Here is a 57,671-nt window from a genome sequence, read left to right as displayed (position 1 = left end):
AAAGGTACAAATAAGGCAACCGCCTCTGACTTTGATGGAAAGTTTCAAATCAATGTTCCGTCAAATGGTACTTTAACAGTTAGTTTTGTAGGTTATAATACAGTACAGGAAGCTGTAAACGGAAGAACTAAAATTGAAATCAGATTAAAGGCTGAATCTCAAAGTTTAAATGAAGTAGTAGTCGTAGGATACGGTACACAAAAGAAAAGTGTAGTAACAGGTGCTATTTCCAGCGTTAAAGCAAAAGCTTTGGAGAATCTTCCGGTAACCAGAATCGAGCAATCTTTGCAAGGTAGAGTTTCCGGAGTTTCTATTGCAGCAAATGCAGGACAGCCGGGATCTGCTTCTACGATCCGTATTCGTGGTTTTACTACTTTAAACAATAACGATCCTTTATGGGTAGTGGATGGTGTTATCGTTGATAACGGCGGTATAGGATACCTGAACCAGTCTGATATCGAATCTATTGAGGTACTTAAAGATGGTGCTTCAGGTGCTATTTATGGTTCTCGTGCAGCTGCAGGAGTTATCTTGGTAACTACTAAAAAAGGTAAATCGGGTAGTATTTCAGTAAACTATAGTGGTTATGCAGGTACTTCGCAAGCTTCTAACAAAATTGATTTACTTAATGCATCTCAGTATGTAACTATTATGAATGAGGCGTACACAAATGGAGGTAAACCAGCACCTTATTCAACTGCAACAAATTACGGAAAAGGGACAAACTGGCAAGACGCAATATTTAATAATAGTGCACAACGTTATTCTCACGAATTAAGTTTTAGTGGAGGAAATGAAAATTCTACATTTTATATGTCATTTGGTTTATTAGATCAGGAAGGTATTGTAACAACTGATATTTCTCACTACACCAGAAAAAATATCCGTTTAAACTCGAACCATAAATTAGGGAAGTATATTAAAATTGGTCAGACGTTAGGATACTCTAACGAAAAAACAATTGGTATTGGTAATACGAATGACGAATTTGGTGGTCCATTGGCATCTGCAATCAATTTAGATCCATTGACTCCAATTATTGAGACCAATCCAAACCAGCCAATTTATCAAAATAATCCTAATGCTCTTAAAGATGCAAATGGTAATTATTATGGTATTTCTACTATTGTAACTCAGGAAAATACAAATCCACTAGCTTACACTCAAACCAGATTAGGTAACAATGATTTTTCTGATAATTTCGTTGGTAACATATTTGTTGAAGCAGAAATTTTACCTGGATTAAAATTCAGATCTACTGCGGGTGGTAAATTAGCCTACTACGGATCAGATAATTTTACTCCGGTGTTTTTCCTTAACGGAGCTACAAAGAGAGATAAAAACGAATTATTCAGATCGTATAAAAAATCATTCAGCTGGAACTGGGAGAATACTTTAAACTACACTAAAAAATTTGGTGATCATAATTTTAGTGTGTTAGTAGGAAAAGGTACTTATATAGATAATATTACTTCAGGTAATGATGTTACTTTTCAGGGGGTTCCTGCAACAACACATGATGAGGCTTCATTTAATGTAGAAATTCCGATTACTGATAAAATTGCGAATGCATATGGTTCTCAAGCAGATGAGCATAGAGTAGAATCTTTATTCGGAAGATTAAACTATGATTACAAAGAAAAATACATTTTTACAGGTATTATTCGTCGTGATGGATCTACCAAATTCGGACCAAATCATAGTTACGGAACTTTCCCTTCAGTATCTTTAGGATGGGTGCCATCAAAAGAAGGTTTTTGGAAAGAAAATAACGTTATAAGCAACTTAAAAATTAGAGGAGGTTACGGGGTAACAGGAAATGATTCTTCTCCTGATTTTTTATTCATTTCAACTATTGGTATCAAAAGAAACTATACTATTGGAGGAACACCAACTCCAGGACAAAGTCCAAATGCGATTCCTAACCCTGATTTGAAATGGGAAGAAACAAAACAAGCAAACGTTGGATTTGAGACTACCTTATTTCAGGATTTCAATTTAAGCGTAGATTTCTTCAACAAAAAAACGGAAGGGATTATCATGCCAGTGCCAAACCCTGGATATGTAGGAGCAACCGGAGATACTTATGCCAATTTAGGCAGTATGGAGAATAAAGGGCTTGATATTGAGTTAGGTTACAGAAAAAAAATAGGTGGATTAAACCTTGCTGTAAATGGTAATTTCTCTTACATCAAAAATGAAATAACGTTCCTTGATGAAGGTACTCTTTTTGTTGGAGGAAAGGAAACTGTACAATCAAGTTCTTATGAAATTAACAGAACTCAGGTTGGACAAGCTTACAATTCATTTTACGGATTCAAAACAAATGGGATTTTTCAATCTCAGGCAGAAGTTAATGCTTACACAAGTTCAGGAGGTACTGTAATACAGCCTAATGCTAAGCCAGGAGATTTCCGTTGGAAAGACTTAAATGACGATGGTGTTATTGATGGAAATGATAGAACTTTCTTAGGAACTTCTTTACCTAAATACACCTACGGTTTTACATTAAATCTGGATTATAAAGGATTTGACTTGTTAGTATTTGGTCAGGGTGCCGGAGGAAATAAAATTTATCAGGGATTAAGAAGATTAGATATCATAAATGCAAATTACTCAACTGACGTTTTAAACCGTTGGACAGCACCGGGATCTACAAACAGTTATCCTAGAGTTACGACAGATGATACCAACAAAAACTTTAGTAATCCATCTGATTTTAATTTGGAAAAAGGAGACTTCTTTAGATTCAAAACAATTCAACTTGGATATTCATTACCAAAAGAATGGATACAAAGTATTGCATTACAGAGAGTTAGATTGTACCTGACAGGAGAAAATCTGTTCACAATCACTAAATATAGTGGTTTTGATCCGGAAATTGGAGGGCCAACTGCGGCTGGCCAGGATAATGTACAAGGAGTTGACAGAGGATATTATCCTCAGGCAAAATCGTACATGTTAGGAGTTAATTTGCAATTTTAATTAAAAAATAAAATATTATGAAACTTATAAGTTTTAAAATGTCGTTCATCGCATTAGGAGTGTTAGTGACACTTGGAGCGTGCGATACCGATGAAAAATTAGAAGTAAAAGGAGATGGAGTTGTATTTGAGGAGGATTTTTACAGAAACGAAACAGAAGCGTATTCCGGTTTAGTTGCTGCTTATGATAAAGTAGGCAAATTTGCAGGATCTATGGAAACTGCACCATTGTTATTTTTAAATTCAGCATCAGATGATTTTTATGCGGGAGGTGGAAACTCTGGTGATCAGCCAGGTCTTCAGGTGGCATCAAATTACACTGTGACCCCTAGTAATATTCCGCCTGCAATCTGGGCAAATTATTACCAAGGTGTTTTTAGATGTAATGTTATGATTCAAAAACTTCCTGCCGTTCCTATGGATGCTGCTAAAAAAGCAAGATTTATGAGTGAAGTAAAAGCATTACGTGCTTATTATTATTTTGATCTTGTAAGAATGTTCAAAAATGTTCCCTTAATATTAGCACCACTTACTAAGGACGAGGTTCACAATGTTTTGCAGGCAAAACCTCAGGATGTGTATTTGCAAATCGAAAAGGATTTAAACGAGGCTATCGCAGATTTACCTGTTACGGTGGCAGCAAATGAGTCAGGACGTTTAACAAAAGGTGCAGCAACAGCACTATTAGGAAAAGTGTACTTATATGATAACAAAAAAGCTGAAGCCGCTGTTCAATTAGAAAAAGTAAACGGTACTCCTGGTGGTACAAGTAGTTTTGGTTATAAGTTGATGCCGACTTTCGCTTCACTATGGAATCACGCTAATAAATTTAACACAGAATCTATTTTTGAAATTGCTTACTCTGACAAATCGAATGCGGACTGGGGTAATTTTGAAACAGGAAATGACGAAGGAAATGTGGCTGCACAGTTAATGGGAATGAGAGATTATTCCAGAACTGCGGCAGGAAAGGCGGCAGATTTGCCTGATTACATTAACGGATGGGGTTTCATGGTTGTTACAACAGATTTAGCTAATGCATTAAAAACAGACCCTCGCTTTGCATCTACAATATTTGATGCCAATGCAGAAAAAGCTGCAGGCCGCATAACTTTTACAGATAGTTATAATGAAACAGGATACCATTTTATAAAGTATGCAGCCGTAAACAAAGATATTACAGCAACAAATCCTTTCTTAAATTTTGCTATCAATACTTATGTGATTCGTTTGGCTGATACTTATTTGTTAGAAGCAGAAGCTTTAGGAGGAACCGGGCCAAGAGCTCAGGCACTTCTGGATGCTGTTAGAAATAGAGTTGGATTAGGACCTGTTCCGGTTTCTTTAGATGCTATTTACGCAGAAAGAAGACTGGAACTTGCAGGAGAAGGACACCGTTGGTATGATTTAGTAAGAACAGGTCAGGCAGCTGCTAAACTTGCTTTTAAAGGATTTATACCAAATAAAAATGAAGCTTTCCCAATTCCATATACTGAATTCAACAACACTAAAATGGAACAGAATGATGGATATATTCAAAATTAATATAAAGAGTTGAAAAAAAAAACAGCTGTTTTTGTCAGCTGTTTTTAAAAGAAATCTCAATTTATGTTAATATAAGTTAAGTTTAAGTTTGGTTGTAAATAGCCCATAATCATTATGAGTATGGGCTATTTTTTAATCAGGACGGCTAAAGATTTGACTAGGAAATTCAAAAGCTATTAAATTATTTAAAACATATTCAATGAAAAAATTTGGCTTTATTATTACTTGTTTATGTTTTTCATTATCTGTTTTTCCACAGCAGAAAAACCAAAAGCAACAACAAAAATTTACCACTACCAATAAAAAAATTACTGTTTACACTACAGCAGCTAATACAAAATTAAGGTTAACCCCTACAGATAATTTAGATTTTACCGCATCAAAACAGCCAATAGAGACAGAGATATCTATTTTTGTTGAACCATCAAAACGTTTTCAGAGTTTTCTGGGAATCGGAGGTGCCATTACGGATGCAAGTGCCGAAATTTTCGCCAAATTATCAAAAGAAAAACAAACGGAATTTTTAAATGCCTATTACGATACACAAAAAGGAATCGGATATTCATTGCTAAGAACAACTATTCAAAGTTCTGATTTTAGCAGCGGAAGTTATTCCTATATTGAAGAAGGAGATAAAGATTTAAAAACATTTTCGATTGATCATGACCGTAAATATCGCATTCCGATGATCAAGGAAGCCATTAAAACCGCAGGTGGAAAATTAACGACCTATGCCACACCGTGGTCGCCAAACGCTTTCATGAAAAATAATAAAAATGTACTAAAAGGAGGGAAATTACTACCTGAATATTTTCAGTCCTGGGCTAATTTCTATTCAAAATTTATAAAAGCATACAACAAAGAGGGAATTCCAATTTGGGCAACATCCGTTCAAAATGAGCCAATGGCTACTCAAACCTGGGAATCTTGTTTGTATACTGCTGATGAAGAAAGAGACTTCCTGAAGAATTTTCTTGGCCCAACATTAAAAAAGGACGGACTGGGGAATGTAAAAATAATTGCATGGGACCATAACCGTGATTTAATGGTGCAAAGAGCCAATGTTATTTTCTCTGACCCGGAAGCTTCCAAATATGTTTGGGGAATTGGTTTTCACTGGTATGAAACCTGGACAGGTGCTCAGCCCATGTTTGACAATGTTGCAAGAGTACACGAAGCATATCCGGACAAAAAGCTTCTTTTTACAGAAGGTTGTGTCGAAAAATTTGATGCGGCAAAATACCAGTTCTGGCCAAATGCGGAAAGATACGGGACTTCTATGATTAATGATTTTAATAATGGAACTGTTGGCTGGACAGACTGGAACATACTTCTGGACCAGTTTGGAGGACCCAATCACGTAGGTAATTTTTGCTTTGCGCCTGTACACGCAGACACCACTACCGGTGAGTTGATCTATACTCCGTCGTACTATTATATTGGTCATTTTTCGAAATTTATTCGCCCTGATGCAGTGAGAGTGAGTACATCTGTAAGCCGCAGTTATCTTTCAAGCACTTCTTTTTTGAATAAGGATGGAAAAATGGCGACCGTAGTAATGAATAATACAGATAATGAGATTACCTACAATTTTATAATTGCAACTGAGCAGGCAATTGTAAAAATTCCATCACACGCGATACAAACGCTTGTGTATTAGTATTTTTTGAGTTAGTTAGAGGGTTAATGTGATCATCCATTTTAACCCTCATTTTTTAATTAAATAAATTGTTTTTCTGAAAGTACATGAAACCTATAAACAGAATTTTAATAGCACCATTACTCGTTCTGCAATTAAGCTGTTCTTCATCCAGAATTGTGGACAATTCTACTGTTTCTGCATCAAAATCAAATAAAAAGATAGAAGTTTATACGACAGCCGAAAATACCAGTTTAAGATTGTCTTTGTCCGGTAATTTTATCTTAAATCCAACTTCACAACAAACAAGGTCAATACATTCAATTGCGATTGACAGTAAAAAAACCGATCAGACTTTTCTCGGGATAGGCGGAGCCATTACAGATGCAAGCGCTGAAGTTTTTGCTAAATTATCACCCAAAAAACAACAGGAATTTTTAACCGCTTACTATGATAAAAATAAAGGAATTGGGTATTCTTTAGCCAGAACCAACATTCATAGTTGCGATTTTAGCAGCGAAAGTTATACGTATATTGAAGAAGGTGACAAAGACCTGAAAACCTTCAATATTGATCACGATAGAAAATACCGAATTCCATTACTTAAAAGAGCAATTGAAACTGCCGGCGGGAACTTAACTTTATTTGTTAGTCCGTGGAGTCCCCCAGCTTTCATGAAAGACAATAATGATATTTTGCACGGCGGCGTTTTATTGCCTGAATTTGCACAATCCTGGGCCAATTATTATTCCAAATTTATAAAAGCGTACGAAAAAGAAGGGATCCCGGTTTGGGGATTAACCATTCAGAATGAACCCATGGCGAGTCAGAGATGGGAATCCTGTATTTATACTCCGGAAGCCGAAAGAGATTTTCTGAAAAACTTTCTTGGGCCAACATTACAAAAGGACGGGCTGGGTTCTAAAAATATTATTATCTGGGATCACAACCGTGGAGATATGCTGGAAAAAAGAGCCAGTCTTGTTTTCTCAGATCCCGAAGTTTCAAAATATGCATGGGGAATCGGATTTCACTGGTATGAAACATGGAACGGCGGAACTCCGAAATTTGAATCAGTTGGGAAGGTTCATGAAGCTTTTCCAAATAAAAATTTACTTTTTACAGAAGGTTGTATTGAAAAATTTGATGCCTCAAAGTTTCAGTTTTGGGGAAATGCCGAACGTTACGGAATCAATATGATCAATGATTTTAATAATGGAACGACAGGCTGGACAGACTGGAATATTCTTTTGGACCAAAACGGAGGCCCAAATCATGTTGGCAATTTCTGTTTCGCACCCCTTCATGCAGACACCACAAAAGACGAATTAATCTATACACCAATGTATTATTATATCGGTCACTTATCAAAATTTATTCAACCGGGAGCCAAAAGAATAAGCAATTCCACAAGTGATAAAAGTTTATTAAGCACTTCTTTTTTGAATACAAACGGAAAAACGGCAACAATTGTGATGAATGCATCTGACAAAGAAGTGGTGTATGAAATCATAATTGATTCTTTCAAAAATACAATTACAATACCAGCACATGCGATGCAGACTCTGGTCTATTAGAGTTTTTTAATACGATATTAATATAAAAAGATAAAATGAAAAATACAAAGTTTCTAGTGATTGCCTTCCTGTTTTGCGGAGCAACATGGAGCCAGGAAGTCAAAAAGACAAGATCAGAAATAGACGCTAAAGTTTCTGAGTTATTATCTAAAATGACACTTGAAGAAAAAGTGGGGCAAATGACGCAGATTACGGTGACTATTTTTGAAGATCCTAAAAAACCGGGCTATTTTGATGCCGCTAAATTAAAGCAGGGAATTCAGGACTATCATATAGGTTCTATTTTAAATGTACCCAATCCGGGAGCGCCAACTTTACAAAGATGGCAGGAAACAATGACGGCTATTACCAATGAAGCGAATAAATCAAGACTTAAAATTCCGATTTTGTACGGTATTGATGCGATACACGGCGCAAGTTATACGGCTGGAGCGACATTATTTCCGCAACAAATTGGTTTAGCAGCAACTTTTAATACAGCGTTAGTGAAACGCGGTGCCGAAATTTCGGCTTACGAAACCAGAGCCTCCTCCATTCCATGGGTTTTTTCTCCGGATTTAGATTTTCCAAGAAACCCGGCCTGGTCCAGAATGTGGGAATCATTTGGTGAAGACGCCTATTTGTCTTCCAGAATGGCTGTTGCATTAGTAGATGGTTTTGAGGGAGGTAACGTAGGTTCAAAATATAGTGTGGCTTCCTGTATGAAACACTACATCGGTTACGGAAGCACAACCACCGGAAAAGACAGAACGCCAAGTATTATCCCGGAACGCACTTTAAGACAATATGATTTGACCATTTATCAGGCTGCCATAAAAGCAGGTGCTAAAAGTGTAATGGTAAGTTCAGGTGAAATTAACGGAACTCCGGTACACGCAAGTAAACATTTAATTACAGATATTCTTAAAAACGAATTAGGTTTTGAAGGAGTTGTGGTAACAGACTGGAAAGACATTATTTATCTGAACACCAGACATAAAGTTGCCGAAACCAAAAGAGATGCCGTTCGTATCGCGGTTATGGACGGAATCGATATGAGTATGGTACCGGAAGAATTTACTTTTTATACAGATCTGGTAGATTTAGTTAAAAAAGGAGAAGTTCCAATGTCCCGTATTGATGATGCCGTAACCAGAATTCTGAGAATGAAATTCGAACTGAATTTATTTCAGAATACGGTAGCAAATTTAAAAGACTATCCAAAGTTTGGTTCTGCCGAACATATTCAGGAAGCCTATAAAACAGCTGCCGAATCGATTACTTTATTAAAAAATAAGGATGCCGTTTTACCTTTAAACAAAAGCGAAAAAATCCTTGTAACAGGAGCAACTGCCAACAGTATGAAAAACCTCAACGGAGGTTGGTCTTACACCTGGCAAGGTGAAAATGCAGACACCTATGCGGCTGAAAAATTAACGATTTTAGAAGCTTTCCAGACAAAACTGGGCAAAGAAAATGTATTGTATACCCCCGGAGCCGATATTGAAAAAGAGGATGATGCCGAAATTCAAAAAGCCGTAGAACTTGCCAAAAGTGCTTCGAAAATTGTGCTTTGCCTTGGAGAAAAAAATTATACTGAAACTCCCGGGGATATCAGCAATATTTTTATGAGTAAATCCCAGGTAAAATTAGCACTGGCCTTAGCCAAAGTAAACAAGCCGATTATTTTAGTTTTGAATGAAGGAAGACCAAGACTGATTAGTGATTTCGAAGATAAAATGAGTGCTGTAGTACAATGTTATTTGCCCGGTAATGAAGGTGCAAGAGCAATAGTTGATATTTTATACGGAGACGTAAATCCAAGCGGAAAATTGCCTTACAATTACCCAAGATATCCAAATTCATTAGAAAAATACAACAGAAAATACACAGAAAGTTTAGCTGACGAAGAGCAGAATAATGATGCGAAATACGAAAAAAGCTATTCCCCGCAATTTGAATTTGGAAGCGGATTATCGTATACGACTTTCAATTATTCCAATTTAAAAATCGACAAAACCGAAATTAACAATACAGATCAAATAAATATTACGGTTGATGTCACAAACGCAGGGAAAAGAGCCGGTAAAGAAGCTGTTTTATTGTATCTGTCGGATAATTTCGCTTCCATAACACCGGAAGTGAAGGCATTAAAAAGATTTGATAAAATCAGTTTAGAGCCAAACGAAACCAAAACAGTGAAGTTTACCTTAAATCAAAAAGACCTGCAATTTGTGAATGAAGATCTAAAGTGGATTTCGGAAAAAGGCACTTTTACCGTTCAGATAGACAACCTTAAAAAGGATTTTTTGCTGAAATAAAAAAGATTAAAATAGCGTAAAATACATAAAACATCTTTCTGAAAGGAAAGATGTTTTTATACGAAAATCAAAAAAACAAAGGCGTTATCATAAGGAAGCAATAATGAAAAAAACAATTCTAATAGTACAACTCTTATGCTCAATTGCGACTTTCGGGCAGGGTTTTTTGCATAGGGAAGGACAGAAAATTGTAGACGGAACCGGAAAGAATATAATTCTAAGAGGTTTAGGTACAGGAGGCTGGATGGTACAGGAAGGATATATGCTGCAAACGCAGCCCTTTGCCAGTCCTCAATATGTGATTAAGCAAAAAATTCAGGACGTCATTGGAGAGCAGGGCACAAAAGAATTTTATGCAGCCTACAAAGCAAACGGAATCACCAAAAGAGATGTCGATTCGCTGGCGGCCTGGGGATTCAATTCGATTCGTCTGCCCATGCACTACAACCTCTACACACCTGCCATTGAAGCAGAAAAAAATGATGAAATAACTTGGATCGAAGAAGGTTTTACAATGACCGATAATTTGCTGAAATGGTGTGCAGAGAACAAAATGTACCTTATTTTAGATTTACATGCAGCTCCGGGCGGACAGGGAAATGACGCTGCCATTTCAGATTTTGATACTACAAAACCATCTCTTTGGGAAAGTGAAGCCAATCAGAAAAAGATGATTGCCCTTTGGAAAAAACTGGCTTCCCGTTACAGGGATAATCCGTGGATTGGCGCTTATGATATTATTAATGAACCCAACTGGAATTTTACCGGAACGAATAAAAATGGCTGTGATGAAAATTCAAACGGACACTTAAGAGATTTAATGGTAGCCGTTACAAAAGCAATTCGGGAAGTCGATACCAATCACTTGATTTTTATTGAAGGAAACTGCTGGGGTAATAATTACAACGGAATTTTTCCTTTATGGGATGAAAACATGGCACTGAGTTTTCATAAATACTGGAATTACAACACCACCGCATCGATTCAGAAAATGCTGGATTACCGAACACAATATAACGTTCCGATCTGGCTTGGAGAAAGCGGGGAAAATTCGAATGTGTGGTTTAAAGACGCTCTTTCCCTGGTCGAAAGCAATAATATCGGCTGGGCGTTCTGGCCCATGAAAAAGATCGAAAATATTGCAGGAGTAACTTCGGTTACCAAAATTCCGGAGTACGATGTTTTATTGAAATACTGGAAAGACGGCGTAGAAAAACCATCCGTAGATTTTGCTAAAAAGACGCTAATGAAAATAGCAGACAATTACAAAATGGAAAACGTGACCGTTAAACCCGATGTAATCGATGCCATGTTCAGACAGGTACAGACGAAGGATACAAAACCGTATAAGAAAAATGCAGTTCCCGGAAGAATTGCGGCAACACACTACGATTTAGGAACTAATGAATATGCTTATTCAGATAAAGATTTCGTGAATTACAGAGTGGAAACAGGAAAATTTGACGAATGGAATAAAGGAAATTCGATGCGAAATGACGGAGTTGATATTTTACCCTGTAAAGACATGGATTCCAACGGCTATCAGGTATCCTTTATTGAAGATGGAGAATGGCTGCAATACACGGTTGAAGTTGCCAGACAAAACAGATACAATATAGCAATTCGCTATTCAGGGGACAAGGCAGAAGGAAAACTTCATTTAGAAATAGAAAACGGAAAGAAAACCAATATCATTTCACTTCCGTCAACCGGAGGAAATGACAATTGGAAAACCCTTATTTTGCCCGGAGTAGAATTGAGTGCAGGAACACAAAAAGTTAAGGTAGTATTTGATAAAGGCGGCTTTAATTTGAATTATCTGGAGTTTTCTAAGAATAAAATATAATTTCAGAAAAGAAACTGTAATCATGTCGCAAAGAATTTTTTTTAGTTAAGATGTTGTTTTGTAATTGTTTGTGAAGTAATAAAAATTGTATTTGTGGTATTTAACATTGCGTTTTATTTTATTTGTAAGATTTTATCTTTAATTATAACTTGTAAATTAGTAATATTGTAGTATTATTACATTAAATTATTAATTTAAATCTTAAAAGATGAAATTCACAAAATCACTTATTTTTTCCATTACGTCCTTGTTGTTTTCGCTTATTGCGATGGCTCAGGATGTTACCGTGAGTGGTAGGATAAAGGACGAAAGAGGAATGCCTGTTTCAAATGCTATTGTTTCATTAAAAGGGACAACCAGATCGACAATATCAGATATGGATGGAAATTTTCAATTAAAAACACCATCAAACGGGGTTATAATTGTGAGTTATGTTGGATATGTTACGGTTAATGAAATGGTAAATGACCGGATAAAAATAGATTTTCAATTAGAACCTGAATTACAATCACTAAAAGAAGTGGTCATAAATGTAGGTTACGGTTCTCAAAAGAAAAGCAAACTTACCACCGCCGTTTCTACCGTAAGGGCAGATGCCTTTGCAGACAGACCCATATATTCTGTGGCGCAGGCCTTGCAGGGAAATGCAGCAGGAATTACAGTAACTCAGCCTTCCGGTAAACCCGGATCAGGTTTAGATGTCAGGATTAGAGGTTTGAATTCGATTAATTCAGGAAATAACCCCCTGTATGTTATTGACGGAATACAAACGACCAATATTGAAGGTATAAACACAGATGATATCGTAGATATGCAAATACTTAAAGACGCTTCCGCAACCGCCATTTATGGTGTCAATGGAGCATCAGGAGTAATAATTATTACCACAAAAAGAGGAAAAGCAAACAAAAATATATTTGAGTTTAACTCCTTTGTTGGTATTTCTAACGTCGTAAAAAATATTGACGTATTAAATTTAGGACAATACAAAACAATGTTATCAGAAATCAATCCTTCCTATCTTTCCAATGCAAATAATCCCCGTTATGAAGGGATCAATACCAATTGGGCAGATCAGGTGTTGGATACCGGAGTAGATCAGAATTATAATTTTTCGTATGCTGGAGGAACAGATAATCTGAGAATATACGGAGCTTTGGGGTACCAGAATACAAATGGAGTCATCAGTCCATCGGAATACAAAAGACTTTCAGGAAAATTAAATGTAGACGCTAATCTTACCGGATGGCTGAAACTTAACGCCAGTCTTAATGTGATCAATTCCGATTTAAGTAATATTGGCGATAATAATAGTGTAGGTCAGGGTGGGGCTGTAATGAGTCTGTTTGTAACTCCGGCTTTTATGCCGACTTATGGTTCTGAGTTAAAAGTAAGGGATAAAGATGCTTCAGGGAATTATACTGATGGTTACAAAGAGGGGCAATTTGCTAAAAATCCCTATCAATCCGCGTGGGAAAATCCGGTTTCGTTATTGGCGAGACAAAATATTTCGAATGTAAACAGAGTTTTAAGCAATCTCGGATTCGAAGCGACCCTTTTAAAAGATCTGGTTTGGAAAACCAATTTATCAACCGACATAAAAATACAGGAAGATAAATATTTTGTAGATGCCTATCGCTCTTCAGCCGGTCGTGTAAACGATAACGATAGTACGGTAGATAAAGGATATGGAAATGTAACCAATAGCCAAAATGTAAATATCAATTTTGAAAATACGCTGGGATATAAAATTTCAAAAGATAAAAACGATTTAAACTTACTTTTTGGAAATTCTGTGCAAAAAAATAAAGAAGACTGGGCCAGAATTTCAGGAAGAGGATTTGATACTGCTGTACGAAGTTTCGAAACTAACGAAGCAAAAATAATAACCGAAAACCAGGTCAGAGAAAAAGAAATAACAAACGCATCTTTTTTCGGACGTGCGATTTACACCTTTGATAATAAATATATTCTATCCGGAGTTTTTAGGGCTAGTGGTGTTTCGCAATTGAGTAAAGATAACAAATGGGGCTATTTTCCCGGTGTTTCTGCAGCGTGGATTATCTCTAACGAAAATTTCCTAAAAGAAAATAAGGTTGTAAATCAATTAAAAATCCGTGGAGGTTGGGGACAGACCGGTAATGTATCCGGAATTCCGGCCTACTCATCATATGATTTAAATTATACAGACCCTATTAACGGAGGCACTTCATTAGATCAGATTGGAAACAGCGATTTAAGATGGGAAACCAATACCGACATTAATATTGGACTCGATTTAGCCATTTTAAATAACAGAATCAAATTTACGACCGACGTTTACAAAAAGAATACTAAAAATTTACTTCAGGTAATTTATTTTCCGGGATTCAGTCAGCCGTACTTTTATAATGTAGGAGAAATCGAAAATAAAGGGGTAGAATTCTCTATCGATACACAAAATTTTAAAGGAGATTTTAAATGGAATACCAATTTTAATATTTCTTTTAATACCAATGTAATAAACAAATTAGGACTTCAGAAAACACTTGATTTACAGACGCTGACTTCGGTCGGAGAAAAAGTAGTCCGCCTGGAAGAAGGAAGGTCGCTGGGAACTTTTTACGGTTACAAAGTAGATAAAGTAGATGCGGCAACAGGGGCATTATTGTACAAAGATACTAACGGAGATGGCCAGGTAACCCCTGACGACAGAACGGAAATAGGCAATGCAATGCCAGATTATGTTTTCGGATTGACTAACAGCTTTTCTTATAAAGGAGCGTATTTAGATGTACTGGTTACAGGTTCACAGGGTAACGACGTTTACAACGCATCCCGAATGGACTTAACCCTGATGAGTGATTTTAAAAACCAATCTACAGAAGTATTAAACAGATGGACGACTCCGGGACAAGTGACCAATACGCCCAGAGCAAATGATCCTAATGCATTGCATGTTTCCGACAGATTTGTAGAAGACGGTTCTTATGTGCGTATAAAAGCCGTGACAATAGGATATAAATTCACAAAACAAATTTTAGGACTTAATAGTCTTAGTATATATACAACGGCACAAAACCTGTACACTTTTACAAAATACAAGGGTTTTGATCCGGAAGTAGGTGCCTTTAATGATAATAAAGGAGTTACTCCCGGTATCGATTTAGGAACATACCCTCAGGTAAAAACCTTTGTTTTTGGTATAAAAGCAAGCTTCTAGCCGATTGTTAATTATAAAAAGAAATTAAGATGAAAAATACAATAAAAAATATAATTCTTATCATTAGTGCTTTCACAGTGCTAAGTTTAAGTTCATGCTCTGATTATTTAAATACAGAGCCTACTACAGAAACAACGGTTGAAAGTACAGGAAAAGTAATTGCAACCGCAGCGGAGGCAGAAAGCAGAATGACCTCTGTTTATGCAAGTTTTGGAGGAGAGTACTGGCAGCTGGATTATTTTTTCAACGGAGATGCCCAAACCGATAATGCATACGCAGGATCGGATAATACGCAAAATTTTCAGCAGGACGAATATCGTATTTTATCAACAAATACAAATGTCAGCAGAGATTGGGGATATATTTATGATAATATCAATAAGTGTAATTTTATTTTGAATTATATCGATGAGCCAAAAGATTTACCGGCAGCCAGAAAGGAAGAAATGATAGGAGAAGCATCTTTGGTAAGAGCTTTAAATTTATTTCATGCGGTTCAGTTATGGGGAGATGTGCCTATTGCGACAAAAGCAGTTGTAAATGTAAATCAGGATAATTTTGAGGAGGTCTATCCGCAATTATATCCTACACGCAAGCCCAAACAAGAAGTGTATGCAGCCATTATTGCAGATTGCGAAACAGCCATACAAAAAGCGCCTGCGTCAACGAATAAATTCAGAGCAAATAAAGGTGCTGCAAATGCGCTTTTAGCAAAAGTTTACGCGACTAAAGACAATCCCGACTGGGCAAAAGTAAAACAATATAGCGATGCTGTAATCACAGGAGCTTATACGCTTTTGCCGAATTACGAAAATCTTTTTGATACGGCACACGAAGGAAATTCAGAATCTATCTGGGAAGCGAATGGAGAAGGTTGGGGATCTCCAGTTGGAGCATGGGGAACCTCCATGTTTTATGGAACAGACTGGAAGAAATTCATGACACCGTCGAATGATTTAATCCAGACCTTTACAAATGAAGGAGATGTCGTTAGAAAAAAATCATCTGTAATCGTAAAAGAGGTAAGCTGGACCGATAACTACTGGACATCTGCAGGCTATCCGTTTGCCTACAAAATGCGAATTACAGACGGCAAACAAAATTTTTACATTCTAAGATTAGCGGATATTATTCTCTTAAAAGCTGAAGCATTGGCACAAACCGGAGATAATGCAGGAGCAATGACATTAGTCAATCAGGTAAGAGCAAGAGTTGGTTTACCAAAAGTTAGTGCCGCCAGTCAGGGAGATGCATTAGATTTAATTCTTAAAGAAAGAAAAATGGAACTTGCTTTCGAAGGACATCGCTGGTTTGATTTAAAAAGAACGGCTAAGGCAATTGAGATTCTTTCGAAACAAAAAGACGACAAAGGGGCTATTTTACCATACGCGGGAAACCTGAATCAGGACAGATTGCTGTGGCCAATTCCACAAACTAAAAAAGATGCAAATCCTAATTTAATCCAGAATCCGGGTTATTAAGAGGAATAAAAAACAGCCTGCCATCATTTTAGAGGGTAAGCTGTTTTAAGGTTTCAAAAATAGAATAAAAGGTATTAGAAAATATTTAATTGAAGGGTAAGAAGATATAATTAACATAAATTTCAAACATTGTTTTTTTATTAAGGCCAATGAAATGGTAGCTTTACAGGACTAAAATTTTTTTAAAATGAAAAAGAGAAACATTGTTATTATAGTGCTGGTATTGCTTTTGGTAAGTAATTCATTTTATGGTCAGAACTTAAAAATTATGACCTATAATATCCGTTTGGATGTAGCTTCAGACGGAGAAAATGCATGGTCCAACCGAAAAGATTTTTTTACGTCTCAAATACAATTTTACAGTCCCGATATTTTTGGAGTACAGGAAGCACTGCCCAATCAGGTGGCTGACATCGCTACGGCTTTACCGGAGTATAACAAATTTGGTATTGGAAGAGAAAGTGAAGGAAAAGGTGAAGCTTGTACCATTTATTATAAAAAAAACCGCTTTCAGTTACAGGAATCTAATACATTCTGGTTGTCAGAAACACCAACTGTAGTATCAAAAGGCTGGGATGCAGCTTGTAACAGGGTTTGTACGTACGGTCTTTTTAAAGATATAAAAAGCAAAAAGATATTTTGGGTTTTTAATGTACACCTCGATCATATGGGGAATGAAGCAAGAGTGAAGGGTGTGCAGCTAATTCTGTCTAAAATAAAAGAAATTAATTTAAAAAAATATCCCGTTTTTTTAATGGGAGATTTTAATTCGGAACCTGATACACCGCAGATTGTAGAAATAAAAAAAGCAATGGATGACACCAGGGCTGTCTCAAAAGAAAAGCCGTTCGGACCTTCAGGAACGTTCAATGGATTCCAATACGAGAAACCGGTAACATTATTAATAGATTACATTTTTGTTTCTAAAAATAGCGGACTTAAAATTCAAAAACACGCAGTTTTAAGTGATTCTAAAGATTTAAAATATCCGTCGGATCATTTACCTGTGTTAATAGAAATAGATTAAAATGAAAAACATCAACAAAAAACTACAGATTTTACTTTTGCTGCTGTTTATTGCAGTTCAGGTAAAATGTGGAATTTCAAAACAATCAGTGGCCAGTTCCGGTAAAGCGGAAGCGTGGATTACAACTACAGATGAATCCTCTAAACTGCAAAAGCAAAATGATTTGGTTTTTAATACCGAAATCAATTCAAACCAAACGATCGAAGTCAATCCGGCTCAAAAATTTCAGACCATTGAAGGTTTTGGGTTTTCACTGACGGGAGGAAGTGCGCAGGCTATTTTAAAACTGGATAAAGCCAAAAAAGAAGCCCTGCTTCAGGAATTATTTTCCAACAAAAAAGACGCTATCGGATTGAGTTATCTGCGCATTAGTATTGGAGCTTCTGATTTGAATGAAAGAGTTTTTTCGTATGATGACAGGCCGGAAGGCCAAACCGATTTAAAACTGGAACACTTTAATCTTGGCCCGGATCTACAAGATGTGGTGCCGCTTTTGAAAGAAATTTTAGCCATAAATCCAAAGATAAAAATTATGGGTTCTCCGTGGTCTCCACCCGTCTGGATGAAAGACAACGGAAGCTCAAAAGGAGGAAGTTTACAGCCACAATATTATCAGGCTTATGTGGAATATTTTCTAAAATACATTCAGGCAATGAAATCGCACGGCATTGTGATTGATGCCATAACACCTCAAAACGAACCATTGCATCCCGGGAATAATCCAAGTATGTATATGACGGCTTTGCAGCAGGCAGAATTTATTAAATCGAATTTAGGTCCCACTTTTGCGAAAGCAAAAATCAAAACCAAAATCGTAGTTTACGATCACAATTGCAACAAACCGGAATATCCTTTGGCGATATTAAATGATCCAAAAGCACTGCCTTTTGTTGCCGGTTCCGCATTCCATTTATACGAAGGCGATATCAGTGCGCTTTCAAAAGTTCATGATGCTTTTCCCGACAAAGACGTATATTTTACAGAACAATACACCGGATCCGGAAGTAGTTTCGAATCGGATTTGAAGTGGAGCGTAAAAAATGTAGTAATCGGTTCTATGCGTAACTGGAGCGTCAATGCACTTTCCTGGGGACTGGCAAATGACGAATATTACAAACCCTTTACACCAGGTGGCTGTTCTACTTGTAAAGGCGCTTTAATGATCGATCAAAACCAAAACATAAAAAGGGAAGTCGGCTATTATATTATTGCCCATGCATCCAAATTTGTTCCGGAAGGATCGGTTAGAATTGGAAGTAATAATAGGGGTAATCTATACAATGTCGCTTTCAAAACGCCATACGGACAAATAGTTCTGGTAGTAGAAAATGATGGAACGGCAGCAGAAACATTTAATATCAAATATAACCAAAAACAAATTTCCACTACTTTAAACGCTGGTGCAGTCGCCACTTACGTTTGGTAACTAAAATTAAATTCATGAAAAAAAATGCCACATTCCTCTTGCTGATGGTTTCGCTCTTTGCGACAGCCCAACAAGAAACAATAGACCAGAAAGTAAATGGCCTGTTGAAAAAAATGACCATTGAAGAAAAAATTGGCCAGCTTAATCAGTATACAGGAGATAACTCTGCAACGGGGCCAATTACCATCAATCCCAATAAGCAAGCCGAGATAAAAGCAGGTTTGGTTGGTTCGATGTTAAATATCATCGGAACAAAATACACACGACAATATCAGGAACTGGCGATGCAGTCGCGTCTTAAAATTCCATTGTTATTTGGTCAGGATGTTATTCATGGATACAAAACCACTTTTCCAATTCCGTTGGCCGAAGCGGCAAGCTGGGATTTAGGGGCAATAGAGCTGGCTGCCAGAGTTGCAGCTACAGAAGCTGCAGCAAGTGGAATTCACTGGACCTTTGCACCAATGGTAGACATCGGGCGTGATCCGCGTTGGGGAAGAGTTATGGAAGGAGCAGGGGAAGATACTTATTTAGGTTCTAAAATTGCTTACGCGAGAGTAAAAGGTTTTCAGGGAAATAAATTGGGAGATTTAAATTCGGTTATGGCTTGTGTAAAACACTTTGCAGCGTATGGCGCCGCTACTGGCGGAAGGGATTACAACTCTGTTGACATGAGTGAAAGAATGTTGTTCGAGACGTATTTGCCTCCTTTCAAAGCTGCTTTAGACGCAGGAGCGGCAACATTTATGAATTCATTTAATGATGTAAACGGAATTCCGGCTACAGGAAATGCTCATTTGCAACGTGATATCTTAAAAGGAAAATGGAACTTTCAGGGGTTTGTAGTCTCAGATTGGGGATCTATCGGAGAAATGGTGGCGCACGGTTATTCGAAAGACCTGAAAGCCGCAGCTCTATCTGCAATTACAGCAGGAAGTGATATGGATATGGAAAGTAATGCATACCGTTACAATTTAGCTGAACTGGTAAAAGAAGGAAAAGTTTCTGTTGATCTGATTGATGATGCGGTAAAACGTATTTTGCGTAAAAAATTCGAATTGGGATTATTTGAAGATCCATACCGATATTCAGATGAAAAAAGAGCTGAGAAAGCGCTGAATAATCCCGAAAACAGAAAAGCAGCCAGAGAAGTAGCAGAAAAAAGTATTGTTTTGTTAAAGAATGATAATGAAACATTACCACTGTCTAAAAACCTTAAAACAATTGCTTTCATTGGCCCAATGGTCAAGGAATACAAAGCCAATATGGGTTTTTGGTCCGTTGAATTACCGGATGTAGATTACGAAAAATGGGTAGTTTCCCAATGGGATGGTTTGCAGAATAAAGTAGGTAAAAATACAAAATTGCTTTACGCCAAAGGCTGTGAGGTTGATGGGGACAATAAAGAGGGTTTTGCAGAAGCAGTTGCAACCGCAAAGCAGGCGGATGTAGTTATCCTGAGTATTGGTGAAAGACGTGATATGAGCGGCGAAGCCAAAAGCCGAAGTGATCTGCACTTGCCGGGTGTTCAGGAAGATTTGGTAAAAGCAATTCAGGCAACAGGAAAACCGGTTATCGTTTTGGTAAATGCAGGAAGACCGCTTATTTTTAACTGGACAGCAGACAATGTTCCGGCAATTGTATACACTTGGTGGCTGGGAACAGAAGCAGGGAATGCTATTGCCGATGTTTTATTTGGGGATTACAATCCTTCCGGAAAGTTGCCAATGACTTTTCCAAGAGAAGTAGGGCAAATCCCAATTTATTACAATCACTTCAGCACCGGCAGACCACCTGCGGATGAAAATTCAAAAGGTTATGTTTCTTCTTATATTGATTTGAAAAATTCGCCTAAATTTCCTTTTGGATATGGATTGAGTTATACTAAATTCAACTATACTGATTTGAAATTATCTTCCACTAAAATAAAAAGTAATGAAACAATCAAAGTTTCTTTTCAATTGTCAAATGTTGGAAAAGTGGCAGGTGAAGAAGTGGTTCAATTGTATTTAAAAGATAAATTCGGGTCTGTAGTGCGACCAGTTTTAGAACTGCGAGATTTTCAAAAAGTAAAATTAAATGCGGGAGAATCAAAAACAATCGAATTTACAATCGACAAAGAGAAACTTTCTTTTTACAACGACAAATTAGAATGGATTGCGGAACCGGGAGATTTTGAAGTCATGATTGGATCTTCATCAGCAGATATTAAACTTAAATCGGATTTTGAATTAAATTAAAATCATAAATTAAAAAAAGCGGAGTAGTAAATACTCCGCTTTTTTTATTTAAAAAAGATTAGTAAAGCCCAAAGTAGCTTATAAAGAGTAGCTTACAAAGATGTAAAACTATGTCGGTAACGATTTGGTAATGGTGCTTACTGCACTTGCTTTCATCTGATTACCTTGTAAATCATTAATGCAAATGTAATAAATAAAGGGCAAAATACTGATGTATTTTGCCCTTTTCGTCTTTACCTTTCAACGTAAATATCAATAAAAATCTCCCCACTGTGGTGAACCTGTGGGATTGGTTTCGATATTTTTTCCAAATTTTGGCATACCAAAACAGTAGATGATGCTCTGAAAATATAGTGAGAACTTCTAAAAGATTTATGCTATGGAAATCGTATTGAGCAAAATACTAGCGCAAATTCAGCATCGGGAAGACAAACTCTCTTCCCAAATGATGCCAACGGCGGAAGAGGCTTACCAAATGACCCTATTCCTTAGAGAAATGCTGTGTACTGTAAAATCGGAAGTTTTAAAAACAGGTTTTAAAGATGAACAGCAGGAGATTGAATTTTTCAGGAATATTAAACCGCAAATTTTAGGGAAGCTCATTTATTATAATAAAGTATTCCGCATCGAAACTACTTGCCCTGTGAGCACAGGCAAAATACATCAAAACTTTTACGAAAACCTGTTAAAAAATCTAAAATCGGAATATAAGGAAAGTATTTGCAATGAGGATTTTTACAGGTACTACCGTGCAGGAAGGACAGATCGTGACCAGATTTATTTCAGGCTCGGACAAATCAATTACCACGATGGATTAAAGAGTGGCGTATTTGAAATTGACCTTAGTTTTTCAACCTATTATGATAACAAGATCGCCTATATTATAGCGAACGAATTACTCTATACTTATATGCTCACCAAAATCAACCCAGAAGAAAACCCAGATACAATTTTGCAAAATGTAGATGCAAACAAAGACATTTCGTGGACCAATTCTCAAAATGCACTTATCGAACTGATCTACGCCCTTTATGCTTCAAATTCTATTGCCTACGGGAAAATAGGTATCCGAAAATTGGCTTTGATATTTCAGGTGTTATTTCGAACACCGTTAAATGATATACATCACTCTTTCCACCGGATGAAAACAAGGGCAGGTTCGCGAACGGCCTTTTTAGACCAGCTCAAAATATCCCTCGAAGAATATATGGATAAAGACATTTAGCAGTTTTTACAACAATCTAAAAGCAGTACCCAAAACGTACTGCTTTTTCTTTGCCCATATATGCCAATTGGCAAATACTCTCAAAACTCCATTACAAAACAAGTTAAATACTCCAAAAACCTTATTAAACAAGGGTTTCCTCGAATCGCAAAAATCTTCAAAAAACCGCCAAACCAATTGGCAAGGATTGGCAGACAAACTCTGCCACCCTTGCCAACTTTGCATAGTGAACTTTGAAAAGCTATGCAATGAAAATAATAACGATTGAAGAAGAAGCGTGGCAACGGCTAAACAGCCGTATCAATGACATTGCCGAATATCTTAAAAAACAGGAAGATAGAAGCTACGATGACCTGTGGATTAATAACCACGAGGTCTGTCAATACCTGCACATCAGCGAGAAAACGCTGTGGCGTATGCGTACCAAAGGTGAGATAGCCTATTCAAAAATCTACGGTCAGTATTTCTATACCATTAGATCAATAAAGGATATGCTTAATGCCAATGCAGTACAGAGCAGTGATGAGTTTGTACAGGAGCTTATGGCAAAAGGCAAAAACTACATCGAAAAAGGCAGAAAGCTGAATTCGAACAAAAAATAATAAGAACCCTTAAAAGCATATTCCTATGAATATTGATAGAATGGAATTTTTGGCGTGGATGGAACGCCTGATGGGTCGCCTCGATATGCTGGGCGATAATATAAACGACCTGCACAAGAAACGCAGCAGTATAGACGGCGAAGAATTGCTGGATAACCAGGATTTGCTCCAAATGCTAAAAATCAGCAACCGTTCCCTGCAACGGTATCGCTCAATCGGTAAACTGCCCTATTACACCATAAGTGGAAAACTGTATTACAAGTTATCCGATGTTCATCAATTTATACGTGAAAGTTTCAACCCGCCAACAACTAAACTGAACGCCAATAAGTGACAAATACTTCCTTTGAATGCCACTTAATGTGATGTAGTAAGTACTTCATTTACTTTCGGCATCGAACCCTAAAAATATGAAATTATGAGCGATGACACTACAAATAAACAGGTAAAGCTAGAACAATTATCGGACATATTGTTGGTGCTGGATAAAGAAAAAATGAAAATCCAAGCCGTAAAAAGTATCGACAAAAACGGAAAAATGGAAACCGTTGAGCCCACAAAAAAGAACCAAAGCGAATTTATGCGGGTGGACAAACAAGGCGATTTCATTTCTAATTTCTTCTCTAATTTTTACAGTCAGTTGAAAGACCCTACCAAATTTACATTCTTCAAAGTACCAGCCGATAAAGCCTTAGAAAAAGCAAAAGAATTCCAGAAGCAGGTAGATAATCCCACACCAGAGGGCGAAAAACAAATGAAAAAAGACGAAGTGAAAGTTGAGCCTGAACATAAACAAGAAAATCAAAAAAATATGGAAACAACACAAAAAGCACCGGAAAATAACGAGTACCGCTACAAACCGGAACAGATAGATTGGGAAACAATGAACAATCTGGGATTAGGCAAAGAACGCCTTGAAAAAATGAACATACTTGAACCATTATTGAAAGGTTTTAAAACCAATGAACTTGTACCTGTAAGTCTCAATCTCGGCACCGCCGTTACCCGAATGGATGCCCGTCTTTCTTTGCAACATAATGATGAAGGTCAGGTAGTGGTCGCCATTCACGGTATCCGTAAAGAACCAAACTTAAATTTTGAATTTTTTGGACACAAGTTTACTGATGAAGACAAAAAGAATTTGCTTGAAAGCGGAAATATGGGGCGTGTGGTCTAACCCTGCGTGTTGGATTGCTTCCTCGCTTGTCGGGTATTGCTCCACGATTTGCCCCAAACCGTGCCACGCTTTTTGTTGTACGCTAAAGAATGAATAACGTCCTGTTCTCTCGTTGAAATTAATGTTGTGTGCCATAATGCTAAAATTTTGCTATTAAAAAATGATTGAATACTCGTTATTAAAATGGTAGGTCATCCTCTGTTCCCTGTGCTGTAGCCGTGTTGTTTTCGGCTTGTGCAGTAGCCTGTACGGTTTCTGCTCTTTTGCCACCTCCGTGCAGTTTGATTTGTGAGGTATGGAAATTCAGCCCTGCGTGTGCTTCTCCGTCACTGCCTGTCCACGCTCGTGCGGTTACCCTTCCCGATAATTCTACCAGTGTGCCTTTGGTCAAGATTTTGGCAACATTGGGCGTTATCCAGTAGGAGCAATCAAAATAGGTTGTCTGCTCTATGCGTTCGCCCTGTTTATTGCGGTAGGTGTCGTTGGTGGCTACTGAAAAGTTTACTACCTGTTTTTGCTGTGACGTTGTGCGTACTTCCGCATCCCTTGTCAATCTTCCTGTGATGTTCATAATTTTCGATTTTTAGTTATTGAATTTTTGCTTTATTTTTTTGATTTGATTTATTCGGTAATGAGAGGAGGTGCTGAAGTTTCGTTTCTCTTTTACCATTTCCAATGCTGTATTTTTCCATTCCTGACATTTTTTTTATTCGTTTAAAGAGCCGGAGTATGCTTTGTTTCGTTTCACGAGCATAAAAAGGTAGTGTTTAGCAGCAGCAAGGTTTTGCCAAAAAATACGACCCGAATGGGTGGAGATTTTTTGGCGAACCCGCAGGGCCTGACCTTGCTGCTGTGTTAAGAACACGGAAATACCTTTGCTCTTGAAATGGGACAAAACAGCATACTGGCTCTTGGATAAAAACCTATGTGGAAGCCAATGGAAAAAGCATTGGGAAATGGTCTGTGTGAGTACAAAACCAGCATTTACCTGGCAGAATTTTTAAACATTTTTAAGTGTAAGTGGTTATAAAAGCCACCAAAACGATATCGAAAAATAGTGCTTGGGGTTTGCGCTGGATTTTTCGATATTGGTTTTTGGGTATTTCCATCCAAAGCTCTTTTATGCGGAGGTTGAGGAAAGGGGATAAAAGTGCTTTGGGGATTAATTATGGGTATAAAAAAAGCAGGACGGTTAAATCCTGCTTACTAAATCTTCCCTAAAAACAATAAAATCTATCCAACCACCAGTTCTTCTTTGGTAGCCAAAAAAGCACGTTCCATAGATTGGAATTTATGCGATACCAAATCCATATCCTTGCTGATTTTCTGGCTGGTAATTTTAGCATAAATCTGTGTGGTAGAAATATTTTTATGCCCCATCATTTTGCTGAGGCTTTCAAGGGGCACACCTTCCGTAAGGAACATCGTTCCAAATGTATGCCTTGCAGTATGAAATGTCACTTTTTGCTCTGTTGTAATTTCAACTTCCTGGATTAGCTTATCAATATAGCTATTGCAGATTTTATTGGTTGGTACAGGGAAAATAAAATCATTTCGGGTAATCCCTGCATATTTTTCGATCAGTTTCTTTGGTATCTCCATTAATCTCACATTTGAAGCAACATCAGATTTTTGCCTACGGCTTATGATCCACTGATGGCCATCAAAGAAAGATTGGATATTGCTCTTCTTTAGTTTTTTGATATCAATATATGATAATCCGGTGAAGCAACTAAAAATGAAAAGGTCTTTTACAAGCTCGTACTTAACATTTGTAGGGGTATGAAAAAGAAGGGCTTCCACGTGTTCTTTCAATAAATAGCTTCTATCATTTTCCTTCATAGAGATCTCGTAGTCTTCAAATGGATTTTTTCTTATGAGCCCATTCTTGATTGCAATTTCTGCCACACGGTACAAAGGCATCGTATACACCCAAACGGTATTATGCGCACAGCCTTTATCCACCCGCAAAAACAAATCAAATTCCCGGATAAAGTCGCAGGTCAATTCCCTGAATGCCATATCATCCCTGTAATATCGACAGGTAATAAACTCTTTGAGGTGGTTATAGACAATTTTATATTTGTAATACGTGCTTTGAGATCGTTCTCCTTGGGAAACCATCTTCTCGAAGTCTTCGTTGTTTTTCTTAAAGACATTTAGCAGAGAGTCTTCCATAACACCAACGCCTAAAAACGAAAGTTTTACTTTTTGTGCAGTTGCGAAGCCTTCATCTTTGAGCATATCTTCATAAATCTTATTGATACGCACACGTAATCTATCCAATTTCTGGTTGGTGCTTAATGCCAGGCTACTTTTGCCTAAAACACGGCCGTGTTTTAAATCCCAACTATCGGGATCAATTTCAAGTTTAGTTGCAAATGTTTTAGGAACTCCGTCGATGGTAATTCGCCCCATAACCGGTACGTTACCGTTCTTTTTCGGTTCATTTTTCTTCAAGTAAAGCAATAACTTGAAGGTGGATCTTTTTACTGTCTCCATAACTCAATTGTTTAATGTTTAAAATTAACTATCAATGAGTTACAAGGAACCATGAAAATAAATGCAAAAGACTGAATTATAGTTATTTATCCTATTCATCACCAAGCTAAATTGGTAATGATTTAGTAACCTAACCTTGTCTTTTTTAGCCCAAAACCTATCGTACACCGACCTCCAACCTTGGACTACAATTATATAAACTACTGTGTTGCAACGGTTTTATCCGTTTTGCTTATTTTTGCTTTTTACTAATCTTTTTTATTAAAAAGAATTGATTCTTAGTTAAAATGTTTTTTGAAATTGAATTTCAATTTATTCATAAAACCATCTTCTATAATATCAACGCCGATTCCAAAATTACTGTCCGCAACTTCGTGATGTGCACTTCTGAAATCTTCAAAGTCTTTTTCCGGAATTTCTAAATTAACTAAAGGTTTATAGTCAATAAAGATGGTTCCTCCGTTTTTATTGATTTTTTTTCGGCTTACAAAATCAAAATACGGATTATTGATTGTGCTTTCCTGTATCGTAAATTTTTCTGTTACATCTATTTTCTGATCCGTGAAAAGAGAAATTTCATATCTTTCATTGTCGAAATTGTGCCAGAAAGTAATGTCTTTGTGTATAAAATCCCTGGCGCTGTTCTTCACGATATTACGATCGAAATACATTAAAAAACGGTTGTTTTTAGCATCTGTAAAATACGGATTTTCGATAGTTGTTTTGTATTCAATCTTAAATTCATTGCTTTTTTTGTCATCACTGACAATTTCAATTACAGCGTCTTTAAATATATTTCTAAGATCAGTTCCGTTTCGGTCATTATTGTAGTTCAGCGTATAAAAGAAAAAATTATTCCAGCTGTCTATAATTTCTCTTTTGTTTGTGTTTTTAAAGTATTTACGCATATTATTGGCGCGGTTTCCTTTGTAGATGGTCGTTAATTTGAGTTTGCCAATAGTATTTTCAACAGAGAGTTCTGATTTTTCATCAACGGCATAATACGAAAAACGATGAGGTGGTTTAATCTGTAATTCCAGATTTGGTTTAACCTCCAGATAATGCATGAAATAGATAAAGCCACGGTTCTCGATCAATCCAAATTCATCGCGGGTCGTTGCATCAACAAAATAACTTTCGCCTTTATAACTGATTTTTACAATTACATGGTTAAAAGTCAGTAAAGACGGCAAATAATACTTCATATAGAAGTCGGTACTAAAATTGACCAAAATAATGGAGGAATCAATCCCAATGTAATCTAAAATAACTTTCAGTAAAACCGATTTTGCTTTGCAATCTCCCTGCTTATTCTCATAAGTAACAGCGGGTTCCTGCGGTTTGTGACCGTTCATTTCATCGGCATTGTAGATATAATTAATGTGGTTTTGCACATATTCGATCGCATATTGAAGCTGTTCGTCTTTATCAGTAATTGCATCAAGCTTTTCAACCAGGTTGGGAGCAAATTCAGTTACTGAAGATTTGGCAAAAATAGCCTCATAAATAGGAGAAATATAATTCGAAAATTCTTTCCAGCTGCCTTCTGTCGCAAAATCTATAAATGGTGAAACTTCCCTGTTGGTATCAACAAAATTGATGTAATTATCTTCTTCAATTACAAATTGATCACCTTTTTTTAAATAGTTAATTTCCGGTTCCAGCACATTTCCGTCCTCATCTCTGAAAAAGGTTTTTTTGTACGCAATTGTTTTTTCACGATCGTTTTTAAAAGTGAATTTATACTTTCCGTAAGCCCAATAACTATCCGGACCTACCCAAACATATTTAGAGAATTCTTTGCGTAAAAAATCTCGCTCCGTAAAAATTTTAATCCTTGAATCTTCCATAATTAAAATGTCATAAAGACGAAGATCTTTTATGGTAAGATTGATTTTTTTGTTGCTGCTCAAAACACCTCCGCCACTTAGGTTTTCACTGTCCAGTATTTTAATTTTAGTATCCGGAATTTTATCTACTAAAACACCATCTCTCAAAACGCTGATTCTGTGTATCACATAAGTTTCGTTTTCCTCCAGCACGACATCCACTACAGAAGCTCTTTCTAAATTGGAAGGTTCGTTTAAGGTATAGGCTAAACAAGCATATTCGCTGTTTTCGTTGTCAGCGGTATAATAAATTTTATCTAAAAAATAGCAGTAATCACGTCCTTCATCTGCTTGTTTCTGAGAAAATTCAGATTCCTTGATAAAGTCAACAAGCTGAGCATCATTAATATTGCTTGCCCATTGTTCCGGTTTTTGAATTTTGTAATTTTCTGATTGAATGGCTTGTTCCATAGTAAGGCTTTTATTTGAGTACGTAAAATCTTTCGTCTCTAACAAAAATATAGAATTTTACTAATATGTAACAGAGCCAGATTGATTATTGAGGTAAGTTTTATTTTCTTACAATAAATAAGCTGTAATTTGAATTTAAAGAAAATTTATCTTCAATAATTTAAAGAAATTTGCAAAGGATTGAGAAAATTGCAAAGCGCATTTCGACTAAAAACAGAAATAGCCTTAATCCTGAAAAGTGTAATCGCCAAACAGTTGTTTTGAAGTAAAAGCAAGGATTGCCAGATGGAAAACAAATTGAAACTGAAAATTATTTCAGGACAATATTTATAAAATCCATCGCTCCGATTCCTTTGTACGAGGCGTACAGTGCTTTGTCAAAAGCTTCACGTTTTGCTTTTTTATCTTTGGCTTCAGTTTCAATAATCATTTCATTGAAAATTCTTTCCTGCTCTTCACTATACTTTAAAGAAGCCTCTAAAAGATACGTTTTTGACACAAATCCGAATGACGTCCAGATTTTAGTTGTAATTTTTTTATTTATATTTTTTAGCGCATTGGTAATCATATCTCCTGCATTAACTTTTTATAGTTTTCAATTTTGTGTAAGAAAATACAAATATAGTATTATTTGTAATATTATTCTTTCTTTTAAATAAAAATAATAACATTTTTTATCATGTGTGTTATTTTGACGCAATGTACTTATTTTTTCAATTCAATTGTAATTTTAAGTCAAAATTGTGATTCACACACTTTTCTGTTTTTTTTAAGAAAATGGGTACTCATAAACAGTGATTTGTAAAAAAATATTTTCTTTTATAAAAATGGCTTAAATTGCAGGTTTGTTTGAAGGAACGAATAGTGAATTAATAAAATATAAATGTTGAAAGGAATACTATTGAACAGCGAAAATTACCAGCCGGGCCTTTCTATTGACTGTGTTATTTTTGGGTTTCATGACAATCAGCTTAAAGTGCTGCTGATTAAAACCCCGTATGAAAATAAATGGTCTTTACCCGGTGGATTTGTTCCCCTTAATCAGGATATTGACACTGCTGCCGTTACTGTTTTAAATGAACGAACGGGAATGCAGGGAATTTTTTTAAGGCAATTTGCCACTTTTGGAAGGGTAAAACGGAACGATCAACATTTTGGAAATGCAGTATTAGATTATTTTAAAATCCCCGAGGAAGCAGGAAAATGGTTCACCCAGCGATTCGTAACCATTGGCTATTACGCCTTAGTAGATTTTCTAAAAGCAGTACCACAAAAAGGAAATAATCAGGAAATCATAGAATGGATTGATCATAAAGAGGTTCCCGAACTTATCTTAGACCACAAAGAGATTCTCGATAAGGCTTTAGACACTCTTCGGACTGAGCTCAATTTAATGCCGGTTGGATATAATTTATTGCCCGAAAAATTTACGATTCCGGAACTGCAGAAATTGTATGAAACCATTTTAGATAAAAAACTCGACAGAAGAAATTTTCTCCGAAAAATAACCAACATCGGAATTCTCAATAAGCTGGACGAAAAGAAAAGCAACGTAGCACACAAAGCACCGAATCTGTACACTTTTGATAAAGAAAAATACGAAGAAGTCCTTAAAAACGGTTTGAATCAGGGTTGGTGAGGATAAAAGTTTAATTTAAACGAAACGATTATGGTAACTATTGAAACATTCAGAACGTTAGCGTTAGCTTTTTCGGAAGTAACTGAAGAACCCCATTTTGAGAAGACTTCCTTCCGGATAAAGAAAAAAATATTTGCCACAATTGACGAGAAAAATAACAGAGGCATTTTTAAATTGAACGAAATTGATCAATCTGTATTTTGCGCGTCAAGCGAAATGATTTTTTACCCAATTCCAAACAAATGGGGAAAACAAGGCTGGACTTTTGTAGATTTAGCCAAAGTTCCCGTTGAAATGTTTCAGGATGCTCTGTTGCTTTCCTACAATACAGTAGCATTCGGTAAAAAATAGATTCCTTATTATTTACGAATTAAGATTTACTGACTTTTTTATACAATAATAGTCCTGAAAGTAAGATTAATTCTGGGTTTTACAGTTGTTTTTGTTGGAGGTAAACGATGCAGCCAATGTGTTTGAGTGGTGTCTTTCATAACCAGTAAACTGCCGTGTTCGAGAATTAAAGAAACGACTTCCTTGGTTTCTTTATGTTTGAACGCAAATTTGCGCTCAGCACCAAAACTTACGGAAGCGATGGCTCCGTTTTTCTTTAAATCCTTTTCGGCGTCGCTGTGCCATGCCATTCCCTCATCACCGCTATGATACAAATTGAGCAAACACGAATTGAATGTTTCGCCTGTTTTTTCTTCAATTACGGCTTTAAGCTCCAATAACTCATTTGTCCACGGAATGGCTTTTTTTGTGGTTTTAGAATAAGTATATTCAAATTCCTGATCTCCGTACCAGGCAACTTTTCTTTTGGTTAAAATTAATTTTCCAAAGATAATCGCTTCGTCATTTTTCCATTCGATTGTATTTAACAAGATATCACGATAGAAATTAGCTTTTTCTTTCTCAAAAAGTTTTCCGTAATAATTTACGGTTCCGTCTTGGGGTAATAAATTGGTGTTTTCGTTTATTTCAGGATTAAATAAGTCCATTTTTCCATTTTTGATATTCGGTTTTCATGCAATGCCCGCAAGGTCTGAAACCGTTTTTTTTAGCTTCTTCTTCGGAACAAAAGAAAACCCGGTTTCGCGTTTCATTCTTTTGCCGGAAGAACATTTCAGTGTTCCGTAAATTTTTAGCTTTTGGTTTCCACCAAAGCAAATCTCGGCATTTTTAATTTTATGGTGTAATTCGGAGTCTAAAATTTTAGAATGTTGAATCATTTTTTTTAAGGTGCAAAGGCCCAAAGTAACAAAGGTTCAGAGGTTTTGGGATATGTTCAAAAAACTTTGTACCTCAGAACCTCTGTGCCTTTGTACCTCTCAATTAAGATAACGCATCATGAAAAATAATACCAAGTGTATGTCGTTCACCACTATGGATCTCGCTGACACCGTGCTTCATATTTACACGATAATAACCTTTTGTTCCTTTTACGGGGCGGAAATTTGTTGTAAAAATCAGCATATCCCCTTTTTTAGGTTTCAGAACAATCGCTTTAGACTGTGCTCGCGGCGTTTGTTGCGTCAGAACAAATTCACCACCTGTAAAATCTTTGTCAGGTTCGTTCAGGAAAAGCACCGTTTGAATCGGAAAATAAACATCACCGTATAAATCCTGATGCAAAGTATTAAAGCCACCCCGGCCATACTTTAAAATTAAAACAGTCGCTTTTAGCTGTTCGTTTTTATGGCATTGTTCCAGGAGTTCTTCATGGGTTTTAGGGAAAATAGTGTTTATATTTAACGCTTTCATCCAAGCATTTCCAATCGGAGCCAATTTAGGATAAACCGATGATCGGATATCCTGAATCAAATCGGGCAATGGATAATTGAAGTATTTATATTCGCCTAAACCAAATCGATAGCGTTCCATAACAACCGTTTTTCGATATAAATGGGGATGAGAATAAGCTTCTTTCAAAGTTTCACATTGTTCGTCATCAAGAAGATTGGAAACAATTGAAAACCCATTTTCATGCATAGATTCAGTGATGCTTTCCCAATTGAGAGAAGCAATTTTTGATGGTATATTTTGCATTTTTAAAATGTTGCTATTTCACAAAAGAGAGCAGACAGTTCTTCCGGCTGGCTAAAAAAAGGAGAATGGCTGGTTGGCATACTGTACACTTTTTCGCAAATAGTTTCGGTGTACATTTTTCTTTGAATAAAAGGTGTTACAGCTTTATCTTCCGTACATTCTATATAAAATCGCGGAACACTGCCGTATTTTTCTTCCGATAATGCTAAAGGCGTAATTCCTGAAGCTACAGGTTCATGGCTTAATAATAATTTTGCCAGCTGCGTTATAGAATCATCACAATCATGATAAAGACCCTCTTTGTATATTTCCGCTTGTAAAGTATGCGCATTTAACTCCGGGTATCGCGTTACATAAGGTTTTAATACACCATTTGTATCCTGAGCGGAATATTCGCTTTGCGTTTTGCCGTCCGGAATTAAATAAGCAGCCAGGTAAATCAATTTTTCTATTTTTTCAGATCGATATTCTGCAGCTTGCGAAATCATAATTCCGTTTTTGCTGTGGCCAACAAGAATTACTTTTTCATCTAAAGTATCAATTAAATTGCAAATTTTATCTACTGAAGTTTTTAATGTAACCTCTTGAACAGGTGTTTTGTCTCTTCCCATTCCCGGCAAATCTATGGCGATTGCTTTATGTTCTCTGCTTTCTAAAACCGGAATTACTTTGTGCCAATTCCAGGCGCTATGCCACGAGCCATGAATTAAAATAAATGTTTTCATTTCTGTACTTTTTGTTATTGATGAGACAAAAGTAGCGTTGAAACCAAGAAGATAAAATCTGTTTCTTGCTCTGTTATAAACCAATTTGAGCGCCTTCCCAACCAATAATAGCCGTTTTTCGGGTATTACCCCACATATAACCGCCAAAGGTTCCTGAAGACTGAATAACGCGATGACAGGGAATTAAAAAGGCTACCGGATTGCTGCCAATGGCAGTTCCTACGGCTCTTGAGGCATTTGGTTTTTCGATTTGTTGTGCAATCGAACCATAAGTAGAAAGCTGTCCCATTGGAATTTTAAGCAGGGTTTCCCAAACTTTCAACTGAAAATCGGTTCCTTTTAAATGCAGTTTTATTTCAGACAATTTACTCCAGTCGTTTTGGAAAATAAATAAGGCATTTTGCTGTACTAAATCTAGTTTTCGGACAAATGTCGCGTTCGGAAATTTGTGTTTTAAATCTTCCAATCCGATGGTTTCATTTTCTGCGAAAGCCATAAAACAAACTCCCTTTTCAGTTGAAGCCACGATGATATTCCCAAACGGACTTTCGGCAAAACTATAATTAATGAAAAGGTTTTTACCGCCGTTTTTATATTCTGCCGGTGTCATTCCTTCGATGTTTACAAATAAATCATGTAAGCGACTGGTGCCCGACAGACCTGTTTCGTAGGCTGTATCAAATAAAGTCGCCTGCTGGTTTTCTTTCAGGATTTTCTTGGCATGTTCGACACTGATATACTGCAAAAATTTCTTCGGACTTGTTCCTGCCCATTCCGTAAACAAACGCTGAAAGTGAAAAGGGCTTAGATGTACTTTTTCGGCAACGGCATCAAGATTCGGCTGTTCGCGAAAATTGGCTTTGATATAATCGATCGCATCTGCAATCCGGTTATAATTGATATTTTTCTGTGTATCCATTTTAGTTCCATTTTATAATACAAATATCAATAGGTTTTTGCAGTAATAAAATCCGAAACTTGCGGTGTTCTGTTTTTGAGTTTTAATATACTAAAAATTACTTCAGGTTGTTTTTTGCAGCTGAAATACTGATCAGTTTATATCCCTTATCAGTTCTTAAAAACTCAAAATGATCTTGTCCTGAATCTAATTTATTCTTTGGCGAGATCACGATATTTTTCACCGGATATATCCATTCTTTAGGTTCATTGCAATTGTTGAAATAAGTTTCGAATTCGCTTGTGTCGAAAATAAACCTGTTTAAGCCATCAGTTGAAATAAAATACTCGCAATTTTTTGAGGTAAGTTCCTGAAGTTTAGTTTTTATAAATTTATAATTTTGATTGATAAATTTAGTTTTCGATTCCTTAGTCCAGCCATTCGGCTCTTTCCAGTAGGTTATGGTATCAAAAAAATGCTGTAGTAAATTGTCTTTGGATAAATCAGAAAGCAAATTCGCTTTCAGCCACAATTTGAATTCCTTGTCAAAATTGACAAACGAATAGTATTCGCCATCAATGCCACGAAAATATTCCCTGACTTCCTCTTTACCCGGTTCTTTTGATTTTTGTAAAGAATAAAAATTCAGCTCGTCATTATATCCGAAATTTTCAATTAGGATTTTATTATTCGTATTGATGAGATATTCTTTTCCGCCAGCCCAGCTAAAATGGCCATCTCCGCCGGGATCTTTTATCTTTTCAGCGCCTTTAAGCGCGATAATCATTCCGTTTCGAACTTTTGTTAAAGCACTGTATTCTGCCGGAATTATGATTTTCCCTTCACCATTAAACAAACCCATTTGGTCTGTCCTTGGATCTTTAAAGCGTATAAAACCTTCGTTTTCGCAATCAAAACCATTGTCGTAAACATACATACTGTCACGTCCGACTATTTTTCCGTTTTTGGTAATATAATAACTTTTCCACGTATCTTTTACATCTTCAGCTACCGCAATAATAGCATCAAATTTATGGGCTATAGTTAAACTCATAAATTTAGGTTCTATTTTGATATTGCCTTTTTGATCTTTAAAACCTATATGGGTGGTGTCTTTATCCCAAAATGAAATCCAGCTGTCTTTATTTTGTGCAAACAGACCGCAGTTTAAAGAAAGAAATATATAAACCAAAATAGTTTGTTTCATGAAGGATTATTTAAGTTTTATCAGTTCCAAGCTGATTTTCTTTTGCTTCTTCGAAGCAATCAGAACATAATATTTTAAAATCGGCTAAGGTTTCAAAAGCATCATTCCATTCTTCACCATTCTCTAATAACCATTTTTCACAATCTCCGCACCATGCAATTTGCGGGAGATCATCTTCTGCCTCTGAAAAGAAAAAGCCAACCTTTTCTTTTTGGTCTAAAGCAATTGCAATATGAATACAAGAGAAAGACATTTCTTTTGTTCCATGTTGCTCACATATAACTTTTTCGATCATGTTATTGATATTCAATTATCAAAAAGACAATTTAAGAATTTAGTTTTTCTCTTTCTCTTTTCTTTCTTTTTCTTCTCTTTTAAGTCTTTTCTCCTCTTCGTGTTTTTGGGCTAGTTCTTCTTTTTCTGCTTTAGAAGTTTCGATTTTCTTTTGAAAATCCTGAATTTTTTTTGAACTCAACTCTATTTTGCCATTTGTTTTGCTTAATTTTTCTTCAGACTTTGCAATTTGCTTTTTAGACTTTTCGATGTCTTTTTGAAGATCACTATTGTTATCTTTTGAATTGTTTTCAAGATTGGCTAATTCTCCTTTTTTCGATTTTAAATCGGTTTCTATTTCTAGTAACTTGGTTTGTGATTTTTTTAGTTTTCTTTCTTCATTTGCCAGTTTATCTTCAGTAGTTTGAATGTTAGTAAGCATGCGGGACATATCGCGCTGTTGTTGTTGCTGTTGCAGAAACATTTGGTTTTGCTGTCTAAACATTGCGTTATTAACCTGCATCTGTCTTTGCATATTAGATTGAGCATTAGTAAAAAATGGCAAGAGCATTAGTAATATTAAAATCAGGCGTGTTCTCATAACTTGGTTTTATAACTTGGATTTGAGTTTCAAATGTAAAACTTAAATTCTAACAACTGTATAGAATATCTGGTTAAATGCGCTGTTTTTACAATGGGAGTACTTAAAAAAACAAAACCCGACAGGTTTTTAAATCTGTCGGGTTTGAAAGACTAATAATCGTCGGACCTTCTTAATTTAGCTTCTTCTATTGATTTTTCAAAAGCTTCTACTTTTTTTGTTTCTACTTCTAGTTCAATTTTTGCTTTATTTAGTTCATCCTGAGATTTAGCGATTTGCTTTTTATATTTTTCAATGCTTTTTTGATGATTGGGATTGTCGCTGTTTTCTGTTGCATTTTCAAGATTCCGTAATTCTTCCTGTTTCGCTTTTATATCTAATTCTTTTTCCCATGTTTTTCGTGCCAATTTGATTAGTTTTTGCTCTTTTAAAACTAGTTTTGATTGTGCATTCTGTATTCGGTTTTGAGAAATTGGTTTCATGGTGGGCAGTTGTACTAACTGTGGCGGCTTTTCGTTTGTTGATGAAAAAGGAGAGCCCTGTCTAAATTGCCCTGCGGACGGATTAAAGTTTTGTGCATTTGTAAAAAGCGGTAATGTTATGATTATCATTGTAATGAGGAATGTTCTCATGTTTTGGTTTTAGATTTGGTTTTGTTGGTCAAAAATATGTTTATATTTTAAAAAGACGTAAAATATCTATTTAATTTTAAGGTTCTGATGACCGTTTGCGTGAGGGATAGAAGTAGGCTGCCGAAGCAGCACGGATAGCCCGACAGCATTTAAGAAAAGGCCTTATAAGCGCAAAGAGAATTTGGCCTTTTTTGAAATGGTGGCACGCCCCAACATACTTTTAGATCTAAGATTTTAAAAACAAAACCCGACAGGTTTTAAAACCTGTCGGGTTTGAATATGAATTAAAAATCTAATCCCGAAGTTTCGGGACTTCAATCTTAAATCTAATTGATTTAGTATCTGTAGTACTCTGGTTTGAATGGACCTTCAACCGGAACACCAATATAAGCAGCCTGATCGTCACGTAAAGTTTCCAATTCAACGCCTAATTTAGCTAAGTGTAAAGCAGCCACTTTTTCATCTAAATGTTTTGGTAACATATAAACGTCATTGTTATAAGCAGCGCTGTTTTTCCATAATTCGATTTGAGCCAGAGTCTGGTTAGTAAATGAATTACTCATTACAAAACTTGGGTGACCTGTAGCACAACCAAGGTTTACCAAACGGCCTTCAGCCAAAATGATGATATCTTTTCCGGCGATAGTATATTTGTCAACCTGAGGTTTGATTTCGATTTTAGATGCACCGTGGTTTTTGTTTAACCAGGCCATATCGATTTCGTTATCAAAGTGTCCGATGTTACAAACAACAGTTTTGTCTTTCATTTGCTCGAAATGACTTCCAAGAACGATATCTTTATTTCCTGTAGTTGTAATGATGATATCAGCATTAGCAATTACAGTATTTAATTTTTTAACTTCATAACCGTCCATTGCAGCCTGTAAAGCACAAATTGGATCGATTTCAGTAACCGTTACAATAGATCCCGCACCTCTGAAAGAAGCAGCAGTTCCTTTTCCAACATCACCGTATCCGCAAACGATCACTCTTTTTCCGGCTAACATTAAGTCAGTTGCGCGACGTACAGCATCTACAGCAGATTCTTTACAACCGTATTTGTTATCAAATTTAGATTTAGTAACAGAATCGTTAATGTTGATTGCAGGCATTGGTAAAGTTCCGGCTTTAACTCTTTCGTAAAGTCTGTGAACACCAGTTGTAGTTTCTTCAGACAATCCTTTGATTCCAGGAACCAATTCCGGGAAACGGTCAATAACCATGTTAGTTAAATCTCCACCGTCATCCAAAATCATGTTCAATGGTTTTCTGTCTTCACCAAAGAATAATGTTTGCTCAATACACCAGTCAAATGACTCTTCGTCAAGACCTTTCCAGGCATACACCTGAATTCCGGCAGCAGCAATAGCAGCAGCAGCCTGATCCTGAGTAGAGAAAATGTTACAAGAAGACCAGGTAACTTCAGCACCAAGAGCAATTAAAGTTTCGATCAAAACTGCAGTCTGAATCGTCATGTGTAAACATCCGGCGATACGAGCACCTGCAAGAGGTTGTTCGTCTTTATATTCAGCACGAAGCGCCATTAAACCTGGCATTTCAGCTTCAGCCAGTTCAATTTCTTTTCTTCCCCAAGCCGCTAGAGAAATGTCTTTTACTTTGAAAGCCACAAAAGGCGTAGTTGTAGTACTCATTTATAGTATATTTGTATTGTAAAATTTTTGCAAATTTACGTAATAACTTTAGAATTTTTACTATTTTATGTAAGAATTGTGAAATGTTTAATTTCTTAATCTTTAGAACATTAGTTTGTAAAATGTTTTTAACCGTATAAGTGATCTAAGTTCATTTAAAAAAGGCTCTCTATAACAAACTTAATTGCTAATTGCTTAAATTTACTAATACATTTTTTCAGACAACAAATTATATTTACTAACATCACTTATATGGTTTAAACCACGAAGCCATAATTCATAATTACAAAAGCATGCCTTTATTTCAGACCATACAGTTTAACGAAACCACTAAAATTTTAATTTGGGAAACAACGGAATCTTTTGAGGAGTTAACAAATAAAGTTGTTTTAAAAGAAAAAACGCAGCAAAGGCTGAACGGAATGAAATCCCAAATGCATCAGCGTGCTTTTCTGAGCGTTCGGATGCTGATTCAGGAAATGGGTTTTACGGATCATGATTTGCATTATGACGAGTTTGGAAAACCCTATTTCGATTGCCATAATTATATTTCTATTACACATTCGTATCATTTTGCAGCGATCATCATCAGTCATGAAACGGTTGGAATCGATATGGAATTACAACGGGAAAAAATTATTCGCATCGCCGATAAATTTACTGATTTCGAATGCGATTACTTAAAACCGGATCCAATTGAAGAATATGTAAAAAAACTCACTGTAATATGGGGAGCTAAAGAAGCCATTTTTAAAATCAGAAACGAAAAAGGCATTAGCTTTAAACATCATATTAAGGTTGAAGATTTCTCTTTAAACAAAAACCAGACAGAAGCGAGCCTTCATTTTGATGATCTCATTAAAGATTTTGATGTGCATTATAAAGAAATCAAATCGGATAATTTTGAAGGAAAGTTTACTTTGGTGTATGCTTTTGAGAAGTGATTTTTGAGTCAAAGTTTTCAGTAAAAAAACGCCAAAGTGAGTCTTTGCGAGGAACGAAGCAATCTCAACAGAAATTCCAAAAAGAATTGTCAATGCTTTTCAATTGATGAGTTTGAATTCCCATTCCTCAGAATGACAAAAAAACCAATAAATTTTATTGTTTGGAGAAATTCTCCACCATTTTTTTACGATGCTCAAACATACTTACAAACAGAAAAGTTCCCATTTTTCTGGCGCGTCTTTTTAGTGTTTCGACATTTTCGCCTTCAAAGTGTTCTTCTAAAGTCTGAAACCAATAGTTAAGCCAGATTCCAAATTCATTTGAGGTGATTTTTCCATCAAAACGTGCATCAACTTCATTGTGTACTTCATGTGGATTGCCTTTGTATTTTTTTACGGAAAATAAATTCGTTTCCCAAAAATCGGTTAGCTTTTCCAGATGTGCATCCCAATCCTGGATTATTGTATTAAAATAAGAGCCGATTTCTTCATCGGCTCTTATCTTAGCATAAAACTGATGTACTAAAAAAGAAACATCAGCTCTGTTTTCTATTTGTTTTTTCACAGAATAAAATTATTTAAAACAATTAATGATACACTTAAAAATGCACTTAGAATTAAAAGATTAAAAACGATTTTGTGTTTCATTTGTGCCAATATTGAAGTATTTACAAAAATACAGGCTAAGACAACAATTGCCAGTTGCGTCATTTGAAGAATAGAAGTTCCATTTGCCAGAACGTACATTGCGGCAGCGCCTCCTAAACAGCTCTGTCCAATTACAGCCATTGCAGCAGAACCCATATAACTTTTATTGAAATTTTCGAATGTTGTTTGATATAGTGTCATGATATTGAGATTTTTATACCACAAAGATACGCTCGCAATACCGCTGCGTTTTATGACTTAAATCATAAAACAAGAACTTTTTTATCGGTATACTTTTCTGTTAATAATCTTCAATTCGCCTTTTTTTTCTAAAGCTTTTATAGCTCTAATCACAGTTTCCACGCGTAAACCGGTTAAATCTCCAATTTGCTGTCTGGTAAAATTGATCAGAAATCCGTTGGCATCCTTCTTAAAATTAAAATAGGAAATTCCGTGATCAATTAATTTTAAAACGCGATGTTCGGGTTCATGCGTAGAAATTTCGGCAGCCATAACCGATTTGTAATACAATCGCTGGGCTAAATTTTCGATTATTTTAATGCTTATTGCCGGGTTCTCCTCCAGTAATTTCATGAAGTTTGACCTGAGAAGGCAAAGAATCTGGGATTCTTCAACAGCCACAGCACTTGCAGGATATTTTTGATTTAAGAATAATGGGGGTTCTCCAAAAGATTGCTCTTTGTAGAAAATTCCCTGAATAAATTCGCGTCCGTCATCATTGTAATTGTTCATTTTGATTTCACCTGACACAATCTGATAATAATGGGTTGGTAGTTTTCCTTCTTCAAAAACAGTTGCTGTTTTTTCGTAAAATTTCTTTGAGGCACCATATTTTTCTAAAAGATCGGCAGTAATCATAATTTGTTTCTTAGGTTGTCAAAAGCGTTACGCAAATATAATTCATTCAAAATAGTTCTTGTGCATTAAAAAACTTTTACTTTTACGCCCGATTATGAGACAAAAAATACCGAATATTTACCAGCAAATTATCCAGGCCAAGATTGATGGGCGAAAACTGCTTGCTATTCTTTTGGATCCGGATAAAATTGTTTGGGAAAATTTAGAGGCCCTTTTGTTTAAAATAAACCAATCACCTGCATCTCACATTTTTGTTGGTGGAAGTATTGTCCAGACTACCATTTTAGAAGAATTAATGACGGAATTAAGAAAAAAAACAAAGTTGCCCATTGTTATATTCCCTGGTGATCCGTCACAAATTTCAGCTCAGGCTGATGCTATTTTGTTCTTATCTTTATTGTCTGGCCGAAACGCTGATTACCTGATAGAATATCAGGTTCAGGCAGCACCAATTTTGAAGAAAACAAACCTCGAAGTCCTGTCAACAGGATATATTTTAATAGAAAGCGGCAATGAAACAGCTGTAGCCAGAGTGAGCAAAACACAACCTCTGGACCGTAAGGATCTTGATCTGGTTTTGGCAACGGCACAGGCTGGCGAAATGCTAGGAAATAAATTACTATATCTGGAAGCCGGAAGTGGAGCAAAACAAGCTGTTCCCTTGGAAATGATTGCGTTAATTGCGCAAAATATTGAAATTCCGATAATTGTTGGCGGAGGAATTGTAGATTTGCAGGGAATTCAAAAAGCATATAATGCAGGTGCAGATTTAGTAGTCATCGGAACTGCTTTTGAGAATAACAGCCGCTTTTTTGAAGCATAAAGAGTACACAACAATCCAAATAACCTGCTATAATGATTGATTTTTTTCTCGACAGTTATAAAAATGCTCCTTTATGGCATATTGCTCTGGAGTTTCTGGTTTTTGTCTGCGGAATTTTAAGTGTCTGGTTTGCGAAGAAAGAAAATATTTGGGTATATCCAACCGGTTTAGTTGCTACGGTAATTTCGGTGTACCTTTTATACATTGCCGGATATATTGGTGATATGATTATAAATGCATATTTTTCTATCATGAGTATTTACGGCTGGTATGTTTGGGCAAAAGGCGGAACAGTTGAAGAAAACCTGCCTATTACACGAACTAATTTTAATGAAAAAATAATCGGGATTATACTGTTCTTTGTAACTGTTTTTGTAGTCTTCGGGATTTATAAATATTTTGATTACGAAATCAAAAACGACAATTATGTTGATATGATTTCGTCAGGAATATTTTTTGCAGGAATGTGGTACATGGCCAGAAAAAAAATCGAAAACTGGACACTTTGGATTATTGGTGATATTATTGTAGTGCCTCTTTACGCTTATCGTGGGCTGGGGATGCTGTCACTACAGTATTTAATTTTTACAATTTTGGCTATTTCAGCTTATTTAGAATGGAGAAAAATCTTAGACAGCAAAAAACAGCTATCATAAAAATTGCTTTGTTTGGCCCTGAAAGTACAGGTAAAACAACATTGGCAAAACAACTTGCAGCATATTACGAAACCGAATGGGTTCCGGAATTTGCGCGTGATTATTTGCAGGAAAAATGGGAAGAGAATCAGCATATATGTGTAGTTGATGATATGATGCCGATTGCTTACGGACAGGTTGCATTAGAAAATCAAAAACTTTCTTCGGCAAAGAAATATTTGTTTTGTGATACCAATCTCATGGTCACCAAAGTTTTTTCCGAAATGTATTACGGGCTTTGCGATCCGCTTCTGAACGAAGCTGCACTTGAACATGATTATGATTTGTTTTTTCTTACCGATATAGATGTGCCCTGGGAAAAAGATGATATCAGAGATACTCCTGACGGAAGGGAAACGGTGTTTTCCGTCTTTAAACAAACCTTAATCAATGCCAAAAAGCCATTCATTACCCTGTCGGGAAATAAAGAAAATCGTTTGGCAAAGGCAACCGCTATTATCAATACTCTTACGATAGCCAAAGAAAAAGGTTTCTCATCTGCCGATTTTGTTGAGATTTATGAACATGGAATTCCTTTTGAAAAAATAGTAAAACAATTAGAGATTTTTAAAAATGGAATTGCAAAGAGTAATTTAATAAGTCCGGCAACTATTAACAACGGAATTTTAAGCCTGACAGAAAGCGATTTTGAACAAAAAGCTGCTTTTTTTGATCTTCAGAAGGAAAGTTTAAAACTGAAGAAATTTGTTCCGGCTTCGGGAGCTGCCAGCAGAATGTTTAAGTTTTTAACTGCTTTTCTGAACGATTTCGATATTCAGACAGAAACTATCAATGCCTATATCAATAGAAAAAAAGACAGCAATTTGTCTATTTTCATTGTAGCGATGGATAAATTTCCGTTTTTTGAAGCTTTAGATAAAAAACTCAGAGAAGTATATCCTGATTTTGAAACTCTGGATAGGGATTATAAAAATTACTATTTTATAAAATTGCTTTTATCACCTGATTCCTTTGACTTTGCAAACAAGCCAAAAGCAGTTTTGCCATTTCATCAGTATAAAACGCATATTGCCATTCCGATTGAAGAGCATTTAAACGAATGTGTGCATTACGCTACGGCAAATCAAATTTCGAATTTGCATTTTACCGTATCGGAAGCGCATCAAAGCCTGTTTGAAAAAGCCGTTGAGGTTGTTAAAGAAAAAGTAGAAAAGGATTCCGGTACGCTGATAAATATCGGTTACTCCTATCAAAATAAAAGCACAGATTCCATCACTGTTGATGCTAAAAATAAAATTGTACGAGATAAAGAAGAATCATTGATTTTCAGACCTGGCGGACATGGTGCCTTGATTGAAAATTTAAATGAACTGGATGCGGATATTATCTTTATAAAAAATATTGACAATGTAATTCAGAATCATATTGATAAAATTACGCTCTATAAAAAAGCTTTAGCCGGGATTTTAATCGAAATTCAGAAAAAAATCTTCGGTTACATGAACGCCATTGAAAGGCAGGAAATCCAGGAAGATCATATCGACGAGATTGTTCGTTTTTTGACTAAAAAGCTTAATATTCAAATGACTAAAGATTTTAATAAGTTTACTTTCGAGAATAAAATTATTAAAATTAAAGGACTATTGAACAGGCCAATCAGAGTTTGCGGCATGGTTAAAAATGAAGGAGAGCCAGGTGGAGGACCGTTTTGGGTGATGAATGAGAAAGGGAAAATTTCGCTTCAGATTGTAGAAACATCGCAAGTCGATTTAACTAATCAAAAGCAACTCGGAATCTTATCGGCAGCTACACATTTTAATCCGGTAGATTTAGTTTGCGGAATAAAGAATTATAAAAACACAAAATTCGATCTGAATGAATTTGTTGACTCCAAAGCAGGTTTTATCGTAGAAAAAAGTGTTGACGGAAAAACGGTAAAGAGTTATGAATTACCGGGATTATGGAATGGTGCAATGGCAAATTGGCTAACTATTTTTGTAGCGGTTCCGCTGATAACTTTTAATCCTGTAAAGACAGTAAACGATTTGTTAAAACCAGCACATCAGCCACAATAATGGATACCGAAAAAATCATATCAGAATTAAGTTTTAAGGCCGTTAGAAGCAGTGGAGCAGGAGGGCAAAATGTAAACAAAGTATCTTCAAAAGTGGTATTGACTTTTGATCTGAATACTTCTCAGGCTTTATCTGACGAGGAAAAATTGCTTTTACTAACCAATATTTCATCACGCTTAACTTCTGAAAATATCTTAATTTTAAATTGTGACGAAGACAGAAGTCAGATTAAAAACAAAGATATTGTTGTAAAACGTTTTCTGGAAATCATCAAAAAAGGATTATTTGTTCCAAAAATTCGTAAAGCAACCAAGATCCCAAAATCGGTGATTAAAAAACGAATCAAGGACAAAAAGAATATTTCTGAGATAAAACAATCCCGCAGAAAACCTGATTTAGATTAGTTTTCGTAGTTATCATTTATGATTACAAATAAGTGTTTGCTTGTATAGACTTAGGTTTGATTTCCAAAACTTTGCGTTAAAAAATGGCAGAGTTACCAAAAAATGGTAACTTTATCAAAAAAATCAATTTTATGGGAAAGAACACATCCATATCTTTAGGCAATCATTTCGAAAGTTTTATTGAATCGAGTGTCTCCGAAGGTAGATTCAATAATGCAAGTGAAGTAATAAGAGCCGGACTTAGACTTTTAGAAGAAGAAGAAACTCGTGTAACGGCTTTGAGAAATGCGATACACGACGGATTTGAAAGCGGAAGGGCAGTAAATTTTGATCCGGAAAAACATTTAAAACATTTAAAAGCCAGAAATAAATAATGGCTGAATTTTTTCTAACAAACAAAGCTGTTGAAGATTTAACCGATATTTGGGATTATACTGTCGAAACCTGGTCTGAAAATCAAGCGGAGCATTACTATCTTTTGCTTATAGATTCTTGCAAAGAGTTAGCTGAAAAACCAGCAAGAGGAAAATCGTACGATACAGTTGAGAAAAATGTTTTCGGGTATAAAACAGGTCAGCATATTATTTTCTACAGAATACTTTCAGAGAATGAAATAGAAATTGCAAGGATTCTTCACGGTATGATGGATTTAAAAAGTAAAATCTGAGAAGGCACAAAAAAAAATACTTAACATATTGCTAGTAATTGTTGCAGAAAGTAGGGTTTTCAAAATTCCTCAATATATACAAGCTATCCAAACTATAGAATTCTTGTTGCTTTTTTCTGATTGATATTGATTTTTGTAATTGCCTTTTGTAATTTGTAATTTTCATTTTTTGGAGTTTAACTTTTTAACACTACATTTGCCTCGTCTCAAAGGGGTGCTCTAAATAACGAGCTGAGATCATACCCAAAGAACCTGAGCGAGTAATGTCGCTAAGGGAAAAAACGACAAATTTTAGCGTGTATACTTTACTTTGTCGTGAAACAATTTTATTAATTTAACAAAAAGAATAATTCCCCCTTTTATTCGTAATTTTTTACGGATGAAATCTATTATTAAAAGTACTGAGGTACTAAGTTACAAAGGTTCTAAGGTTCAAAATGTAGCCGGAACCAAATCTATTTTCTATTTTCTATTTTCTGTTTTCACAACTCTTTTTTCTTTTGCGCAGGAACAAGATTCAACCAAAGTCAACAAGCTTGATGATGTGTTAGTTTCAGCTGTTCGTGTTACTACAAAAACACCGGTTTCCTTTAGTAATATGGACAAAAAGGAAATTAAATTCAGAAATCTGGGTCAGGATATTCCAATTCTTATGAATTATTTACCGTCGGTAGTTACAACTTCTGATGCCGGAAATGGTATGGGATATACCGGGATACGCGTACGTGGAAGCGATGCTACAAGGGTTAATGTTACGATTAATGGAATTCCGTACAATGATGCAGAAAGTCAGGGTACGTTTTGGGTAAATATGCCTGATTTTGCTTCTTCAGTCGAGAGCCTTCAATTACAGCGTGGTGTTGGGACTTCAACTAACGGATCCGGAGCTTTTGGGGCGAGTTTAAACATGTTGACCGATAATTACGCTTCTAAACCTACCGGTGAAATTTCAAATTCTTACGGGAGTTTCAATTCCCGTAAACATACCGTAAAGTTTAGTACAGGTTTGTTAAACGATCATTTTGAAATTGCCGGACGGTTGTCTGCATTAAAATCTGATGGCTATGTTGACCGGGCAAGTTCTGATTTAAAATCCTATTTCCTGCAGGCCACCTATGTAGGTAAAAACACTTTGATTAAAGCCTTGGTTTTTGGAGGAACAGAAAAAACATACCAGTCCTGGAACGGAATTGATGCCGAAACATTAAACGATAACCGCACTTACAATTCGGCAGGAAAGTTTACCGATGAGGCTGGCAATATTCGATTTTATGATAACGAAACGGATAACTACAAACAAGATCATTACCAATTGCATTGGAGCGAATCGTTTTCTGATAAATGGAGTACGAATCTGGCTCTGCATTATACAAAGGGGCTTGGCTATTACGAAAATTATAAATTTGATGAACCTGTTGAAGGCTATGGAGCAATCCTGCCGACTAAAATGGTTGAAAATAGTAATGGAGAATTGGTTCCGGGAACCGATTTAATTCGTCAGAAATGGCTGGACAATGATTTTTACGGAACGACTTTCTCTGTAAAATATAAAGATGAAAAACTGGATGTTATTTTTGGCGGAGGCTGGAATAAATATGAAGGAGATCATTTCGGAAAAGTAATCTGGGCCAGAAATGCTTCACAAACAGAGCTGGGAGATCATTATTATGACGATTTTTCAACAAAGACAGATGGGAATATTTTCGCAAAGGCAAATTATCAATTCACCGAAAAATTAAGTTTCTACGGAGATTTACAATACAGAAGGGTAACGTATAAAGCGAATAGTTATGAAACAGGTATTGTAGATGATGCATTTAATTTCTTTAATCCAAAAGCAGGATTAAATTATGAAATCAACAAAAAAAACACTTTATATTTCTCTTACGCAAGAGCCAATCGTGAACCAAACAGAACAGATTACGAAGGAGGGAATGTAAAACCGGAGAAATTAAACGATTTTGAATTAGGCTGGAGGTTCAATTCCGAGAAATTTCAATTGAATTCGAATTTCTACTATATGGGCTACAAAGATCAGTTGATTCTAACAGGAAGATTAGACGATGTTGGTTCTCCGATTCGTTCTAATAGCGAAAAAAGCTATCGTTTAGGTCTTGAAGTTGATGCTACAATTGTGCTTTCGGAAAAAATAATACTGCGTCCTAACTTTACTTTAAGCAATAATAAAAATGTAGATCTGGCTGTTGAAGGGCAGAATTACGGAACAAAAGACATCGCTTATTCTCCGTCGGTTATTGCGGGAAATATTATTGTCTATAGTCCGATTGAGAGCTTGCATCTTTCCTTATTGCAGAAATTTGTCGGGGAACAATACATGAATAATATCGAATTACCGGAAGCTAAACTGGCTGATTATTTTGTAAATGATTTGAATGTATCTTATGAAATAAAACCAAAAACAGTATTCAAATCCATTATGGTAACGGGTTTGCTAAATAACTTTTTAGACAAACAATATGTTTCAAACGGAGCCATGTATGATGTGTATCCGTACTATTACCCTCAGGCCGGAATTAATTTCCTTCTGGGATTGACGTTGAAATTCTAATATATTCTAAAATAAAAAAGCCTGAAAATTTAAAACTTTCAGGCTTTTTTTATTAGTTATAAACGCGAATTACCAATCCGGCAACGTCTACTTTATATTGTTTTAGCGGATATTCTTTTCCTCCGAGACCGGTAAATAAACTATATTCTGTTTTATCACAGGAACAAACAGCATTAATGCCTTTAATTGTCATTGCAACGCAGGAAGATAATTCCTGATTTGGACATGCTGCATCGAAAGCAGTATAACCACTGCCGGTATTAAAAATAATAATCCCTTTTGCTCCAAAACCAGATACGATAACGCCATTGCTTGCATATTTAAGATCTGAATAAGCGGGCAGACTCATATTTACAGATAAATTTACAGTATAATTGGGTATGTAAGGATTATTATTACTACGTTCCTTATCGCTACAAGATAAAAACAGCGAAGTTAATACGATGAAGAGCCAGATTTTTTTCATTATTTTAATATGAATTAGTGAAACAAAATTAAATTATTTAGATTTGAATTCTATATGATTAACATATAATTATGTACTATAAAAAATAATAGTATATTTGTAATAAGAAATCCCGTCCTGATGGGATTTTTTGTATTTATATAAACGATGAAGTTATGAGTAAAGTATCTTATTATACAGCAGAAGGATTAAAAAAATTAAAAGATGAGTTGGAGCATTTAAAAAGTGTAATGCGTCCAAAGGCATCTCAGGATATAGCGGAAGCAAGAGACAAAGGTGATTTATCTGAAAATGCAGAATATGATGCAGCTAAAGAAGCTCAGGGATTATTAGAAATGAGAATTGCTAAGATGGAAGAAGTATATTCAAACGCCAGATTAATAGACGAATCACAATTAGATGTTTCTAAAGCATTGGTACTTTCGAATGTTAAAATCAAGAACCAAAGCAACGGAATGGAAATGAAATATACATTGGTTGCAGAAAGTGAAGCAGATCTTAAAACCGGAAAAATCTCGGTAACGTCTCCTATTGGGAAAGGTTTACTGGGGAAATCGGTTGGAGAAGTAGCTGAAATCACGGTGCCAAACGGAGTTTTGAAATTCGAAATCCTTGAAATTTCAAGGGACTAAGTCATTGCGAGGAACCAAGCAATCTCACTATTAAGATTTTTAAAAATAAACCATGTCAACAATATTTACCAAAATAGTCAACGGAGAAATCCCGGCATATAAAATCGCTGAAGACGATAATTATCTTGCTTTTTTAGACGTAAATCCAAATGCAAAAGGGCATACGCTTTGTATTCCAAAACAGGAAATCAATAAGATTTTTGATATGGATGACGAACTTTATTTGGGGTTAATGCAATTTTCTAAGAAAATAGCAATTGCTTTAGAAAAAACAGTTCCCTGCAAAAGAGTCGGAATGGCTGTTGTAGGTCTGGAAGTTCCTCATGCACACGTACATTTAATTCCGTTGAATGAAATGGATGAAATGCGTTTTCAAAATAAAGTATCACTTTCTAAAGAAGAATTTGAAGCGCTGGCCAAAAGTATTCAGGCGAATTTATAATTCGTTTACAAACCTATTTCAAAGTGCAGTAAAATTATTTTTGCTGCACTTTTTTATTTAACTGAATCTGAAAAGTAGTGCCTTTTCCTATTTCAGAATGCAAAACTTTTATCTTTCCGTTATGGTATTCCTCCACAATTCTTTTCGTTAGCGAAAGTCCGAGTCCCCAGCCGCGTTTTTTGGTGGTGTAACCGGGCTCAAAGATGGTTTTGAACTGATTCTTCGGAATTCCCGTACCCGAATCTTTTACAATGATTTTTATATGGTGTGTATCCTGTTCAATCTTAAGGTCCAGGGTGCCTTTTCCTTTCATGGCATCAATTGCATTTTTCACCAGATTCTCTATGGTCCAGCTGTGTAATATTGGATTGATCATCACAAAAATCGCTTCTTTCGGAACATGATGCGAAAAAGCAACCTGTTTAGAAAAACGGGATTGTAAATACTCATAACTATTCAAGGTCTCGGTAACGATATCATGAAGCTCCAGTACCGGAACAGATCCGATTTTCGAAAAACGATCCGTAATGGTCTGCAGGCGGTCCACATCTTTTTCGATCTCTACAGTGATCGACTGATCGATTTCCTCCGTTTTTAAAATTTCAATCCAGCCAATTAACGAAGACAACGGAGTACCGATCTGATGTGCGGTTTCTTTTGCCATTCCCGCCCAAAGTTTATTTTGAATCGCCATTTTGGTGCTTTTGTAAAAATTATAGATCAAAGCGCCAAACAAAAAGATAATCAGCAATAAAGCAATCGGATAATATTTAAGTTTATTCAGTAAGGCCGAATTGCCATAATACAGTTTCTGATATTTTCCGGGAGCGTATTCAAAAACGATTGGTTCGTTTTCGTTTTGCAGGCTGTTCAAAAAAGACAGTGATTTTTTTTCGTCCAGTAAGATGGCTTCAGGAACATTCCGAGCCGTTAGAATCTTGTCGTACATCGTCAGGATTACCGGAATAGAAGTGTTATTGCTGGAAATCTGAAGTGGAAGTTCCAGATCCGTATTCTCATCAGCGTTAATTAAAGCAATCTGTGCGTTCGCCAGTAACTTCATTTTTATCCTTTCTTCATTTTTGAAAATTTGAAAAAAGGTATAAGTATTCCAGAGAATCAGGGAAATGATTAAAAAGGAGATGCTGATAATAACCCAACGGGTAGTATTTCTTCGGTCAGAAAAAAACATATCTTAAATTTTGAGGTATAAATATAACGAAATAAACACATTTAATATTTCGTGAGCTGCGAAAGATTTTTGTTTTTAAGTCTAAAACTATTTCTTAGTCAGTAACGATTTCTATACTTTTGTAGTTACCGAAAAGAGATTCGGTTAAAAAGGAAAATATGATCAGCATTAACCCAAAAGAAATTCCGACCGCAAAATTGCATGGTTATCTGCAGAGTGCCGTCGGACCGAGACCTATTGCTTTTGCAAGTACAATTAATGCAAAAGGAATTCCGAATTTGTCACCGTTCAGTTTCTTTAATGTGTTTAGTGCCAATCCGCCAATCCTGATTTTTTCGCCTGCACGACGCGTCCGGGACAATACGGTCAAACATACTCTGATCAATGCCGAAGCGACCCGTGAAGTAGTAATCAATGTGGTTAATTATGATTTGGTACAGCAGACTTCTTTAGCCAGTACCGAATACGGAGAGGGTGTAAATGAATTTATCAAGGCAGGTTTAACACAAATCCCTTCAGATCTGGTAAAGCCTTATCGCGTAAAAGAATCTCCGGTACAATTTGAGTGTAAAATCACGCAGATTATTCCGTTGGGAACCGAAGGAGGAGCTGGAAACCTTATTCTTTGCGAAGTCGTAAAAATCCACATTCACGAGGCTGTTCTGGATGAAAATGGAGCCATCGACCAACATAAAATTGATTTGGTTTCGAGATTGGGAAATAATTGGTATTCAAGGTCAAACCTGGGACTTTTTGAAGTGCCAAAACCACTTACAACCTTAGGGGTTGGAGTAGACGTGATTCCGAATTTTATCAGGGAAAGTCACGTTTTTGACGGAAATGATCTCGGAAAACTAGGAAATATTGAGGCCTTGCCTACAAAGGAAGAAGTTAGTATATTTGTGAAAGAAAATTTTTCAGTCAAAGGAGTTCTAAGCTCCGATGATCAGGAAAAAATACATTTAGAGGCCAAGAAGTATCTCAACAATGATGATATTGTATCCGCCTGGAAAGTGCTTTTAGCAAAAAAATAAGAAAAGAATCAATAATTAATATAAACGAAGATGGAAGTTACAGGAAAAGTAAAAGTGGTTAACCCGGAGCAACAAGTTAGTGCCTCATTCAAAAAAAGAGAATTAGTTGTTACTACTGATGAACAATATCCACAACATATTTTAATCGAATTTACACAAGATAAATGCGATTTGTTAAGTAGCTATAAGCAAGGAGAGGCAGTAAAAGTTTCTATCAATTTAAGAGGAAGAGAATGGGTTAATCCACAAGGAGAAACCAGATATTTCAATAGTATTCAAGGTTGGAGAATTGAAAGAGCAGGTGCTGAAGCTCCTTCACAAGCTCCGCCAATGCCTGCTGCAGAAGCTTTTGCTCCGGCTACAAACGTAAACGACGACGAACCGGATGATTTGCCGTTCTAAAAGTTTAAATTACAAAAATTATAAATTCCAAATTCCAAATCAATAACGTATTTGGAATTTGGAATTTTGTTTTTGCATATAGTTTGTGTCATTTCGACCGAAGGGAGAAATCACATAAAAGTTGGAATTTGGAATTTCAATATTGGAACTTCCCTTTTAATTTTATTGGAATTTTTTTTAAAATGTATTATTTATCCAAAGAGTTGTTTTTTCCTCCAGTTTCAGAAACCGATGAAGAAGGAATTCTAGCTATTGGCGGCGATTTGAGTCCGGAACGTTTGCAATTAGCATACAAAAGCGGTATTTTTCCGTGGTTTAACGAAGGAGAGCCCATTCTTTGGTGGTCACCGGATCCCAGAATGGTTTTGTTTTTGGATGAATTGAATGTGTCCAAAAGCATGCGGAATATTTTGAATAGAAATCAGTTTAAAGTTAGCTTTAATCAAAATTTCAAGGAGGTGATTTCGAATTGCCAGAAAATAAAACGGAGCGATCAGGACGGAACGTGGATTTCCAATGAAATGATTGAGGCATACTGCAAGCTTCACGAAAGCGGAATCGCAAAATCGGTTGAGGTTTGGCAGGACGAAGTTTTAGTTGGAGGTTTGTACGGAATTGATCTGGGAAATGTTTTCTGCGGAGAAAGTATGTTCTCAAAAGTATCCAATGCCTCAAAAGTAGCTTTTATTGCTTTGGTTGAGTATTTAAGAAAAAATAATTATAAACTTTTGGATTGTCAGGTTTATAATCCGCATTTGGAAAGTTTAGGCTGTTGCGAAATTGACCGCTCAGCATTTATGTCTATTTTAAAAAGTGAGTAAGATGAGTACAATTCATGTGGTAAAAGAAATTTATATTTATCCGGTAAAAAGCCTGGCCGGAATTAGCTGCCAGGAAGCTCTGGCAGAAGAAATGGGTTTCGAAAACGATCGAAGATGGATGTTACTTGATGCTGAAAATCAAATGATAACACAACGGGAACACCGGATCATGAGCCAGTTTTATCCGCAGATTTCAGATGGAAAAATCAGCATTGTTTTTCGGGACCATAAACATGAATTTTCAATAGACGAGCATTTAAGCATTCCAATCGAAACGACGGTCTGGGAGGATAAAAGCGAAGTTGTTGAAGTGAATAAAACAACTTCAGAATGGTTTAGCAAACATTTAGGTTTTGAGTGTAAGTTGGTCAAAATCATGAAAATTGGAGGCCGTAAACATGAAAGCTCAAGGCTCAAAGAAATCTTCAACGTTAGCCTTGCGGATGGCTATCCTTATTTATTGGTGGGATCAGAAAGCCTGGATTTTTTAAATGAAAAATTAAAAGATAAAATCACTGTTTTAAGATTTCGCCCGAACATTGTCATCACATCGAAAAAGGCTCATGAAGAAGATGACTTTGATACTTTTAAAATCGGAGAAGTTCAATTTAAAAATGTAAAACCCTGCGGAAGATGTATTATGGTCAATAACGATCCGCAGAATGGAAATCTGAAAAAGGAACCTTTAAAAACTTTAAGCACATATAGAAAAGTAGAAAATTCAGTTTTCTTCGGAACTAATATTGTAAGTTTAAATTCAGGAATTATAAGGGTTGGTGATCCAATTGTTTTTTAGAAATTCAATTTGGTAAAACTCCAGTTTAAGGTATTAAAAAGTACCAATTCATTTTTTAAAGAAGGTAATTCCAGGATTACTTTTAAAGTTTCGTGTGCCATCATAGTACCGATAATTCCAGGTAAAGTTCCCAGAACTCCGTTCATATTACAATTTGAAACATCTTTGGGATCGGGCATTTCAGGAAACAAATCACGTAAATTTTTGCTTCCGTTATGATTGAAAACAGCAAGTTGTCCTTCAAATTTTAAAATGCTTCCGTATACCAGTGTTTTCTTTAAACTAACACAAGTATCGTTCACTAAATAACGGGTTTTGAAATTATCGGAACCATCAATAATAATGTCATAATACTGAATAAGCTCAGAGGCGTTTTCCGGAGTTATTTTCTCTTCAATAGCGATAACCTGAATTAACGGATTTAGTTTCTCCAACACTTTTTTGGCAGTCGAAGCTTTGGGCAGACCAATCTCATTTTCGGTATATAAAATCTGACGGTGAAGATTATGAATTTCGATGGTGTCAAAATCTACGATACCTATTGTTCCGACTCCTGCGGTTGATAAATATTGTAAAACCGGACAGCCCAATCCGCCCGCACCAATAACCAATACTCTTGCTTTTTTGATTTTGCCCTGTCCTTCATCTCCAATTTCAGGAAGTATAGTTTGTCTGTTGTAGCGTAAAAATTCTTGTATAATGCTCATTTTAAAGGGAAATGTGGGGTTGTGAAAAGTGAGATGTGAAATGTGAAAAGTTAGATGTATCTAAATTTTGATAGAGGGATTAAATGTTCGGTCCCAATCTTTCCAGACGGGTTCGTAACCGGAATTTTTGATGATTTCCGCGATTTCTTTGGCGGAACGTTCATCACTGATTTCAAATTGTTCCAGTGATTGCGGATCAACTACATAACCACCCGGATTCGTTTTAGAACCGGCACTCATACTCGTTGTCCCAATCGGAATAATATTATTTCTGAATTTTTCGTTTTCACGTGTAGAAATTGAAATCTCCAGATCTTCATTCCACAAACGGTACGCACAGATCAGCTGTGTTAAATCTTTATCATCCATAATAAAATTAGGTTCGATAATGCCTTCGGCGGGACGTAATCTCGGAAATGAAACGGAATATTTGGTTTGCCAGTATTTCTTCTGAAGGTAGTCGATATGTAAGGCATTAAAAAAACTATCCGTTCGCCAGTCTTCCAGCCCTAACAAAACACCCAAGCCCATTTTGTGAATCCCAGCGGTTCCTATTCTGTCGGGAGTTTCCAGACGAAAATCAAAATTTGATTTTTTGCCTTTGGTATGGTACTTTTTATACACTTCCTGATGATAGGTTTCCTGATAAACCAAAATCGAATAAACACCCGCTTCATGCAGACGCTCGTATTCTTCTGTTGAAAGGGGCTGAACTTCTGCCGAAATAATCGAAAATTGTTCTTTGATCTGGGCAATTGCATTCAGGAAATAATTAATATTAACGGTATAGTTAGCCTCGCCCGTAACCAGTAAAACATGGTCAAAACCCGCTGCTTTTAAAGCTTGGGTTTCCAGCTTAATTTCTTCGTCAGAGAGCGTTTTTCGCTTGATTTTATTATCGAGACTAAAGCCACAATAGGTACAGATGTTCTGGCATTCATTGCTTAAATACAAAGGCGCATACATCTGAATTGTTTTACCAAAGCGTTTCTTCGTCAGCTCGTGGCACTCTTGGGCCATTCGTTCCAGATAAGGTTGTGCCGCGGGTGAAATCAAAGCTAAAAAATCATCCAGATTCCGTTTGTTTTTTGCCAAAGAAAGTTCTACCTCTTTTGATGAGGTTTGATATATTTTAGATTGAATGGAATCCCAGTCATACTGGCCAAAAACCGATTTAAATGTTTTCATTGGGCTTGTTTTTTTTTCTCGCAGATTTGGCAGATTGAGCAGATTAAATTTTGTTTACTACTCGATGTTTATTGTCTAGAATATTGATACAATTAAAATTGACTAATAATCCCAATTTTTTATTTGTTAGTTTTAAATAAGTATTTAATTGTTTAAAATGAAGAGATTTTAATTCTTCAACTGATTTCAACTCAACAATTACTTTGTTCTCAACTAGTAAATCCAATCGGAAGCTAATATCTAATTCTACATCAGCATATCTAACGGGTAAATTAATTTGTTTAGTTGTGCTTAATCCATCTTTATTTAATTGATAATATAGAGCGTTTTCGTAAACTGATTCTAATAGTCCAGGGCCTAATGTGTTGTATACTGTAAAAATAGCTCCTCTTACTTTATATGAAATTTCATTTTCTGACATAATTATGATTTGAATTTTTAAATCAAATATAACGAAATTTCTTACTTTTTTATTTGAAAATGTTTTCTCGCAGATTTGGCAGATTTATTTGAATTTAAACGTGTCAAAAATAATCTGCGCAATCTGCCAAATCTACGAGAGAGACCAAAAATCAGTCATATAAAAAAGACGTCAAAGGACTAGAAGCAATGGCATGATTTTGTTGATTTGCAAGTTTAGCCTCAAAAGCCTTTCTCCCGGCGATTACAGCTTCTTTAAAAGCTTCCGCCATTAACTTCGGATTTCCGGCGACAGCAATTGCTGTATTGACCAAAACAGCATCAGCACCTAATTCCATTGCTTTTGCAGCATCAGACGGAGAGCCAATTCCCGCATCAATAATGACAGGAACATTGCTTTGCTCGATGATTATTTCGAGGAAATCGATAGTTTTGAGTCCTTTATTACTGCCAATTGGAGACCCTAAAGGCATTACGGCTGCAGTTCCGGCGTTTTCTAAATGTTTGCACAAAACAGGATCGGCATGAATGTAGGGAAGAACAATGAAACCTAGTTTTGCTAATTCTTCTGTTGCTTTTAAAGTTTCAATTGCATCCGGCATGAGGTATTTGGGATCCGGATGTATTTCAAGTTTCAACCAGTTTGTTTCTAATGCTTCGCGGGCTAATTGAGCGGCAAAAATGGCTTCTTTGGCGTTTCTTGCGCCCGATGTGTTGGGTAACAGATTAATTCCCAGATGTTTCAAATGTGCTAAAATAGCATCCGTTTCGGTTTCTAAATCAATTCGTTTTAAGGCAACCGTTACCAATTCGCTTTGAGAAGCCAAAATTGCTTCTTCCATTTCTAAATTAGAACCAAACTTTCCGGTTCCTAAAAACAGGCGTGAGGTTAAGGTTTTATCACCAATTTTAAATGACGACGTTTGCATATAATTTTTCGTTTAATTGTTGAATGAGTTTTTCTTTCTGATCAGTTTTGGTAAGTATTCCGGAAACAGCAATTCCATGGAGTCCAATTTCCATCAGTTGATCGATATCTTCAGAGGTCACTCCGCCAATGGCATAAACCGGAATGTCAAGGTGGTTTTCTTTTAATTTTTGAAGAATTGCATGATACCCTTCAAAACCTAAAATCGGACTTAATTTTTCTTTTGTTGTTG

At 36.0% G+C, this 57,671-nt stretch carries 53 protein-coding genes and 3 pseudogenes (2 of these 56 running past the window's edge); 31 read left to right on the top strand and 25 right to left on the bottom strand.

Annotated elements, in window-relative coordinates; all coding sequences use genetic code 11:
- The 15 genes and pseudogenes from EV142_RS00920 to EV142_RS00850 form a co-directional block, all read left to right on the top strand.
- A protein-coding gene (locus EV142_RS00920) for a SusC/RagA family TonB-linked outer membrane protein (RefSeq protein WP_132031826.1) crosses the window boundary here: on the top strand, positions 1 to 2,985 show its 3' portion. It extends 138 nt beyond the left edge of the window; the window shows 2,985 of its 3,123 coding nt (coding positions 139–3,123); its start codon lies off the left edge, out of view; its stop codon occupies positions 2,983 to 2,985.
- A gap of 17 nt (positions 2,986 to 3,002) precedes the next feature.
- Entirely contained in the window at positions 3,003 to 4,529 is a 1,527-nt protein-coding gene (locus tag EV142_RS00915; protein WP_132031824.1) for a RagB/SusD family nutrient uptake outer membrane protein, read from the top strand.
- Positions 4,530 to 4,728: 199 nt separating this feature from the next.
- A complete protein-coding gene (locus EV142_RS00910) occupies positions 4,729 to 6,189 on the top strand; it encodes a glycoside hydrolase family 30 protein (protein WP_132031822.1) in 1,461 nt (486 codons plus the stop codon).
- An 86-nt stretch (positions 6,190 to 6,275) separates the two neighbouring features.
- The gene (locus EV142_RS00905) at positions 6,276 to 7,745 is read left to right on the top strand and encodes a glycoside hydrolase family 30 protein (protein ID WP_132031820.1); all 1,470 of its coding nucleotides are present in this window, start codon (positions 6,276 to 6,278) and stop codon (positions 7,743 to 7,745) included.
- Positions 7,746 to 7,780: 35 nt separating this feature from the next.
- Positions 7,781 to 10,045 carry a glycoside hydrolase family 3 N-terminal domain-containing protein gene (locus tag EV142_RS00900; protein WP_132031818.1) on the top strand — a complete coding sequence of 755 codons (2,265 nt, stop codon included), beginning with the start codon at positions 7,781 to 7,783 and terminating at the stop codon, positions 10,043 to 10,045.
- Positions 10,046 to 10,148: 103 nt separating this feature from the next.
- The gene (locus EV142_RS00895; RefSeq protein WP_132031816.1) at positions 10,149 to 11,891 is read left to right on the top strand and encodes a cellulase family glycosylhydrolase; all 1,743 of its coding nucleotides are present in this window, start codon (positions 10,149 to 10,151) and stop codon (positions 11,889 to 11,891) included.
- Between the two features lie 208 nt (positions 11,892 to 12,099).
- Positions 12,100 to 15,093 carry a SusC/RagA family TonB-linked outer membrane protein gene (locus EV142_RS00890; RefSeq protein ID WP_132031814.1) on the top strand — a complete coding sequence of 998 codons (2,994 nt, stop codon included), beginning with the start codon at positions 12,100 to 12,102 and terminating at the stop codon, positions 15,091 to 15,093.
- Between the two features lie 29 nt (positions 15,094 to 15,122).
- Positions 15,123 to 16,574, top strand: coding sequence for a RagB/SusD family nutrient uptake outer membrane protein (locus EV142_RS00885; RefSeq protein WP_132031812.1), 1,452 nt, complete (start codon positions 15,123 to 15,125; stop codon positions 16,572 to 16,574).
- A gap of 187 nt (positions 16,575 to 16,761) precedes the next feature.
- Positions 16,762 to 17,601, top strand: coding sequence for an endonuclease/exonuclease/phosphatase family protein (locus EV142_RS00880; RefSeq protein WP_132031810.1), 840 nt, complete (start codon positions 16,762 to 16,764; stop codon positions 17,599 to 17,601).
- A gap of 1 nt (position 17,602) precedes the next feature.
- Complete coding sequence (locus tag EV142_RS00875) at positions 17,603 to 19,027, top strand: glycoside hydrolase family 30 protein (RefSeq protein WP_132031808.1); 1,425 nt, start codon at positions 17,603 to 17,605, stop codon at positions 19,025 to 19,027.
- 14 nt (positions 19,028 to 19,041) lie between these two features.
- Positions 19,042 to 21,267 carry a beta-glucosidase BglX gene (gene bglX / locus EV142_RS00870; protein ID WP_132031806.1) on the top strand — a complete coding sequence of 742 codons (2,226 nt, stop codon included), beginning with the start codon at positions 19,042 to 19,044 and terminating at the stop codon, positions 21,265 to 21,267.
- 379 nt (positions 21,268 to 21,646) lie between these two features.
- Complete coding sequence (locus tag EV142_RS00865; protein ID WP_132031804.1) at positions 21,647 to 22,492, top strand: RteC domain-containing protein; 846 nt, start codon at positions 21,647 to 21,649, stop codon at positions 22,490 to 22,492.
- Between the two features lie 248 nt (positions 22,493 to 22,740).
- Complete coding sequence (locus tag EV142_RS00860) at positions 22,741 to 23,094, top strand: helix-turn-helix domain-containing protein (RefSeq protein ID WP_132031802.1); 354 nt, start codon at positions 22,741 to 22,743, stop codon at positions 23,092 to 23,094.
- Between the two features lie 25 nt (positions 23,095 to 23,119).
- Entirely contained in the window at positions 23,120 to 23,428 is a 309-nt protein-coding gene (locus EV142_RS00855; RefSeq protein WP_132031800.1) for a helix-turn-helix domain-containing protein, read from the top strand.
- Positions 23,429 to 23,512: 84 nt separating this feature from the next.
- Positions 23,513 to 24,268, top strand: a pseudogene (locus EV142_RS00850) (DUF4099 domain-containing protein); the annotation flags it as partial.
- Here the strand turns inward: EV142_RS00850 and EV142_RS24290 are convergent.
- From EV142_RS24290 to EV142_RS00825, 5 genes and pseudogenes are all read right to left on the bottom strand, one after another.
- Positions 24,263 to 24,406: pseudogene (locus EV142_RS24290) on the bottom strand (DUF932 domain-containing protein); the annotation flags it as partial. The pseudogenes EV142_RS00850 and EV142_RS24290 overlap by 6 nt on opposite strands.
- Before the next feature lie 43 nt (positions 24,407 to 24,449).
- Positions 24,450 to 24,842, bottom strand: a complete 393-nt coding sequence (locus EV142_RS00840) for a single-stranded DNA-binding protein (protein ID WP_132031796.1) — start codon at positions 24,840 to 24,842, stop codon at positions 24,450 to 24,452.
- A 662-nt stretch (positions 24,843 to 25,504) separates the two neighbouring features.
- Positions 25,505 to 26,773 (bottom strand): site-specific integrase, encoded by a 1,269-nt coding sequence (locus EV142_RS00835; protein WP_132031794.1) that lies wholly within the window; start codon positions 26,771 to 26,773, stop codon positions 25,505 to 25,507.
- Positions 26,774 to 27,051: 278 nt separating this feature from the next.
- Positions 27,052 to 29,073, bottom strand: a complete 2,022-nt coding sequence (locus EV142_RS00830; protein ID WP_132031792.1) for a DUF3857 domain-containing protein — start codon at positions 29,071 to 29,073, stop codon at positions 27,052 to 27,054.
- A 310-nt stretch (positions 29,074 to 29,383) separates the two neighbouring features.
- The gene (locus EV142_RS00825) at positions 29,384 to 29,641 is read right to left on the bottom strand and encodes a hypothetical protein (protein ID WP_132031790.1); all 258 of its coding nucleotides are present in this window, start codon (positions 29,639 to 29,641) and stop codon (positions 29,384 to 29,386) included.
- 315 nt (positions 29,642 to 29,956) lie between these two features.
- Between EV142_RS00825 and EV142_RS00820 the strand changes: the two genes are divergently transcribed.
- Together EV142_RS00820 and EV142_RS00815 are read left to right on the top strand one after the other, a co-directional pair.
- Positions 29,957 to 30,712: an NUDIX hydrolase gene (locus tag EV142_RS00820; RefSeq protein WP_132031788.1), complete on the top strand. Its 756-nt coding sequence runs from the start codon at positions 29,957 to 29,959 to the stop codon at positions 30,710 to 30,712.
- Between the two features lie 30 nt (positions 30,713 to 30,742).
- Positions 30,743 to 31,063, top strand: coding sequence for an MmcQ/YjbR family DNA-binding protein (locus EV142_RS00815; protein WP_132031786.1), 321 nt, complete (start codon positions 30,743 to 30,745; stop codon positions 31,061 to 31,063).
- A gap of 38 nt (positions 31,064 to 31,101) precedes the next feature.
- Here EV142_RS00815 and EV142_RS00810 read toward each other — a convergent pair whose 3' ends face one another.
- The 10 genes and pseudogenes from EV142_RS00810 to ahcY form a co-directional block, all read right to left on the bottom strand.
- On the bottom strand, positions 31,102 to 31,710 hold the full coding sequence (locus EV142_RS00810; protein WP_132031784.1) for an alpha-ketoglutarate-dependent dioxygenase AlkB family protein: 609 nt from the start codon (positions 31,708 to 31,710) through the stop codon (positions 31,102 to 31,104).
- A pseudogene (locus EV142_RS00805) lies at positions 31,697 to 31,941 on the bottom strand (Ada metal-binding domain-containing protein). The gene EV142_RS00810 and the pseudogene EV142_RS00805 overlap by 14 nt, the downstream one beginning before the upstream one ends.
- A 103-nt stretch (positions 31,942 to 32,044) precedes the next feature.
- Positions 32,045 to 32,758, bottom strand: a complete 714-nt coding sequence (locus EV142_RS00800; RefSeq protein ID WP_132031782.1) for a 2OG-Fe(II) oxygenase — start codon at positions 32,756 to 32,758, stop codon at positions 32,045 to 32,047.
- Positions 32,759 to 32,760: 2 nt separating this feature from the next.
- Positions 32,761 to 33,483, bottom strand: a complete 723-nt coding sequence (locus EV142_RS00795) for an alpha/beta fold hydrolase (RefSeq protein ID WP_132031780.1) — start codon at positions 33,481 to 33,483, stop codon at positions 32,761 to 32,763.
- 73 nt (positions 33,484 to 33,556) lie between these two features.
- Positions 33,557 to 34,402: a methylated-DNA--[protein]-cysteine S-methyltransferase gene (locus tag EV142_RS00790; protein WP_132031778.1), complete on the bottom strand. Its 846-nt coding sequence runs from the start codon at positions 34,400 to 34,402 to the stop codon at positions 33,557 to 33,559.
- A gap of 97 nt (positions 34,403 to 34,499) precedes the next feature.
- On the bottom strand, positions 34,500 to 35,588 hold the full coding sequence (locus EV142_RS00785; protein WP_132031776.1) for a WG repeat-containing protein: 1,089 nt from the start codon (positions 35,586 to 35,588) through the stop codon (positions 34,500 to 34,502).
- Positions 35,589 to 35,598: 10 nt separating this feature from the next.
- A complete protein-coding gene (locus EV142_RS00780) occupies positions 35,599 to 35,883 on the bottom strand; it encodes a hypothetical protein (protein ID WP_132031774.1) in 285 nt (94 codons plus the stop codon).
- Positions 35,884 to 35,922: 39 nt separating this feature from the next.
- Positions 35,923 to 36,384 carry a ValS family protein gene (locus EV142_RS00775; RefSeq protein WP_134092211.1) on the bottom strand — a complete coding sequence of 154 codons (462 nt, stop codon included), beginning with the start codon at positions 36,382 to 36,384 and terminating at the stop codon, positions 35,923 to 35,925.
- A gap of 230 nt (positions 36,385 to 36,614) precedes the next feature.
- The gene (locus EV142_RS00770; RefSeq protein WP_132031770.1) at positions 36,615 to 37,094 is read right to left on the bottom strand and encodes a hypothetical protein; all 480 of its coding nucleotides are present in this window, start codon (positions 37,092 to 37,094) and stop codon (positions 36,615 to 36,617) included.
- A 335-nt stretch (positions 37,095 to 37,429) separates the two neighbouring features.
- Positions 37,430 to 38,746, bottom strand: a complete 1,317-nt coding sequence (gene ahcY, locus EV142_RS00765; RefSeq protein ID WP_132031768.1) for an adenosylhomocysteinase — start codon at positions 38,744 to 38,746, stop codon at positions 37,430 to 37,432.
- A 293-nt stretch (positions 38,747 to 39,039) separates the two neighbouring features.
- On the opposite strand from ahcY, the gene EV142_RS00760 reads away from it, so the two are divergent.
- Positions 39,040 to 39,690, top strand: coding sequence for a 4'-phosphopantetheinyl transferase family protein (locus EV142_RS00760; protein ID WP_132031766.1), 651 nt, complete (start codon positions 39,040 to 39,042; stop codon positions 39,688 to 39,690).
- 154 nt (positions 39,691 to 39,844) lie between these two features.
- On the opposite strand, the gene EV142_RS00755 is transcribed toward EV142_RS00760, so the two are convergent.
- From EV142_RS00755 to EV142_RS00745, 3 genes are all read right to left on the bottom strand, one after another.
- A complete protein-coding gene (locus tag EV142_RS00755) occupies positions 39,845 to 40,255 on the bottom strand; it encodes a group III truncated hemoglobin (protein WP_132031764.1) in 411 nt (136 codons plus the stop codon).
- Positions 40,252 to 40,539 (bottom strand): hypothetical protein, encoded by a 288-nt coding sequence (locus EV142_RS00750; protein ID WP_132031762.1) that lies wholly within the window; start codon positions 40,537 to 40,539, stop codon positions 40,252 to 40,254. Before EV142_RS00750 ends, EV142_RS00755 begins: the two co-directional genes overlap by 4 nt.
- Positions 40,540 to 40,620: 81 nt before the next feature.
- On the bottom strand, positions 40,621 to 41,217 hold the full coding sequence (locus EV142_RS00745) for a Crp/Fnr family transcriptional regulator (RefSeq protein WP_132031760.1): 597 nt from the start codon (positions 41,215 to 41,217) through the stop codon (positions 40,621 to 40,623).
- 94 nt (positions 41,218 to 41,311) lie between these two features.
- On the opposite strand from EV142_RS00745, the gene EV142_RS00740 reads away from it, so the two are divergent.
- The 7 genes from EV142_RS00740 (at position 41,312) to EV142_RS00710 (ending at position 48,411) form a co-directional block, all read left to right on the top strand.
- On the top strand, positions 41,312 to 42,040 hold the full coding sequence (locus tag EV142_RS00740; protein ID WP_132031758.1) for a geranylgeranylglyceryl/heptaprenylglyceryl phosphate synthase: 729 nt from the start codon (positions 41,312 to 41,314) through the stop codon (positions 42,038 to 42,040).
- Between the two features lie 32 nt (positions 42,041 to 42,072).
- The gene (gene pnuC / locus EV142_RS00735) at positions 42,073 to 42,696 is read left to right on the top strand and encodes a nicotinamide riboside transporter PnuC (RefSeq protein ID WP_132031756.1); all 624 of its coding nucleotides are present in this window, start codon (positions 42,073 to 42,075) and stop codon (positions 42,694 to 42,696) included.
- Positions 42,657 to 44,771, top strand: coding sequence for a DUF4301 family protein (locus tag EV142_RS00730; RefSeq protein WP_132031754.1), 2,115 nt, complete (start codon positions 42,657 to 42,659; stop codon positions 44,769 to 44,771). Before pnuC ends, EV142_RS00730 begins: the two co-directional genes overlap by 40 nt.
- Complete coding sequence (gene arfB / locus EV142_RS00725; protein WP_132031752.1) at positions 44,771 to 45,175, top strand: alternative ribosome rescue aminoacyl-tRNA hydrolase ArfB; 405 nt, start codon at positions 44,771 to 44,773, stop codon at positions 45,173 to 45,175. The genes EV142_RS00730 and arfB overlap by 1 nt, the downstream gene beginning before the upstream one ends.
- Positions 45,176 to 45,306: 131 nt before the next feature.
- Entirely contained in the window at positions 45,307 to 45,549 is a 243-nt protein-coding gene (locus tag EV142_RS00720; protein WP_132031750.1) for a type II toxin-antitoxin system ParD family antitoxin, read from the top strand.
- Positions 45,549 to 45,842, top strand: coding sequence for a type II toxin-antitoxin system RelE/ParE family toxin (locus EV142_RS00715; RefSeq protein WP_132031748.1), 294 nt, complete (start codon positions 45,549 to 45,551; stop codon positions 45,840 to 45,842). The genes EV142_RS00720 and EV142_RS00715 overlap by 1 nt, the downstream gene beginning before the upstream one ends.
- Before the next feature lie 379 nt (positions 45,843 to 46,221).
- Positions 46,222 to 48,411 (top strand): TonB-dependent receptor, encoded by a 2,190-nt coding sequence (locus EV142_RS00710; RefSeq protein WP_132031746.1) that lies wholly within the window; start codon positions 46,222 to 46,224, stop codon positions 48,409 to 48,411.
- Positions 48,412 to 48,463: 52 nt separating this feature from the next.
- On the opposite strand, the gene EV142_RS00705 is transcribed toward EV142_RS00710, so the two are convergent.
- Positions 48,464 to 48,877, bottom strand: a complete 414-nt coding sequence (locus EV142_RS00705; protein ID WP_132031744.1) for a Rieske (2Fe-2S) protein — start codon at positions 48,875 to 48,877, stop codon at positions 48,464 to 48,466.
- 155 nt (positions 48,878 to 49,032) lie between these two features.
- Between EV142_RS00705 and greA the strand changes: the two genes are divergently transcribed.
- Positions 49,033 to 49,509 carry a transcription elongation factor GreA gene (gene greA / locus EV142_RS00700; protein ID WP_056190394.1) on the top strand — a complete coding sequence of 159 codons (477 nt, stop codon included), beginning with the start codon at positions 49,033 to 49,035 and terminating at the stop codon, positions 49,507 to 49,509.
- 52 nt (positions 49,510 to 49,561) lie between these two features.
- A complete protein-coding gene (locus EV142_RS00695) occupies positions 49,562 to 49,951 on the top strand; it encodes an HIT family protein (RefSeq protein WP_132031742.1) in 390 nt (129 codons plus the stop codon).
- A gap of 34 nt (positions 49,952 to 49,985) precedes the next feature.
- On the opposite strand, the gene EV142_RS00690 is transcribed toward EV142_RS00695, so the two are convergent.
- Positions 49,986 to 51,143 (bottom strand): sensor histidine kinase, encoded by a 1,158-nt coding sequence (locus EV142_RS00690; protein ID WP_132031740.1) that lies wholly within the window; start codon positions 51,141 to 51,143, stop codon positions 49,986 to 49,988.
- A 158-nt stretch (positions 51,144 to 51,301) separates the two neighbouring features.
- Here EV142_RS00690 and EV142_RS00685 point away from each other — a divergent pair, with 158 nt between their 5' ends.
- From EV142_RS00685 to EV142_RS00670, 4 genes are all read left to right on the top strand, one after another.
- Positions 51,302 to 52,177 carry a flavin reductase family protein gene (locus EV142_RS00685; protein ID WP_132031738.1) on the top strand — a complete coding sequence of 292 codons (876 nt, stop codon included), beginning with the start codon at positions 51,302 to 51,304 and terminating at the stop codon, positions 52,175 to 52,177.
- 30 nt (positions 52,178 to 52,207) lie between these two features.
- The gene (locus EV142_RS00680; RefSeq protein ID WP_132031736.1) at positions 52,208 to 52,579 is read left to right on the top strand and encodes a DUF3127 domain-containing protein; all 372 of its coding nucleotides are present in this window, start codon (positions 52,208 to 52,210) and stop codon (positions 52,577 to 52,579) included.
- A gap of 182 nt (positions 52,580 to 52,761) precedes the next feature.
- On the top strand, positions 52,762 to 53,400 hold the full coding sequence (gene aat, locus EV142_RS00675) for a leucyl/phenylalanyl-tRNA--protein transferase (protein WP_132031734.1): 639 nt from the start codon (positions 52,762 to 52,764) through the stop codon (positions 53,398 to 53,400).
- Position 53,401: 1 nt separating this feature from the next.
- Entirely contained in the window at positions 53,402 to 54,196 is a 795-nt protein-coding gene (locus EV142_RS00670; protein ID WP_132031731.1) for an MOSC domain-containing protein, read from the top strand.
- Here EV142_RS00670 and EV142_RS00665 read toward each other — a convergent pair.
- The 5 genes from EV142_RS00665 to EV142_RS00645 all read right to left on the bottom strand — a co-directional run.
- On the bottom strand, positions 54,193 to 54,903 hold the full coding sequence (locus EV142_RS00665; protein WP_132031729.1) for a HesA/MoeB/ThiF family protein: 711 nt from the start codon (positions 54,901 to 54,903) through the stop codon (positions 54,193 to 54,195). The two genes, EV142_RS00670 and EV142_RS00665, sit on opposite strands and share 4 nt — an antisense overlap.
- A 60-nt stretch (positions 54,904 to 54,963) precedes the next feature.
- Positions 54,964 to 56,091 (bottom strand): 2-iminoacetate synthase ThiH, encoded by a 1,128-nt coding sequence (thiH, locus tag EV142_RS00660; RefSeq protein WP_132031728.1) that lies wholly within the window; start codon positions 56,089 to 56,091, stop codon positions 54,964 to 54,966.
- 43 nt (positions 56,092 to 56,134) lie between these two features.
- On the bottom strand, positions 56,135 to 56,512 hold the full coding sequence (locus tag EV142_RS00655) for a GxxExxY protein (RefSeq protein ID WP_132031726.1): 378 nt from the start codon (positions 56,510 to 56,512) through the stop codon (positions 56,135 to 56,137).
- A gap of 151 nt (positions 56,513 to 56,663) precedes the next feature.
- On the bottom strand, positions 56,664 to 57,440 hold the full coding sequence (locus EV142_RS00650; RefSeq protein ID WP_132031724.1) for a thiazole synthase: 777 nt from the start codon (positions 57,438 to 57,440) through the stop codon (positions 56,664 to 56,666).
- Positions 57,421 to 57,671, bottom strand: the 3' portion of a protein-coding gene (locus EV142_RS00645; protein WP_132031722.1) for a thiamine phosphate synthase. 388 nt of this gene lie beyond the right edge of the window; only the last 251 of its 639 coding nucleotides appear in the window; its start codon lies beyond the right edge, outside the window; it ends in the stop codon at positions 57,421 to 57,423. The genes EV142_RS00650 and EV142_RS00645 overlap by 20 nt, the downstream gene beginning before the upstream one ends.

The sequence above is a fragment of the Flavobacterium circumlabens genome (genome assembly GCF_004345565.1).
In the GTDB taxonomy this organism is placed as follows: Bacteria; Bacteroidota; Bacteroidia; order Flavobacteriales; family Flavobacteriaceae; genus Flavobacterium; species Flavobacterium circumlabens.
This window is presented reverse-complemented; position numbering and strand designations above follow the sequence as displayed.

Coding starts and splice junctions, on each gene's coding strand:
- EV142_RS00915 (WP_132031824.1), top strand. CDS start 3,003: ATGAAACTTATAAGTTTTAAAATGTCGTTCATCGCATTAGGAGTGTTA.
- EV142_RS00910 (WP_132031822.1), top strand. CDS start 4,729: ATGAAAAAATTTGGCTTTATTATTACTTGTTTATGTTTTTCATTATCT.
- EV142_RS00905 (WP_132031820.1), top strand. CDS start 6,276: ATGAAACCTATAAACAGAATTTTAATAGCACCATTACTCGTTCTGCAA.
- EV142_RS00900 (WP_132031818.1), top strand. CDS start 7,781: ATGAAAAATACAAAGTTTCTAGTGATTGCCTTCCTGTTTTGCGGAGCA.
- EV142_RS00895 (WP_132031816.1), top strand. CDS start 10,149: ATGAAAAAAACAATTCTAATAGTACAACTCTTATGCTCAATTGCGACT.
- EV142_RS00890 (WP_132031814.1), top strand. CDS start 12,100: ATGAAATTCACAAAATCACTTATTTTTTCCATTACGTCCTTGTTGTTT.
- EV142_RS00885 (WP_132031812.1), top strand. CDS start 15,123: ATGAAAAATACAATAAAAAATATAATTCTTATCATTAGTGCTTTCACA.
- EV142_RS00880 (WP_132031810.1), top strand. CDS start 16,762: ATGAAAAAGAGAAACATTGTTATTATAGTGCTGGTATTGCTTTTGGTA.
- EV142_RS00875 (WP_132031808.1), top strand. CDS start 17,603: ATGAAAAACATCAACAAAAAACTACAGATTTTACTTTTGCTGCTGTTT.
- bglX (WP_132031806.1), top strand. CDS start 19,042: ATGAAAAAAAATGCCACATTCCTCTTGCTGATGGTTTCGCTCTTTGCG.
- EV142_RS00865 (WP_132031804.1), top strand. CDS start 21,647: ATGGAAATCGTATTGAGCAAAATACTAGCGCAAATTCAGCATCGGGAA.
- EV142_RS00860 (WP_132031802.1), top strand. CDS start 22,741: ATGAAAATAATAACGATTGAAGAAGAAGCGTGGCAACGGCTAAACAGC.
- EV142_RS00855 (WP_132031800.1), top strand. CDS start 23,120: ATGAATATTGATAGAATGGAATTTTTGGCGTGGATGGAACGCCTGATG.
- EV142_RS00840 (WP_132031796.1), bottom strand. CDS start 24,842: ATGAACATCACAGGAAGATTGACAAGGGATGCGGAAGTACGCACAACG.
- EV142_RS00835 (WP_132031794.1), bottom strand. CDS start 26,773: ATGGAGACAGTAAAAAGATCCACCTTCAAGTTATTGCTTTACTTGAAG.
- EV142_RS00830 (WP_132031792.1), bottom strand. CDS start 29,073: ATGGAACAAGCCATTCAATCAGAAAATTACAAAATTCAAAAACCGGAA.
- EV142_RS00825 (WP_132031790.1), bottom strand. CDS start 29,641: ATGATTACCAATGCGCTAAAAAATATAAATAAAAAAATTACAACTAAA.
- EV142_RS00820 (WP_132031788.1), top strand. CDS start 29,957: ATGTTGAAAGGAATACTATTGAACAGCGAAAATTACCAGCCGGGCCTT.
- EV142_RS00815 (WP_132031786.1), top strand. CDS start 30,743: ATGGTAACTATTGAAACATTCAGAACGTTAGCGTTAGCTTTTTCGGAA.
- EV142_RS00810 (WP_132031784.1), bottom strand. CDS start 31,710: ATGGACTTATTTAATCCTGAAATAAACGAAAACACCAATTTATTACCC.
- EV142_RS00800 (WP_132031782.1), bottom strand. CDS start 32,758: ATGCAAAATATACCATCAAAAATTGCTTCTCTCAATTGGGAAAGCATC.
- EV142_RS00795 (WP_132031780.1), bottom strand. CDS start 33,483: ATGAAAACATTTATTTTAATTCATGGCTCGTGGCATAGCGCCTGGAAT.
- EV142_RS00790 (WP_132031778.1), bottom strand. CDS start 34,402: ATGGATACACAGAAAAATATCAATTATAACCGGATTGCAGATGCGATC.
- EV142_RS00785 (WP_132031776.1), bottom strand. CDS start 35,588: ATGAAACAAACTATTTTGGTTTATATATTTCTTTCTTTAAACTGCGGT.
- EV142_RS00780 (WP_132031774.1), bottom strand. CDS start 35,883: ATGATCGAAAAAGTTATATGTGAGCAACATGGAACAAAAGAAATGTCT.
- EV142_RS00775 (WP_134092211.1), bottom strand. CDS start 36,384: ATGCAGGTTAATAACGCAATGTTTAGACAGCAAAACCAAATGTTTCTG.
- EV142_RS00770 (WP_132031770.1), bottom strand. CDS start 37,094: ATGAGAACATTCCTCATTACAATGATAATCATAACATTACCGCTTTTT.
- ahcY (WP_132031768.1), bottom strand. CDS start 38,746: ATGAGTACTACAACTACGCCTTTTGTGGCTTTCAAAGTAAAAGACATT.
- EV142_RS00760 (WP_132031766.1), top strand. CDS start 39,040: ATGCCTTTATTTCAGACCATACAGTTTAACGAAACCACTAAAATTTTA.
- EV142_RS00750 (WP_132031762.1), bottom strand. CDS start 40,539: ATGACACTATATCAAACAACATTCGAAAATTTCAATAAAAGTTATATG.
- EV142_RS00745 (WP_132031760.1), bottom strand. CDS start 41,217: ATGATTACTGCCGATCTTTTAGAAAAATATGGTGCCTCAAAGAAATTT.
- EV142_RS00740 (WP_132031758.1), top strand. CDS start 41,312: ATGAGACAAAAAATACCGAATATTTACCAGCAAATTATCCAGGCCAAG.
- pnuC (WP_132031756.1), top strand. CDS start 42,073: ATGATTGATTTTTTTCTCGACAGTTATAAAAATGCTCCTTTATGGCAT.
- EV142_RS00730 (WP_132031754.1), top strand. CDS start 42,657: ATGGAGAAAAATCTTAGACAGCAAAAAACAGCTATCATAAAAATTGCT.
- arfB (WP_132031752.1), top strand. CDS start 44,771: ATGGATACCGAAAAAATCATATCAGAATTAAGTTTTAAGGCCGTTAGA.
- EV142_RS00720 (WP_132031750.1), top strand. CDS start 45,307: ATGGGAAAGAACACATCCATATCTTTAGGCAATCATTTCGAAAGTTTT.
- EV142_RS00715 (WP_132031748.1), top strand. CDS start 45,549: ATGGCTGAATTTTTTCTAACAAACAAAGCTGTTGAAGATTTAACCGAT.
- EV142_RS00710 (WP_132031746.1), top strand. CDS start 46,222: ATGAAATCTATTATTAAAAGTACTGAGGTACTAAGTTACAAAGGTTCT.
- EV142_RS00705 (WP_132031744.1), bottom strand. CDS start 48,877: ATGAAAAAAATCTGGCTCTTCATCGTATTAACTTCGCTGTTTTTATCT.
- greA (WP_056190394.1), top strand. CDS start 49,033: ATGAGTAAAGTATCTTATTATACAGCAGAAGGATTAAAAAAATTAAAA.
- EV142_RS00695 (WP_132031742.1), top strand. CDS start 49,562: ATGTCAACAATATTTACCAAAATAGTCAACGGAGAAATCCCGGCATAT.
- EV142_RS00690 (WP_132031740.1), bottom strand. CDS start 51,143: ATGTTTTTTTCTGACCGAAGAAATACTACCCGTTGGGTTATTATCAGC.
- EV142_RS00685 (WP_132031738.1), top strand. CDS start 51,302: ATGATCAGCATTAACCCAAAAGAAATTCCGACCGCAAAATTGCATGGT.
- EV142_RS00680 (WP_132031736.1), top strand. CDS start 52,208: ATGGAAGTTACAGGAAAAGTAAAAGTGGTTAACCCGGAGCAACAAGTT.
- aat (WP_132031734.1), top strand. CDS start 52,762: ATGTATTATTTATCCAAAGAGTTGTTTTTTCCTCCAGTTTCAGAAACC.
- EV142_RS00670 (WP_132031731.1), top strand. CDS start 53,402: ATGAGTACAATTCATGTGGTAAAAGAAATTTATATTTATCCGGTAAAA.
- EV142_RS00665 (WP_132031729.1), bottom strand. CDS start 54,903: ATGAGCATTATACAAGAATTTTTACGCTACAACAGACAAACTATACTT.
- thiH (WP_132031728.1), bottom strand. CDS start 56,091: ATGAAAACATTTAAATCGGTTTTTGGCCAGTATGACTGGGATTCCATT.
- EV142_RS00655 (WP_132031726.1), bottom strand. CDS start 56,512: ATGTCAGAAAATGAAATTTCATATAAAGTAAGAGGAGCTATTTTTACA.
- EV142_RS00650 (WP_132031724.1), bottom strand. CDS start 57,440: ATGCAAACGTCGTCATTTAAAATTGGTGATAAAACCTTAACCTCACGC.